Source organism: Marinitoga sp. 1138, from assembly GCF_013363265.1.
In the GTDB taxonomy this organism is placed as follows: Bacteria; Thermotogota; Thermotogae; order Petrotogales; family Petrotogaceae; genus Marinitoga; species Marinitoga piezophila.
The window spans coordinates 173,015-230,685 of record NZ_LBFA01000006.1; the positions used below are offsets into that span (position 1 = coordinate 173,015).

The 57,671-nt window shown below is 27.9% G+C and carries 52 protein-coding genes and 1 riboswitch (2 of these 53 running past the window's edge); of the genes, 20 read left to right on the forward strand and 32 right to left on the reverse strand.

Annotated features, from left to right (window positions below):
* The 8 genes from guaA to XO11_RS02775 all read left to right on the forward strand — a co-directional run.
* On the forward strand, positions 1 to 437 hold the 3' end of the coding sequence (gene guaA / locus XO11_RS02740) for a glutamine-hydrolyzing GMP synthase (RefSeq protein ID WP_014296047.1). It extends 1,078 nt beyond the left edge of the window; only the last 437 of its 1,515 coding nucleotides appear in the window; its start codon lies off the left edge, out of view; it ends in the stop codon at positions 435 to 437.
* Positions 438 to 451: 14 nt separating this feature from the next.
* Entirely contained in the window at positions 452 to 1,906 is a 1,455-nt protein-coding gene (gene guaB, locus XO11_RS02745; protein ID WP_175418129.1) for an IMP dehydrogenase, read from the forward strand.
* Positions 1,907 to 2,021: 115 nt separating this feature from the next.
* Positions 2,022 to 3,140, forward strand: a complete 1,119-nt coding sequence (locus XO11_RS02750) for an MFS transporter (RefSeq protein WP_014296049.1) — start codon at positions 2,022 to 2,024, stop codon at positions 3,138 to 3,140.
* Positions 3,141 to 3,158: 18 nt separating this feature from the next.
* Complete coding sequence (locus tag XO11_RS02755; RefSeq protein ID WP_014296050.1) at positions 3,159 to 4,907, forward strand: M3 family oligoendopeptidase; 1,749 nt, start codon at positions 3,159 to 3,161, stop codon at positions 4,905 to 4,907.
* 558 nt (positions 4,908 to 5,465) lie between these two features.
* Positions 5,466 to 5,744 carry an uberolysin/carnocyclin family circular bacteriocin gene (locus tag XO11_RS02760; protein WP_014296051.1) on the forward strand — a complete coding sequence of 93 codons (279 nt, stop codon included), beginning with the start codon at positions 5,466 to 5,468 and terminating at the stop codon, positions 5,742 to 5,744.
* Between the two features lie 1,334 nt (positions 5,745 to 7,078).
* Positions 7,079 to 7,564, forward strand: a complete 486-nt coding sequence (locus tag XO11_RS02765; protein ID WP_014296053.1) for an integral membrane protein — start codon at positions 7,079 to 7,081, stop codon at positions 7,562 to 7,564.
* A gap of 24 nt (positions 7,565 to 7,588) precedes the next feature.
* Entirely contained in the window at positions 7,589 to 8,182 is a 594-nt protein-coding gene (locus XO11_RS02770; RefSeq protein WP_014296054.1) for an ATP-binding cassette domain-containing protein, read from the forward strand.
* Positions 8,175 to 8,672, forward strand: a complete 498-nt coding sequence (locus XO11_RS02775) for a hypothetical protein (RefSeq protein WP_175418130.1) — start codon at positions 8,175 to 8,177, stop codon at positions 8,670 to 8,672. The genes XO11_RS02770 and XO11_RS02775 overlap by 8 nt, the downstream gene beginning before the upstream one ends.
* 51 nt (positions 8,673 to 8,723) lie before the next feature.
* Here the strand turns inward: XO11_RS02775 and XO11_RS02780 are convergent, their stop codons facing one another.
* From XO11_RS02780 to XO11_RS02800, 5 genes are all read right to left on the reverse strand, one after another.
* Positions 8,724 to 10,562 carry an alpha-amylase gene (locus XO11_RS02780; protein ID WP_175418131.1) on the reverse strand — a complete coding sequence of 613 codons (1,839 nt, stop codon included), beginning with the start codon at positions 10,560 to 10,562 and terminating at the stop codon, positions 8,724 to 8,726.
* A 225-nt stretch (positions 10,563 to 10,787) separates the two neighbouring features.
* The gene (locus XO11_RS02785; protein ID WP_175418132.1) at positions 10,788 to 13,448 is read right to left on the reverse strand and encodes a M1 family aminopeptidase; all 2,661 of its coding nucleotides are present in this window, start codon (positions 13,446 to 13,448) and stop codon (positions 10,788 to 10,790) included.
* The gene (locus XO11_RS02790; RefSeq protein ID WP_217671613.1) at positions 13,445 to 14,353 is read right to left on the reverse strand and encodes a DUF4097 family beta strand repeat-containing protein; all 909 of its coding nucleotides are present in this window, start codon (positions 14,351 to 14,353) and stop codon (positions 13,445 to 13,447) included. Before XO11_RS02790 ends, XO11_RS02785 begins: the two co-directional genes overlap by 4 nt.
* A gap of 23 nt (positions 14,354 to 14,376) precedes the next feature.
* A complete protein-coding gene (locus XO11_RS02795) occupies positions 14,377 to 14,751 on the reverse strand; it encodes a DUF2089 domain-containing protein (protein ID WP_014296059.1) in 375 nt (124 codons plus the stop codon).
* Positions 14,752 to 14,882: 131 nt separating this feature from the next.
* Complete coding sequence (locus XO11_RS02800) at positions 14,883 to 15,470, reverse strand: isochorismatase family protein (RefSeq protein ID WP_014296060.1); 588 nt, start codon at positions 15,468 to 15,470, stop codon at positions 14,883 to 14,885.
* Between the two features lie 198 nt (positions 15,471 to 15,668).
* Here XO11_RS02800 and XO11_RS02805 point away from each other — a divergent pair, with 198 nt between their 5' ends.
* The 6 genes from XO11_RS02805 to XO11_RS02830 all read left to right on the forward strand — a co-directional run bounded on the left by XO11_RS02805 (position 15,669) and on the right by XO11_RS02830 (position 19,724).
* A complete protein-coding gene (locus tag XO11_RS02805; RefSeq protein ID WP_014296061.1) occupies positions 15,669 to 16,817 on the forward strand; it encodes an alanine--glyoxylate aminotransferase family protein in 1,149 nt (382 codons plus the stop codon).
* Position 16,818: 1 nt separating this feature from the next.
* Positions 16,819 to 17,748: a D-2-hydroxyacid dehydrogenase gene (locus XO11_RS02810; RefSeq protein WP_175418133.1), complete on the forward strand. Its 930-nt coding sequence runs from the start codon at positions 16,819 to 16,821 to the stop codon at positions 17,746 to 17,748.
* Between the two features lie 81 nt (positions 17,749 to 17,829).
* Positions 17,830 to 18,012 carry a ferredoxin gene (locus XO11_RS02815; protein WP_014296063.1) on the forward strand — a complete coding sequence of 61 codons (183 nt, stop codon included), beginning with the start codon at positions 17,830 to 17,832 and terminating at the stop codon, positions 18,010 to 18,012.
* A 175-nt stretch (positions 18,013 to 18,187) separates the two neighbouring features.
* Entirely contained in the window at positions 18,188 to 19,012 is an 825-nt protein-coding gene (gene minD, locus XO11_RS02820) for a septum site-determining protein MinD (protein ID WP_014296064.1), read from the forward strand.
* Positions 19,013 to 19,017: 5 nt separating this feature from the next.
* The gene (locus XO11_RS02825) at positions 19,018 to 19,311 is read left to right on the forward strand and encodes a hypothetical protein (RefSeq protein ID WP_014296065.1); all 294 of its coding nucleotides are present in this window, start codon (positions 19,018 to 19,020) and stop codon (positions 19,309 to 19,311) included.
* A 14-nt stretch (positions 19,312 to 19,325) separates the two neighbouring features.
* The gene (locus tag XO11_RS02830) at positions 19,326 to 19,724 is read left to right on the forward strand and encodes a secondary thiamine-phosphate synthase enzyme YjbQ (protein WP_014296066.1); all 399 of its coding nucleotides are present in this window, start codon (positions 19,326 to 19,328) and stop codon (positions 19,722 to 19,724) included.
* A gap of 37 nt (positions 19,725 to 19,761) precedes the next feature.
* Here the strand turns inward: XO11_RS02830 and XO11_RS02835 are convergent, their stop codons facing one another.
* From XO11_RS02835 to XO11_RS02905, 15 genes are all read right to left on the reverse strand, one after another.
* Positions 19,762 to 21,951 carry a methyl-accepting chemotaxis protein gene (locus XO11_RS02835; protein ID WP_175418134.1) on the reverse strand — a complete coding sequence of 730 codons (2,190 nt, stop codon included), beginning with the start codon at positions 21,949 to 21,951 and terminating at the stop codon, positions 19,762 to 19,764.
* Positions 21,952 to 22,122: 171 nt separating this feature from the next.
* Entirely contained in the window at positions 22,123 to 23,943 is a 1,821-nt protein-coding gene (locus tag XO11_RS02840) for a diguanylate cyclase (protein ID WP_175418135.1), read from the reverse strand.
* Positions 23,940 to 24,986: an ABC transporter substrate-binding protein gene (locus XO11_RS02845; RefSeq protein ID WP_175418136.1), complete on the reverse strand. Its 1,047-nt coding sequence runs from the start codon at positions 24,984 to 24,986 to the stop codon at positions 23,940 to 23,942. The genes XO11_RS02840 and XO11_RS02845 overlap by 4 nt, the downstream gene beginning before the upstream one ends.
* Positions 24,987 to 25,067: 81 nt before the next feature.
* Positions 25,068 to 25,979: a phospholipase D-like domain-containing protein gene (locus tag XO11_RS02850; protein WP_175418137.1), complete on the reverse strand. Its 912-nt coding sequence runs from the start codon at positions 25,977 to 25,979 to the stop codon at positions 25,068 to 25,070.
* Between the two features lie 9 nt (positions 25,980 to 25,988).
* Positions 25,989 to 26,645: a hemolysin III family protein gene (locus XO11_RS02855; RefSeq protein ID WP_014296071.1), complete on the reverse strand. Its 657-nt coding sequence runs from the start codon at positions 26,643 to 26,645 to the stop codon at positions 25,989 to 25,991.
* Positions 26,642 to 27,034 carry a methylglyoxal synthase gene (locus tag XO11_RS02860; protein WP_014296072.1) on the reverse strand — a complete coding sequence of 131 codons (393 nt, stop codon included), beginning with the start codon at positions 27,032 to 27,034 and terminating at the stop codon, positions 26,642 to 26,644. Before XO11_RS02860 ends, XO11_RS02855 begins: the two co-directional genes overlap by 4 nt.
* A 131-nt stretch (positions 27,035 to 27,165) precedes the next feature.
* A complete protein-coding gene (locus XO11_RS02865) occupies positions 27,166 to 27,774 on the reverse strand; it encodes a V-type ATP synthase subunit D (RefSeq protein ID WP_014296073.1) in 609 nt (202 codons plus the stop codon).
* A gap of 30 nt (positions 27,775 to 27,804) precedes the next feature.
* Positions 27,805 to 29,181: a V-type ATP synthase subunit B gene (locus tag XO11_RS02870; RefSeq protein WP_014296074.1), complete on the reverse strand. Its 1,377-nt coding sequence runs from the start codon at positions 29,179 to 29,181 to the stop codon at positions 27,805 to 27,807.
* A gap of 11 nt (positions 29,182 to 29,192) precedes the next feature.
* Positions 29,193 to 30,944 (reverse strand): V-type ATP synthase subunit A, encoded by a 1,752-nt coding sequence (locus XO11_RS02875; protein ID WP_075780330.1) that lies wholly within the window; start codon positions 30,942 to 30,944, stop codon positions 29,193 to 29,195.
* Positions 30,934 to 31,518, reverse strand: a complete 585-nt coding sequence (locus XO11_RS02880; protein ID WP_014296076.1) for a V-type ATP synthase subunit E — start codon at positions 31,516 to 31,518, stop codon at positions 30,934 to 30,936. Before XO11_RS02880 ends, XO11_RS02875 begins: the two co-directional genes overlap by 11 nt.
* The gene (locus XO11_RS02885; RefSeq protein ID WP_014296077.1) at positions 31,511 to 31,825 is read right to left on the reverse strand and encodes a V-type ATP synthase subunit F; all 315 of its coding nucleotides are present in this window, start codon (positions 31,823 to 31,825) and stop codon (positions 31,511 to 31,513) included. The genes XO11_RS02880 and XO11_RS02885 overlap by 8 nt, the downstream gene beginning before the upstream one ends.
* Before the next feature lie 2 nt (positions 31,826 to 31,827).
* On the reverse strand, positions 31,828 to 32,262 hold the full coding sequence (locus XO11_RS02890; protein ID WP_175418138.1) for an ATP synthase subunit C: 435 nt from the start codon (positions 32,260 to 32,262) through the stop codon (positions 31,828 to 31,830).
* Positions 32,263 to 32,584: 322 nt separating this feature from the next.
* Positions 32,585 to 34,441, reverse strand: coding sequence for a V-type ATP synthase subunit I (locus XO11_RS02895; RefSeq protein WP_175418139.1), 1,857 nt, complete (start codon positions 34,439 to 34,441; stop codon positions 32,585 to 32,587).
* A 4-nt stretch (positions 34,442 to 34,445) separates the two neighbouring features.
* Positions 34,446 to 35,468, reverse strand: a complete 1,023-nt coding sequence (locus tag XO11_RS02900; protein ID WP_217671803.1) for a V-type ATPase subunit — start codon at positions 35,466 to 35,468, stop codon at positions 34,446 to 34,448.
* A 35-nt stretch (positions 35,469 to 35,503) separates the two neighbouring features.
* Complete coding sequence (locus tag XO11_RS02905; protein WP_014296081.1) at positions 35,504 to 35,824, reverse strand: hypothetical protein; 321 nt, start codon at positions 35,822 to 35,824, stop codon at positions 35,504 to 35,506.
* 257 nt (positions 35,825 to 36,081) lie between these two features.
* On the opposite strand from XO11_RS02905, the gene XO11_RS02910 reads away from it, so the two are divergent.
* From XO11_RS02910 to XO11_RS02930, 5 genes are all read left to right on the forward strand, one after another.
* Positions 36,082 to 36,852 carry a metallophosphoesterase gene (locus tag XO11_RS02910; RefSeq protein WP_175418140.1) on the forward strand — a complete coding sequence of 257 codons (771 nt, stop codon included), beginning with the start codon at positions 36,082 to 36,084 and terminating at the stop codon, positions 36,850 to 36,852.
* 58 nt (positions 36,853 to 36,910) lie between these two features.
* Positions 36,911 to 38,377, forward strand: a complete 1,467-nt coding sequence (locus XO11_RS02915) for a GGDEF domain-containing protein (RefSeq protein WP_175418141.1) — start codon at positions 36,911 to 36,913, stop codon at positions 38,375 to 38,377.
* A 2-nt stretch (positions 38,378 to 38,379) separates the two neighbouring features.
* Entirely contained in the window at positions 38,380 to 39,645 is a 1,266-nt protein-coding gene (locus XO11_RS02920) for an amidohydrolase family protein (RefSeq protein WP_014296084.1), read from the forward strand.
* Positions 39,646 to 39,647: 2 nt separating this feature from the next.
* Positions 39,648 to 41,075 (forward strand): GGDEF domain-containing protein, encoded by a 1,428-nt coding sequence (locus XO11_RS02925; RefSeq protein ID WP_014296085.1) that lies wholly within the window; start codon positions 39,648 to 39,650, stop codon positions 41,073 to 41,075.
* Positions 41,076 to 41,154: 79 nt separating this feature from the next.
* Positions 41,155 to 43,248 (forward strand): heavy metal translocating P-type ATPase, encoded by a 2,094-nt coding sequence (locus XO11_RS02930; RefSeq protein WP_175418142.1) that lies wholly within the window; start codon positions 41,155 to 41,157, stop codon positions 43,246 to 43,248.
* A 20-nt stretch (positions 43,249 to 43,268) separates the two neighbouring features.
* On the opposite strand, the gene XO11_RS02935 is transcribed toward XO11_RS02930, so the two are convergent.
* Together XO11_RS02935 and XO11_RS02940 are read right to left on the reverse strand one after the other, a co-directional pair.
* Complete coding sequence (locus XO11_RS02935) at positions 43,269 to 43,646, reverse strand: metalloregulator ArsR/SmtB family transcription factor (protein WP_175418143.1); 378 nt, start codon at positions 43,644 to 43,646, stop codon at positions 43,269 to 43,271.
* 96 nt (positions 43,647 to 43,742) lie between these two features.
* Positions 43,743 to 44,285 (reverse strand): DUF996 domain-containing protein, encoded by a 543-nt coding sequence (locus XO11_RS02940; RefSeq protein WP_014296088.1) that lies wholly within the window; start codon positions 44,283 to 44,285, stop codon positions 43,743 to 43,745.
* A 245-nt stretch (positions 44,286 to 44,530) separates the two neighbouring features.
* Between XO11_RS02940 and XO11_RS02945 the strand changes: the two genes are divergently transcribed.
* Positions 44,531 to 46,246: a phospho-sugar mutase gene (locus XO11_RS02945; RefSeq protein ID WP_175418144.1), complete on the forward strand. Its 1,716-nt coding sequence runs from the start codon at positions 44,531 to 44,533 to the stop codon at positions 46,244 to 46,246.
* Between the two features lie 44 nt (positions 46,247 to 46,290).
* Here XO11_RS02945 and XO11_RS02950 read toward each other — a convergent pair whose 3' ends face one another.
* The 10 genes from XO11_RS02950 to XO11_RS02995 form a co-directional block, all read right to left on the reverse strand.
* Positions 46,291 to 47,445 carry a hypothetical protein gene (locus tag XO11_RS02950; RefSeq protein ID WP_014296090.1) on the reverse strand — a complete coding sequence of 385 codons (1,155 nt, stop codon included), beginning with the start codon at positions 47,443 to 47,445 and terminating at the stop codon, positions 46,291 to 46,293.
* 130 nt (positions 47,446 to 47,575) lie between these two features.
* The gene (locus XO11_RS02955; RefSeq protein ID WP_014296091.1) at positions 47,576 to 48,685 is read right to left on the reverse strand and encodes an amidohydrolase; all 1,110 of its coding nucleotides are present in this window, start codon (positions 48,683 to 48,685) and stop codon (positions 47,576 to 47,578) included.
* Positions 48,679 to 49,818, reverse strand: a complete 1,140-nt coding sequence (locus XO11_RS02960; protein WP_014296092.1) for an aspartate aminotransferase family protein — start codon at positions 49,816 to 49,818, stop codon at positions 48,679 to 48,681. The genes XO11_RS02955 and XO11_RS02960 overlap by 7 nt, the downstream gene beginning before the upstream one ends.
* A complete protein-coding gene (locus XO11_RS02965; RefSeq protein ID WP_014296093.1) occupies positions 49,815 to 51,005 on the reverse strand; it encodes an aspartate kinase in 1,191 nt (396 codons plus the stop codon). Before XO11_RS02965 ends, XO11_RS02960 begins: the two co-directional genes overlap by 4 nt.
* Before the next feature lie 8 nt (positions 51,006 to 51,013).
* On the reverse strand, positions 51,014 to 51,706 hold the full coding sequence (gene dapD / locus XO11_RS02970; protein WP_175418145.1) for a 2,3,4,5-tetrahydropyridine-2,6-dicarboxylate N-acetyltransferase: 693 nt from the start codon (positions 51,704 to 51,706) through the stop codon (positions 51,014 to 51,016).
* Between the two features lie 342 nt (positions 51,707 to 52,048).
* Positions 52,049 to 52,699, reverse strand: a complete 651-nt coding sequence (locus tag XO11_RS02975; RefSeq protein ID WP_175418146.1) for a 4-hydroxy-tetrahydrodipicolinate reductase — start codon at positions 52,697 to 52,699, stop codon at positions 52,049 to 52,051.
* The gene (dapA, locus tag XO11_RS02980; protein WP_075780352.1) at positions 52,696 to 53,568 is read right to left on the reverse strand and encodes a 4-hydroxy-tetrahydrodipicolinate synthase; all 873 of its coding nucleotides are present in this window, start codon (positions 53,566 to 53,568) and stop codon (positions 52,696 to 52,698) included. The genes XO11_RS02975 and dapA overlap by 4 nt, the downstream gene beginning before the upstream one ends.
* Positions 53,561 to 54,799 carry a diaminopimelate decarboxylase gene (locus XO11_RS02985; RefSeq protein ID WP_014296097.1) on the reverse strand — a complete coding sequence of 413 codons (1,239 nt, stop codon included), beginning with the start codon at positions 54,797 to 54,799 and terminating at the stop codon, positions 53,561 to 53,563. Before XO11_RS02985 ends, dapA begins: the two co-directional genes overlap by 8 nt.
* Complete coding sequence (locus XO11_RS02990) at positions 54,800 to 55,768, reverse strand: aspartate-semialdehyde dehydrogenase (RefSeq protein WP_175418147.1); 969 nt, start codon at positions 55,766 to 55,768, stop codon at positions 54,800 to 54,802.
* Between the two features lie 109 nt (positions 55,769 to 55,877).
* Positions 55,878 to 56,054: riboswitch (Lysine riboswitch) on the reverse strand.
* A 178-nt stretch (positions 56,055 to 56,232) separates the two neighbouring features.
* Positions 56,233 to 57,671: the 3' portion of a GGDEF domain-containing protein gene (locus XO11_RS02995; RefSeq protein ID WP_075780354.1), read on the reverse strand. Its footprint extends 34 nt past the window's final position; the window shows 1,439 of its 1,473 coding nt (coding positions 35-1,473); its start codon lies off the right edge, out of view — the gene reads right to left on this strand; the stop codon is at positions 56,233 to 56,235.

Genomic DNA, 57,671 nt, shown 5'->3' on the forward strand with positions numbered 1-57,671 from the left:
AAGATGAAGTAAGAGAAGTTGGAAAATTATTGGGAATACCTGAACATATATTATACAGACATCCATTTCCTGGTCCAGGATTGGCAATACGTATAATTGGAGAAATCACAGAAGAAAAGCTAAATATATTAAAAAAAGCGGACCATATATTTATAGAAACATTAAAAGAGTTTAACTGGTATAACAAAGTATGGCAGGCTTTTACTGTTTTAACACCAATAAAGAGCGTTGGCGTTGTTGGCGATGAAAGAAGTTATGATTATGTGCTTGCAATACGCTCTGTAGATAGCGTAGAAGGAATGACTGCTGATTGGTCAAAAATCCCTTTTGAAATACTTGAAAAAGCCTCAAGTCGTATTGTAAATGAAGTAAATGGTGTTGGAAGAGTTGTATATGACATAACCTCAAAACCCCCGGCAACAATTGAATGGGAATAGAAAGGAGCGATAAAATGTTTAGAGAAGGATTGACATTTGATGATGTATTATTATTACCAAAATACAGTGAAGTAATTCCTTCGGAAGTTGAAACAAAATCCATACTTGTTAAAGATATATATTTAAACACACCTTTTCTTTCAGCAGCAATGGATACAGTAACTGAAGGCTTAATGGCAAAAGCAATAGCCCATGAAGGCGGTATTGGTATAATTCATAAAAATCTAACTATAGAAGAACAGGCTCATGAAATAGAAAAGGTAAAAAAAGCGGAAAATGGCATAATATACGATCCAATAACAATAACTCCAGACACAACAATATACGAAGCGGAAAAATTAATGGCTGAATACAAAATAGGGGGATTACCTGTTGTAGATGAAAATAATAAATTATTGGGAATATTGACAAATAGAGATATGCGTTTTGAAAAAAACACATCAAAAAAGGCAAAAGAATTAATGACACCTTTTAAAGACCTTGTTGTCGCAGGGCCACACATTACAGTAGTTGAGGCAAAAGAAATACTTCATCAAAATAAAATAGAAAAATTACCTATTATAAATGAAAATAATGAATTAATTGGTTTAATAACAATAAAAGATATAATATCCGTAGTTGAACATCCAAATGCTTCAAGAGATAAAAAGGGAAGATTATTAGTTGGTGGAGCAATTGGGGTTTCTGATGGGTTAGAACGTGCAAAAGCTCTTATAAAAGCAGGTGTTGATGTATTGGTACTCGATTCAGCACATGGTCATTCAAAAAATATACTGGAGACATTGAAAAAAATAAAAAGCAAATATCCTGAAGTACCTATTATTGCTGGAAACATTGCAACAGCAGAAGCAGCAAAAGACTTAATAAAAGCCGGTGCAGATGCTGTAAAAGTAGGAATTGGCCCCGGTTCTATTTGTACAACAAGAATAGTTGCTGGTATTGGAGTTCCACAATTAACAGCAATAATGGATGTAGTTAGCGTTGCAAAAAAATATAATATACCTGTAATAGCTGATGGGGGAATACGATATTCAGGAGATATAGTAAAAGCATTGGCTGCTGGTGCCAATACCGTAATGCTTGGCAGTTTATTTGCAGGAACAGAAGAAGCTCCCGGTGAAACTATACTTTATCAGGGAAGGAAATACAAAACATATAGAGGAATGGGTTCAATTGGAGCAATGAAAAGAGGTAGTAAAGATAGATATTTCCAGAGCAATGTAGAAGAAACAGAAAAGCTGGTACCAGAAGGTGTAGAAGGAATGGTGCCTTATAAAGGAAAAGCAAAAGAAGTAATTTATCAATTGCTTGGCGGATTAAAGGCTGGAATGGGATACATAGGCGCAAAAAATATTGAAGAATTGCATAAAAAAGCAGAATTTATAAAAATCACAGCTGCAAGTATGAAAGAAAGTCATCCTCATGATATATCCATCACCAAAGAATCGCCAAATTATTCAATAAAGTAATACTATTTATGATGCGGCTACATTTGTAGCCGCATTATTTATATAATAAATTATTGGACAATTTTTAATTTTTGTGGTATAATTTTGTTCGTAAAACTAACAAAGGGGTGATACAGTGACTTTCGCCATTTCAATTGCTCATTTTTTAGCGGACTTCTTAAACTCTTTCTTCAAACCGTTAGGTCCATACTTTATTGAAAGATATAATATTGACAGTAGAACATTTACAAGCTTACTTTCTTTAATAGGTGCATTGTCATCGATTTTGCAAATATTTTTTGGATTATATTTTGATAGGAGAAAACGCGATGGTGTATATATTATTTCTATATTGATAATGGAAATAATATTGATTTCTATCTTAGGATTTGTAAACAGTTTCTGGATTTCACTGATAGTAATATTTTTTACAAGATTGTTTAATTCTGCTTTTCATCCTATTGGTGCCAGTTTTGCAGGAAGAGAGAACAAAGGACATCATATTGCCTGGTTCTCAGTATTTGGAACATTTGGAGCTGCAATGGGACCAATATTTATTACAATGTATCTCAGCATAGTTGGATTTGAAAAAATCTATTACGTTGGGCTTATAGCATTATTATTTATTCCTTATTTATATAAAAAATTATGGAAATATGAAAAACAACAAATAGCAGAAAAAAGATTCCCTCAACTTTCTGAAGCACTTACATTAATTCCTATTTTTTTAATGGTAACCCTAAGAGGTTTTGTAATGGATATATTCCATACATTTGTACCTATATACGTTAATTTGCACGGTGCCAGTCTTGTTGTAGGTGGTGCCACTTTAAGTATTGGTATGATTATTGGAATGTTTACCAATTTCTATGGAACAAAATTAATGGAAAAAATAGGTATTAGATTTATAAATTTAATTGGTTTCCTTGGAATGGGTATTGCCGGTATATTATTATTAATGGTTGATACATCATTTTTAAGAATAATAGCCTTTGCATTATTTGATGCCTTTGGATTTTTAACAATGTCAGCAAATATTGTTGAGGCACAGAGTCTAATGCCTAAAAATAAAAGTTTTGCTTCATCGGTATCAATGGGATTTGCCTGGGCTATAGGAAATTTCATATCCAGTGGATATGCTGCAATTTTTGGAAATAACGTCTCTTTTGTTTTATATAGCGTTAGCATATTTTCCATATTTCTTGGTATAATATATCCTATATACTATAAAAATAAAAAAAGATTTAATAATTAAATTTCAGGAGGTGTGAAAATGAAGTGGGATTTAACTTTTTTCTATGATTCACCAGAAAATGAACAAATTAAAAAGGATTTTGAAAATGCGCTTGAAGGAGCAAAAAAGTTAAAAGAAAAATATTATCCTATACTTTCTTCAAAAGAATTATCAGCTAAAGAGGTTAAAAATTTTCTTGAAGAATTGGAAAAACTTATTGAAAAACCATATTTTGCAATGCAATATGCAAGTTTATTATACTCTGCAAATACTCAGGATAAAACAGCTCAAAAATTAGTTGCTATGGGACAGGATTACCTTACAAAAGGAGAAATGGAACTTTCATTCTGGAAACCTGTATTATTAAGCCATTCACTTGAAAAGCTTGAAGAATTAAAAAATTCACCTGAATTAGAAAAGTATAAACATGTACTTGAAGTATTAATTGAAGAAAAACCTCATGTTTTAAGTGAAGACGCTGAAAAAGCTTTATCTGCTTTAGAACCTGCTGGAAGAAGAGCATTTAGCAAGTTATATGAAAAATTAGTTTCCTCATATACATTTGAAATTGAAATTGACGGTGAATTAAAAACAATGACAGGTGCTGAAATTCGTTCATTAAGACAACATCCTGACAAAGATTTAAGACAAAAAGCAATGAAAATGTTCTTTGAAAGATATGAAAAGGATAAAATCATATTAGAAAGCACATTTAATTCAGTTGCAAAATATTACGATACAGAAAGCAAATTAAGAAACTATCCAGAACCAATTTCCATGAGAAATATGGCAAATGAGGTTAAAGATGAAATTGTAAAAATGGTAATAGATGTAACCACAGAGCAAACACCTATTGTTCATAAATACTATAAATGGAAAAGAGATTTCCTTGGATACGATATAACCCTTGCTGACATCTATGCACCATTAAAACCGGTAAAAAAGGAAATATCCTTTGAAGATGCAAAAAAATTGGTACTTGATGCCTACTATGAATTTGACAAAGAGATTGGGGATATTGTAAAATCATTCTTTGATGAAAACAGAATTGATTCTGAAATTCAACCTGGAAAACGTGGTGGAGCATTCTGTTCATATAATATTCCTAACTACAAACCATTTATATTACTCAACTATACAGGAAACATGAGAGATGTAATGACATTAGCACATGAACTAGGACATGGTGTGCATGGGACATTATCTTCAAAACAGTCATTATTAAATTATCATACACCATTAACAATGGCAGAAGTAGCTTCTGTATTTGGCGAAATGCTCGTAATGGACAAATTACTAAAGGAATTAGAAGGCGAAGAAAAACAGATGTTTATAGCTTCAAAAATAGAGGATATGTTCGCAACAATGTTCAGGCAAAACATGTTTGCTAGATTCGAAATACAGTCACACAAAATGATTGATGAAAATGGAATGGCTTCATGGGAAGAATTGTCAGAATTATATGAAAAAGAATTAAAAATAATGTTTGGTGATTCTGTAAAAATCCCTGAAGAATACAAATACGAATGGAGCACAATACCTCATATGCTTGCAGTACCATTCTATGTATATGCATATAACTTTGCAAATCTTCTTGTAATTGCATTATATGAAAAATATCTTGAAGAAGGAAAAGCATTTATCCCGAAATATAAAGAATTATTATCCAGCGGTGGAAATGCAGCTCCAGAAAAATTACTTGAAAAACTGGATATTGATATTACTAAAAAAGAATTCTGGGAAAAAGGCTTTAAATATATAGAAAGAGAACTAATTAATAAGTTATAAAAAGAAAACAGCCATATATTATGTGTCTGATAGACTGAAAACAAACCTCTTTGCTAAATCAAGCAAAGAGGTTTGTTGTTCTAAATATGCGACAAAAAAAGAAAAATTAATTATAATTTTACTCGGATTTCACATTATATATTGATATCTTTTTTTCTTTTTGATATAATGATTGTGAAATAAATAATTAAAAACTAATATCTTTTGATTATAGTGTAACAAATATTAAAAATATATATTTGTTAGGTTTTATTATGAATTATTAGTTATAAATTTCACAATATTATCAGTGATATTATTATAATAGCTGGTATAAATGGATATAGTTACAGAAAAAAATCTTTAAAAACCGTTATTCAAATCAATATTATAAGTAAGAGGTCAATTTTTTACCCCAGGGGGTCAAAAGTTATTAGTTGACATTTGCATTCAGTCGGCTGAGTTCTTCTGGTACCAGATGAAATATACGATAGAACTTTCTTAATTATATTATAAAAACTCTTTGAAAACATTTTCTCAAACTTTAATATAATACTTAATCAAAGGAGGAGGAGTCTTATGAAGAATAAAAATATATTTTTTATAGAAATTTTTATAACCCTTAGTCTTTTTAGTGTCTTTTTTACTTTTTCAAGTATTAATTTAGCATCTATGCTTGGAATCTCAAAACATGCAGCTGAAAAGGTTATAGATATCATTGATACATTTTCAACGGTAACAACAATTATTTCAATTATTACAGCAGTTATTGGAGCAGGAGCAATTACAGCAGGACTTGTTGCTGTTGCAAAAAAAATGATAAAAAAATATGGCAAAAGATATGCAACTATGTGGTAATCTTTTTTAATTAAAAAGGGAAGAATGATTTAATCATTCTTCCCTTTTCAAGGAGGAGATAAATATCAAATTACTCATAAAATATTGGATAAATAATTTTAAAATAGTTGAAGATACATTTATAAACTCCTTTATTTTTTTGTTCGTATATATTTTCATGATCTTAAGTTCTTTTTTTCTATATATTTTTCTTCTAGATAAAAATAATTTTTTAATAATTTATTTTTTTTCATTTCTATTATTTGACTATAATTTTCCTAATATTATTTCACTATTAAAACAGTATAGAAATGTACATTATTTAGTATCCAGGGAAGTTACTGCTAAATATGTTATATTTACTTTTTTAAGATTGAATCTTTTTAGCAGTATATTTATTATTTCAAATATATTGTTATTTTTATTATATTACAATGATTATAAAAAACTATTATTTTTGTTAATTAATTTTTTACTTCAAATTACCTTATTTTTTGTGAAAATATATACAAAGAAGGAAAAGTATATACTTATAGTTTTTGTTTTTCTTTATTTATTGTATATTTTAAAAATAAACATATTATTTTTTATTCCTGTTATTATTATTAATGTTATATTTTTATATCGCACATGGTTTTCACAATTAAAAAATATAATTATTAATGATAAAAAGTTTTCAGAATACCTTTTTTATTCAGAAAAAATTACTTCATGTCACTCTTTAATACTTTTTTTTAAGAGATTACCATTAAAAGAGTATGCTGAATTCATATTCGTTTGTTTTGGAGCAATTATTACCTATCATTTTTTTGGATTATATTCAGCAGAATATTTTTTAATAATTTTGTTACTAGCAGAATTAGAGATAGTTTTTGAAAAAAATTTTTTAAATTTTGACAGAGAATATAGTAAATATATATTTTTTAAAACCACAATACGTCCATATAAAAATTGGTTTCTTAATTCATATGAATTGAAAATAGGAATTATTTTTACCGTTATTATATTTTTATTTTTGTTTTTTATAGTATTTTCTGAAGGATTAAATTTTTACATTTTATTATTTTTTATAAATCTTCTTTTACTAATGGTGTACATAGTAAAATCTTATATTTTCGTTTATTACAAATCTCTTGAAAATAAAAGAAAAATAAATCATTATTTTTTGTTTGCATTTATAATATTTGTGGCAATAATTTTTCAAGTTCCTGATATGTATAGTAAAATCTTTTTTAAAATCCAAGGGTATCGCAAAATATATGGAGAATTCTTTAAAATTACCTTTTTGATGATTTTAAATATATTTAATATCCATAAACTGATATCTGATTATATTTTTAAAAAAAGGTGAATGTATGCCAAGAAAAAGACATATTTCTATTTATCTAATATTGTACCTATTTTTATGTTTTGAATTAATATATTTTTATGATAAGATATTTTGTTTATCCGGGGAAATATATGCAATACCACAAAAACATAGCTTTAAATTAGCTATTGATATTATATTAAATAATTTAAAAAATTTTATATCTTATATATTTTTATTTCCTTTAATGCCAGTATTCTGGATAATTGATCTATTTTCAACAACCTGGAGTATTTATATTGGTATAAAATCAGTAGGTTTATATAATACTTTTGATAAACTTTTTCCACATATTGTTATAGAATTTCCAAATTATATTATCTATTCTTATATATCCTATTGCCTTATGCTTAATTTTTATAGATTTAAATACAATGTGATTTTAAAAATATTTTCTGAATATAAGAGCATTTTATTAATAAATATTTTTTCTATTATAATAAGTGGGTTTGTAGAAGGTTTAATATCCTAATAAATAATAGGAGGAAAATTCTAAATGCTTGAACTTAAAAACTGCTCTAAGAAATATGGAAATAAAGTTATTTTTGAAAATGTATCCTATACTTTTTATAATAATATATATTGGTTAAAAGGAGAAAACGGAATAGGAAAAAGTGTATTTCTTAGATGCCTTTCAAATATAGAAGAATTTAGTGAAGGAATATATAAAAATAATTTTAAAAAAATTTTGTATATTCCAGAATTTTCACTTAATGAAGACTGGCTAACATTAGAAGAAAATATAAGATTATTTATGTATTATCATAATATAAAAATTACAGAAAATACCTTTAAAGAGATTTTAAAAAAATTAAATATAAATGATTTTTCCATATTTCCTTATAAAGCGTCTATGGGGACAAATTTAAAAACAATTTTTTCATTAATTTTTATACCAAAAGTGTGGAGTTTAATTGTAATTGATGAAACTCTTTCTCATATTGATATAAAAACACAAAATATTATATTTAATGAGTTAAAAAAAAGAGTATCTGAAGGAACAATAATAATATTTACTTATCACGGAATTTTAAATAGTCATAAATTTATAGAATTAACCTTAAAAAAGGAAGGGATATTTTGTGATTAAAAAAGAACACATTATTTTTCTTTTAACTTATATTGGTGCATTATATATATTTATTTCTTTTATTTTTGAATATTTTCAAAATAATCCTGAAATGAAAAAAAATATTGTTGATTTAGCTCAAAATACAGATATAAATATTTTATATTTAGATAAAATAATTATAGTTATTTCTTTTATTATTTTTTTCTTTTCATTTGTAATAGAGATATGGTTAAATAAATTATTTTTTGATTTTTTCTATTTGAAAATTAAAGAATTAAAGTTAGCAATAGGTATTTTAATAAGTAACATCTTCTCTATATTGATAGGTATCTTCCTTTTAAAAATAAAAATAAAATTTTATATATTACTTGTATTTACAAATTTTATTGGAATACTGATAATGATTATTTTATTTTCTGACGAATTAAAAAATAAAAAATTGTATTATGGTATATTTTTTGGCATAGTATATAGTATAAATTTTGTTATCCATTATTTTGGTAAATAAACCTTATTTTTTAAAATTAATATGGTCACCTTTTTGGTGACCATATTAATTTTATTCTTCTACCCAAACAGAGACAGAACCTCCATTAACTTTAAATTCTGCCCATCCATAATCATTTGTCCAAATTTCCTCTTTTATATTCCCCAGCAAATCTATAAACTTTGTTTTTTTCTTTCCAACATACATCCATTTGCTTCCACCAGGACCATCCGAAAGTATTACTGCCATGCTTTTTGGGTGTTCTTCGTCTCCCAATCTTGTCCAACCAATTATGTCTTGGTGATCTAAATAATCATATTGCTTTCCATATGAATATAACTTTCTTGCTTCAATAAGTTTTTTAATTGTCCTATATTGTTCTTTTATTCCAGGAGCACCATACATATCCCCATAAAAAACACATGGATAACCATCTTTTCGCAATAGAATCATTGCATAAGCTAAAGGTTTAAACCAATCCTGTACAGGAGAAGATAAAGACTGACCAGGCTGTGTGTCATGATTTTCAACAAAAGTAACAGCTTTTATAGGATTTTTCTGAACAAGTGTTCCATTAAAAATATTTCTCATGTCATAATAGCCCCCAGAATTCGATGCCTCGTAAAAATGTTGATGCAATGGAACATCAAAGAGAGACATTCTACCTTCTGTTTTTGATATATAATTTTCTAGTTTATTAATATCTGTACTCCAATATTCTCCAACTGTAAATAATTCTTTTCCTAATACATTTCTCATATAATCCAGCCAATCATTAAAAAAACTAAATTTTATGTGTTTTACAGCATCTAATCTAAATCCATCAATTTTTGTAAAATTAACATACCATTTACCCCATTTTTTAAGTTCTTGTACAACTTCAGGATGATCCATATCAAGATCTGCACCCATTAAATAATCATAATTAAAATTTTCATCATCCACTTCCCAATCCCATGCCTTTCCAATTCCATTAAACCTGAATATAGCTTTTTCACCAGTGTTTTGATCCCAATCTACACCATCAAAATGATACCATCTCCATTTAAAATCTGAATATTTATTATTTCGTCCTGGAAAATTAAAAAGTGTCCATGCTTTTATTGTTTTATTTTCAATTTCAATATTCCTATTATTCCATGAAACTTTTGTTGCATTAACCCATTCTGTATTATCTGCTCCCATTTTATGATTAAATACAATATCGCCATAAACCTGTATATTATATAAATGGGCATTTTCAATTAATTTTAAATATTGTTCTTTCGTTCCGTATTTTGTTGAAATAGTACCTTTTTGATTGAATTCTCCAAGATCATACAAATCATAGACTCCATACCCCACATCACTTTTTCCTGCCTGCCCTTTATATGCTGGTGGAAGCCATAATGCCGTTATCCCCATTAAGGCTAAATCTGGAATTTTTTTTGATAACTCTACCCATAATCCGCTTTTGGTTTTCTCATTATATTCTGGCAAATACCATTGAAAGGCCTGTAGCATTACACCATTTACAGCTTTTATATATTTTTCAACTTTTATATAATGAGTATCATCATAAAAAGTTATTTTATAAGTGGTGTAAGGTTCAACTTCATAATCATTAGCGGGATAACTTTCTTTCCAATCACCAAAATGATCTATCTTAAATCTTGGTTTTCCATAACCATCTCCATTATTAAATTTAATTATAATTTGCCATGTATGAGGACCTATTTTAGACATATGAGTAATTCCCCAATTGTTTGGTGTGCCTCTAAAATATGCATTCCCCCATTCACTTTTAACTTCTTTTAAAATTTGTTTCTTTTCATGATATGATGTTTTCAGAGTTTGGTTAACACATCCATTTAAAATGAAAAAAAAAGATAAAAAAAACATAAAAACAAAAGTTACCACTAACTTTTTCATTTTTCCTCTCCTTTCATAAAAGATGTTATTTTTTTTTAAGTATAGAAATTATATAATTCTTAGTTTAATTTTAAAAAGATAGAAAATAAAAGTTAATATACAAAAATTAAAAATATCACCTTATAATCAATAATAAAAACAAATAATACATCATAATAATAAAAAACTCTAATGCAGGTATTAAATATAATAAATACCCACATTAGAGAAAAGTAATTAAATTTATTACTGTATTAAATTTCTTATAGCTACATTCAATGTTGTTGTTAATGATAAGGTTAGATTATATTTATTTAATTCTGGAGAATAGAATCCTGCAAGTTCGAGATTTAAAGGAATCATTGAATCGGTTAAGAAATAAAGTTTTGGCGATAATACAATTGATGTCCCTAATAAATTCTTTTCATCGGTATATTTATATAAAGCATTCAATGATATATTTACATTACCTAAAGAAAATAGATTATATACATTTAAACGATTTTCAGCATAAAAAGTCTGATGAAACAATTCAACATCCAATCCATAATAATATTTAACCTTGCTAAATTCAAAAGTAAATGTATTTGGAAATTCTTCATCAAATATTACTTCCCTGCCATTAAGCGCATTAAACATCTCAGCATTTGAATATGCAACTTCTATACTGAAAGAATTAAAAAACTTTGAATAATTATCAAAGAAATATGCTGCATTTCCAATAATTCCATAATTATATTCATTATCTTCATTCATAAAATAATAACTACCATTTGTATATAATCCTGAATTAAATAATTCAGAAACTTCAAATCCAGTATATACATAATAATTTTCTAAATCAAAAAGTTTTAAACCACCATAAAAAGCTTTATTCCCTGTTAATATTTTTGAAGGTAATCCTATATCAAGTTTTTGAGGTAATGCAAATAATAAATCAACATTAAATTCCTGAAATTTATTAATATAATCAAATGAAAAGTCCGATGAAAGTGAAAGCCATGGTGACGGATTGTATTTACCAATAAAATAAATACCTTCATATATTAGTTTTTTATCAAACCATGAATAGAAATCTTTTGGTTTTTTCATTAATGAAAAATATCCTACACCTAAAGAATAATATGGATATGCTTCAAATGCTAAATAAGCCGTACTTTTTGATTCTAAAATATTTATTGGTTCATAATCTGTTTCAAAATTTATAGAATACGAATCATAATCTGAATAATTTGAATTTTCAGGAATTAAATTTGATTTTATTATTACAGGATAATGATTGTTTCTTCTATTCACATCAAATGTATGCATATCAGGATCAATATCTATTCTTTTTATATTGGAAATATCGTATTTTAATACGGTACTATCTGTTGTTACAAAATCTATTGTAGCCTCTTTAGTTATAACCTGAACTCTAACTGGAACATGCTTATTATCTAAATCTATAACGAAATGATTATCCTGATATTTTATTGATGGATCGAAATTCTCTTTACTTTCAAATAAATCATATACAATTTCTTTTTTAACTCCATTCTTTATAAGAAATTCATAAAATTCTTCCTCTGAAGGATCTTTCTCATTATATTGTTTATAATACTTCGCAAGTAGTTCTGTGAATTTCTTTCTGGTTAATAGTTCTTCTAAAGAAAATAATGCTCTTTTTCCTTTTATATAATAAATTGAGGAAGCAAAGTTATATGGAATTTCATCAATGTTATCAGAAACTGCATTTTCTATATCAAAATACTCTAAATAAAATATACTTTTTTGATCCATTTCTGAAAATGTTTTGGGCATATTTTTAACAAGAGATTCTGTTAAAAAATCTGGCAAATAAAAGTTCATTAATGGATCATTATCATACTTTTCAAACATGGAAATATGCGCAGAATAATCTGCAAAAGCCTCACTCATGAAATTATTGTCAAAAAAATCAACGCCAACACCTATTCCAAACCAGAGATGTGCCAATTCATGTGATACTACATAAAATGTAAGTGGCTCAGTCAATCCCGGCAATAATAAATCTGCTGTGGTAAAAAATCCATCCCCAAGCAAAAACATTCCATCTGCTGCCATTCCATACATTCCCGGATATGGATCCTGAACTACATTTATATGAGAATACTTTAATTTCCCATAATTTTCTGTATGTATTTCAAGCGCTTTTATTACATGCGTTGCCATTACAGCAGCTCTTTGTTCCTGGCCTTTTTTATACCAGATAGAAATTTCATAATCTCTGGCTTTAAGCTTTAATTCATTATAAACGTTTTTTTTCACAAACACTATTGGAAAAGAACGAAATTTTCCTTCTGAAACATAATAACCATCTATATATTTGCCAGAAAATACAGGAATATAATCTTTATTATTAATAGAATTAAACCTAACTTTTATATTATGCGCTTTTAATACATATCCGCCATTCTCTGGAAGTATCATTGGATACCATCCAAAACGCCATATAAATATGTCCTGATATGCAACATTATCAGCACCGTTCATTTTTACAAAATATGTTTTAAACTTGATATGTATCTTCCTTTTATCTGTTTTTACAAGTAACACGCTATTTTTCAATTGATATTTTCTCAAATATTTAGAGTTATAATCTCCAATTGTATAATCCAGAGGTTCATTTTTCTCATCAGTAACCGTTAAAATCTCCATTTTTGTTTTACTATTAGATTCAAATAATGCATTTAGATATGGATTGTCTTTGCTATCCAAATTTGGATATAATATAAATTGAGGTTTTTCGCCATTTTCCAATTCAACAGTCATATTTCCCCAAACAGCTGCTTCATCAGGAAGAAAGGTTAAATCAATTGTATATTTTGCTGAAAATACTATCACAAAAGATAATATAACCATAATAATCAGTAATACCTTTTTCATTTATTTCCCCCTCCAAGCATTTCATCAAGGAATTTAACAGCATTTTCTTCTGTATAACCTATACTTTCAAGAAGTTCTATGGCAAAAGAACGTGTTATTTTTTCAGTAAGCAATAACTCTAAAATCTTCTTTTCTTCAATTGTTAATACCATATTTTCCTCCTTTAAATTAGAAGAGTCTTTTAAATTTTCATTAACTTTATTATTCTCCTTGTTTATTTTTTCAACATTTTCAATTCTTTTTAATTCAATATTTAAATCACCAGAAACACTTATAAAATCAATTATTCTATTTTCTCTTTTTTGATTAAATTCCACATCTATACCTTTTAAATATATATCTCCACTTGCTGTTTTTTTATTTACATAAACCTTTTCATTTCCAGCAATAACTAAATCACAATCACCAGAAACATTCTTTACATAAACCTTTTCAAAGTCTTCGATTAAATAATCCACACTTAAATCACCAGAAACATTCTTAAAGTCTATAACCTTACATGGAGTTTTTGAAATATCAAGATCACCACTGGTACTTGAAAAATTGATTACATCAATGGAAGAGTTATTTATGTCAGTATCTCCAGAAACAGTTTTTATATCAAATTTTTTTAAAGTTATGCCGTTACAGTCACAATCACCGGTAACACTATTAATTGAAAGTTCTTCAATATCTTTAGAAATTTTTAATGTTGCATCACCATATACTCCACCTGAAAATCCAAAAAATTTCTTTAAAAAGGAATTTTCTTCTTTTTTTACCTCGATAATCCATGTATCTCCTTTTACGTTTTCAACAATTTCACAATCCGATGGAAGATCATCATACTCAAAAATATTTGTTTCATTTTTTGATGAAACAACATCAAGATCAATACCTACTGCTTTAATAACAATCTTCTTCACTCCATCCCGCGTTAAGATTCCATTCATTCTTTATTCCCCTTTCCTTTTAAGATTTCTTTGGCTTCTTCAGGAGTAAGTTCTCCTTTTTCTATTTTTTCAAGGATTTTCAAGGTATCAACTGTATTCTTTTTCTCATCAAATCCCATAGCCCTTACAACACCTTCAAGCCTTGCTTTTGCTGTTGGATATGATATGCCTATTTCTTTTTGAACATCAGAAAGATTTCCTCTGTTTTTAATAAATATCTTTAAAAAATATAATTGTTCATCTGAAAGTTTTGCAAAATCATCAAGGTGGAAACTACCTTTTATTGTAATATCACATGTTGGACATCTAAATTCAGAAATAACAAGATCACCACCACATACAGGACATCTGGTTAAACGTTTTTTCTTCATCATGTCACCTCCAGGAATTTAAAAATTTTTATTTACATAATAAATAATACCACTTAACTTTAAAAAAGTCAAGTGGTATTATTAAAAAAATAAAAATCCATATTCAAATAATTTTATTATATGATTTTAATTTAAATAATTTCAATATTAACCTTTAATTTTTCTAAGTCCAAAATTTCTTTCATACTTTTTCCATTTACACTTTTTATGAAATCTTCAATTACAGCAACATCATATCCTTTTTTAATTGCAGTTTTAATTGTTGCAAGGACACATACATCACCAGCAAGTCCAAAAATAATAAGTTTTTTAAAGTTATTTTCTCTAAGAAATTTATCCAGTTCTGTTTCATTTTTTGTTTCCATATCCTCGTAAAATGCTGAATAACTATCTGTATTTTCTGTTGTTCCTTTTTTTACGAGGAAATCATAATGTTTTATAAATAATTCATTTCCATATGTTCCTTTTATACAATGAGGTGGCCATTCATTAAATGATTTGTGATTTTCAGGATGATCATCTTTACTTGCAATAATGGTATAACCAATATCTTTTGCTTCCGCTATAAATTCATTAACCTTTTCTATCCATTTTTCATCCGTACCTTCTACAGGCAATTCTTCTGGACATCTAAGAGTAAAACCATTTTGGCAATCAACACATAAAATTGCAGTATCTTTAATATCATAGTTTAAATCTTTCATTTTTTCAACATACATATAAAAAACCTCCTTTTTGTTAATTCATCTTTAATTATACTAAAAAATAGGAAAAATGCAAAAAAGACAAATATAATGAAAAATTTTTCATTATTTGATAAATTTCGAGAATAACCGTTGCTTTGTAAAGTTTTTGAGGTAAAATAAGTATGGTATAATAAGATGGAAAATTACAATCCAATAAGGAGGGATATAAAAATGGCAAAGATGATAAGAAAAAATTATTTGTTGGCACCAGGTCCAACACCAGTTCCAATTGATTTATTATTAGAAGGTGCAAAGGATACAATTCACCACAGAACACCTCAGTATTTAGAAATTCAAAAGGTTGCTTTAGATGGTGCTAAATATATTTTCAGAACTGAAAATCCTGTATTTATTTTATCCTCTTCAGGTACAGGAGCTATGGAAACAGCTGTTGCAAATACCTTAAATCCAGGAGATAAAGCAATAGTTGTTGTAGCAGGTAAATTCGGAGAAAGATGGATGGAAATTGCAAAAGCTTATGGAATAGATCCAATAGTAGTTGACCTTGAATGGGGAGATTATGTAAAACCAGAAACAATAAAAGAATTATTAGAAAAAAATCCTGATGTAAAAGCTGTATTTACAACATTAAGTGAAACATCAACAGGTACAGTTCATCCAATAAAAGAAATTGCTGAAATAGTTAAAGATACAAATGCAATAATGGTTGTAGATGCTATTAGTGGTATGTTAGCTCAACCATTAGAAATGGATGCATGGAATCTTGATATTGTAGTAACAGGTGTTCAAAAAGGATTTATGATGCCTCCAGGTATCGCTTTAATATCAGTTAGCGATAAAGCATGGAAAGTAATCGACGAAAATAAAAATTATCATTATTACTTTGATTTAAAAGCATACAAAAAGAAATATCCAGATTCACCATACACACCACCAGTTAACCTAGTATATCAATTAGCAAAATCAGTTCAAATGATTGAAGAAGAAGGTATTGAAAATGTATGGGAAAGACACAGAATTATGGCTGATGCCACAAGAGCTGCAGTTCAAGCAATGGGATTAGAATTATTTGCTAAAAATCCTGGAAATGTTTTAACTTCAGTAAAAGTTCCTGAAGGTGTTGATGGAGGTAAAATATTAAAATATTTAAGAGATGAAGAAGGAGTAACATTTGCTGGTGGTCAAAATCACTTAAAAGGTAAAATAATAAGAATTGCACATCTTGGTTATATGTCAAAATACGATGTAATTGTTGGAATAAGTGCTCTTGAAATGGCATTAAAGAAATTCGGATTTGATGTTGAATTAGGTGTAGGTGTTAAAGCAGCACAGGAAGTATTCATGAAAGAAGGTGTTTAATATGTGGATTCATATAAATGATCCTCTTGATAGTGAAGCAACAGAAAAGCTAAAGGCTGCTTTACCTGAAGCAAAAATAACAATAGAACATTTTGAAAAAGATGAATTAATTGAAAAGGTTAAAGATTTTGATGTTTTGGTTGTAAGAAGTGCAACTAAAGCAACAAAGGAAGTTATCGAAAATGGAACTAATTTAAAATTAATTGCAAGGGCAGGTATGGGGTTAGATAATGTAGACCTTGAAGCAGCAAAAGAAAAAGGAATAAAGGTTATAAATACACCAGGTGCAAATTCATTATCAGTTGCTGAATTAGTTGTTGGATACATGCTTTCAGTATACAGACATTTAGTAACAGGAACAGTTACATTAAGAGAAGGAAAATGGGAAAAGAAAAAATTAAAGGGTTTTGAATTAACAGGAAAAACCCTCGGTATAGTAGGATTTGGAAATATTGGAAAATTAGTAAGAAAATTAGTAACAGGTTTTGATATGGAAGTGCTTGTTTTTGATGTTTTCGAAATTCCAGAAGAAGTTCAAAAAGAACATAATGTAAAACAGGTATCCTTAGAAGAATTAATTAAAAACTCTGATATAATTACATTACATGTACCTTTAACAGAAAAAACAAGACATCTCATTTCAGAAAAAGAATTTGAAATGATGAAGGATAATGTTGTAATTATCAACGCAGCAAGAGGTGGAGTTGTCGATGAAGAAGCATTATTAAAATACCTCGAAAACGGAAAGGTTCTTGGTGCTGGATTGGATGTGTTTGAAACTGAACCTCCAACATCAGAAATACAAATGAAATTATTAAATCACCCAATGGTTGTTGCAACCCCTCATATTGGCGCAACAACAAAAGAAGCGCAAAAAAGAGTAGGGCTTGAATTGGTAGATAAAATTGTTGATATAGTAAAAAATATGTAATTTGTTAAATTATTTTAATAATTTTTGCTATATTTTGAGTTATAATATACTTGTAAAATTTAAAATATGGAGGTGTTAACCGTGAAAGTATTCGTAGATAGAGATGCATGTATCGGTTGTGGTGTTTGTGAAAACCTTTGTCCAGATGTATTCAAAATCAATGACGAAGGTAAAGCAGAAACATTAATGGAAGAAACAGATTTACCATGCGCACAGGACGCAGCTGATTCATGTCCAACACAAGCTATCTCAATTGAAGAATAATATCCTCTTACAGACCAACCTTGGAAAAGGTTGGTCTTTTTTATTCAATTTTATATAAAATTTATTCAATAAATTGCAAAATGCATGTTTTGCGAATTATAGATTTTGATATTTTGAAAAAATGTTGTATAATAAGAATTGAAATTTTGTTAATTACAATCTGGAGGGGGCTAATATGAAAAAAAGCAAAGTAATTGTTGTTACATCTGGAAAAGGAGGAGTAGGAAAAACCACCATATCCGCTAACATAGGCACTTCTCTTGCTTTATTGGGATATGATGTATGTTTAATAGATGCGGATATTGGATTAAAAAATCTTGATCTTGTATTGGGATTGGAAAATAGAATAGTTTACACTATCCTTGATGTTGTAAAAGGCGGAAAATCTCCTCTTGAAGCTGTTGTAAAACACAAACAATTAAAAAAGCTTAACTTACTTGCATCTTCGCAAATAGCTAATAAAGATATGATTTCTCCAGAAGATATGAAAATGATAATAAATGAACTTTCAAAACATTTTGATTATATAATTGTTGACTCACCTGCTGGAATTGAGAGAGGATTTAAAAATGCTGTTGTTGCTGCACAACACGCAATTGTTGTAACAACTCCTGAATTAACAGCTATTAGTGATGCTGATAGAGTAATTGGGTTATTGGAAAATGAAAAATATGATGAAGATAGTATATCATTAATTGTAAACAGAGTAAAACTTCACATGGTAAATAGAAATGAAATGCTATCTCCTGAAGATATAAGGTCTGGACTTGCTGTTGAATTATTAGGTATTGTTCCGGATAGCGAAGAAATAATTATTGCAACAAATAAAGGAATCCCTGTTACAATGGAAGATGAATCAAAGATTTCAAAAATCTTTATGAATATAGCAAAAAGAATCTCAGGTGAAGAGAATCCTATTGAAAACGACCTTGCTTTATTAAAAGAATCCTCAAAAACCGGATTCAAAGGATTCCTGCAAAAGATATTTGGTGGCAGGTGATATGAATGGGCTGGTTTAATTTCGGAAAGAAAAAAGCAAGTAGAGATATTGCTTTAAAAAGAATGCAAAATCTCGTTGGAAATAGGAGAGAAAAGGTAACAAGGGTTGTCTCAAGTGAAAGCAGAGGCAATGTTGCTGTTATGGAAAGAACAAATGTAAATATTAATGTAAATGAAATGTCAAAAATGATAAGGGATTATGTTTATAAAAAAGCTAAAATTGATAAGAAAAATGTCAAAATTCATATTAGCAAAGATGAAAATGGTTATACAATAGTAACAAATATCTTTTTCAAGTAAAAGAGGTGATTTAGATGCTTAAAGAATTTCATATTAGAACTTCTACAAGAAATGAATTTATAGATATTACCTCTCAAGTTGAAAGTTATATTTCTGAATCCAATGTTAAAGAAGGTATTGCAATTATTCATGTTCCACATACTACTGCTGGAATAACAATAAACGAAAATGCAGATCCTTCTGTAAGATATGATATGACATCATTTTTAAGCAAGCTTATTCCTAATTTAAAGGAATTTACACATATGGAAGGAAATTCTGATTCTCATATAAAATCCTCACTAATAGGTCCGTCTTTAACTGTTATAATAGAAAATGGCAGATTGCTTTTAGGAACATGGCAGGGAATATATTTTTGCGAATTTGACGGTCCAAGAATGCGAAAATTTTATGTAAAAATAATCGAAGGATAATAAAAAAGGGACGTTTAAAACGTCCCTTTTTTATTATTTAAATTTTAAATCTTTTTATTAAATCTTCAAGTTTTTTAACTGAGTCTTCCAATGTTTGAGAAGTTTTCAAAAGTTCTTCACTACTCCTCTCTATATGAATAAATTCTTCTTTTGACTCTCTTACATATTCATTTACGTTTAATACATTTTTCGATGCCTGATCCATAGCAGCTGCCATTTCTTCAGATGATGCACTCTGTTCTTCGGAGCTTGAAGCAAGACTTTCGACCATACTTACTATATTTACAACAGCATCTTTTATTGCTGTAAATTCATTTGAAACCTCTGAACTTTTTGAAGAAACCCTTTCTATTATTTCAGAAACATTCATTGATTTCTTACTTACCATATCCGCTTCATCTTTTATTCCTTTTAAAAGATCTGATATGTTTTCTGTAGCCTTTCGTGTTTCTTCTGCAAGCTTTCTTATTTCATCTGCAACAACAGCAAATCCTTTACCAGCTTCTCCAGCTCTTGCAGCCTCAATTGCAGCATTTAATGCCAAAAGATTTGTTTGTTCTGCAATGCTGATAATTGTATCAACAATTTCACCAATATTTGCTGATTTTTCCTGTAAGCTCTTTACACTCTTTGTATTTTCTATCGCTGCATTTTTAGCCTCTAATGCTATTTCTAAAATTTCATTTATACTTTTTTCCCCAATTTTAACTGATTCTTCTACATCTGTACTTTTCTGACTTAAATCCTGTGCGGCCGAGCTTACCATCTGAGCTGCTGATGCAACCTCTTCAATTCCTGATGTTGTTTCTTCAATGGAAGATGCTGCATTATCTGATTCTGTTAATGCAATGTCTAATGTTTGTTCAACCTTTTGAGTTACTTCTCTCAATTTATTAGATGCGTTTAACACATTGTTTTTCTCTATACTTAATTCATTATTACCGGCTATAATTGACTCTATAAGATTTTTAAGAGATACTCTCATATTTTCAAGAGATTGTTCCAGATGTCCTATTTCTGATTTTGATGTAATCTTAATTTCTTCATTTAATATTCCCTGTTCAATTTTTTTAATATTTAATACCAGCATATTTATTGACTTTGTAATTAATATCTTCATTATATAAAAAATAACAAAAACCAAAATAACCAGTATAGCAACTAAAATAACTGCATTTTGCATGGTTGAATCATATAAAGGTTTATATATTTCATCCTCATATGCTGCTAAAACAACATATAAATCCCCACTCATCCTTTTTACATAAGCTATCTTTTTATACAATTTATCAGAACCTTTTGACTTTGGATAATAATATTCATAAAAACCTTCACCTTTTTCTATAGCCAGATCAACTATTTTTTTACCTGTTTTTGGATCAACAGACGTTGCTGGCTTTCCTATTTTAGATTTATCTTTATATATAAAATACCTACCATCTCTGGTATATACTATAGGATATGTATTATCTCCTACATATGAAGCAGTATACAAATCATTATACAAATTATTTAAAAATTCTTTTTTTCTTTCAGCTAACTTTTTATCAATATCGTCTATATATACTCCTGTTCCAACCAACCATTTAAATTCAGGAATCCAGAATATTACACTTATTTTTGGAAACTTTTTATCTTCAGGTTCTCCAGGTTTTCCCCATTCATATTGAAGAGTTGCTGTATTATCCCCTTTTTCATATGCTTTTTTAGATAACTCTATCATTTCTTTTACTATATATTTTCCATCTTTAGATTGTAAAGAAGACAGATTTTTTCCTTCAAGAGATGGTGAAGCCGCATGCATTATCGTTTTTCCAGTTTCATCAAAAATAAAATAATATCCTGTTCCATTATCATATCTTAAAATCCTTATCTGTTCCTTTATAATATTCTTTGCTTCTTCGCTTGAAATCTCTCCTTTTTTCATTTTTTCAATATATACATTCACTATATCTTTAGCTATATCATTTAATGTTTCCAGTCTACCAATAGCTGCTTTCATCATTTCATTTTGTAATTCCTGTGTCCCAACTCTGTATGTTTCCATTGTTGTTGCTATACTCTCAACACTCTGTTTTAAAATTCCATTTTTTACATATCTGTCTGTTAGATTTTTAATATTTCTATGTGTTGAAAATCCATTTATTAAAAATCCAAGAACTATAACCACTGTTACATAGAAAATTACTTTAAAACCTAACGTTTGATGAAATTTAAGTTTTTTCATACTTTCACTCCCTTTTTCATATATACAAAAATTATATATATAATTTCTTATTAATATTATATCACATTTTTCATAAAATTAATATATCATTGATATATTAATTTTATGAAACAACAAAAATACCAGGTTTTAATGCAAAACCATTAAAACCTGGTATTAATCATTGTTATATTAACTTTTATCTTTTAATTTCTTTTTCATATTTTTTAAACTATACATATTCTGATCCGCTTTTAATAAAATCTCATCAATATCACTATTTGGAATATATCTTGCAAATCCAAGACTTACACTATAATGAATATAACTATATTTATTTAAATGCTCCAGTTTTTTATTTATTGTATCTCTAATTCTTTCTGCATCTTCAATAGTACAATTATATAACCCCATAAAGAATTCATCGCCACCATATCTCGCAACAACATCTGAATGTCTAACAGAAGATTTTAATATATTTGCTATATTTTTTATAGCTTCATCACCTTTAGAATGGCCATATACATCATTTATTGTTTTTAAATTGTCAACATCCACAAAACCTATTACAAGAGGCTTGTTTTCTCGTTTTGACAATAATGCCAGTTCTTTTAAAATTTCCATGCCAGCTCTTCTATTATATAACCCTGTTAACGAATCATAATGAGCAAGTTTTTCAAGTAAAATCTCATTTTCCTTTAACTTTGTAATATCTCTGCTAATTAAAGCAACACCATATTTTTCTCCACCTTTATATATTGGATAATAGCTATTACTTACCCAATATATACTGCCATCTCTTCTTTTTATAGGTTTTTCTATAACGAAACTTCTTTCTTCATTATATGCTTTTTCCAATTCTAATAAAAATAACAATTCTCCTTCAAAAATTTTTCTTAAATTAGAACCTTTTGTGATATTTTTATGAAAATCCGTTCTTGTCCTCTCTTTAAAAACATTATTAACAAGTATAACATCAAAATTCTTATTTACAAATAATATTCCATCTATACTATGTTCTATAAATGATTCCAGAAGTGCCTGAGATTCTTCGAGTTTCCCCTTGGTATTTTGAAGCTCTTCCATATTATGTTTTAAAGTGTTGTATAATTTTTCAACTTTCTTTTTATTTTTCTCCAGCTCTTTATTTCTTTCTAACAATTCTTTTGTCTTTTTTTCTATATTTCTTCTCATTAGATAAATAAAAATAATTAATATAAAGGTTATTATGCCTATAAGCAAAAGTACCGGTAAAATCCAGGTTGGAATTTGCTTTTTATATAAATATTTATTGATAATTTTATAATAATAAGATTCATCATTTCTCTTTAATTCTTTAAGTCTTAAATCAAGTCTATCTATAATTGGTTTTAATGATTTATTACTATATATCATATATATATCAACTGTATTCAATATCAATTGTGTTTCTTTTATATCATACTTTTTTCTGGTATTTAGACCAAAAATCCTGCTGGCAAGAGCATAATCAACTTCACCATCTTCCAAACTCTTAAAAACTTCTTCATATGAATTATATTCTTTAAATTTTATATTTAAATTCAAATCACTATCTATCTTTTTTAACCCCTGTGGTCCTTCATAATATACATCTTTTTTCAATACAGCAACACTTTTATTTTTCAAATCCATAAAACCATGAAGTGTAACATTTTCTCTGGAAAATATCTGTCCCCAATCAAATAGCAAAGGTTCTCTGCTATATTCAAAATATTTTGCTCTCTCTTTTGTATATGCCACACCAAACATAATATCGGCAAGATCATTTTTTAAATATTCAAGACCATCTGCAAAATTTAAATAAATATATTTATAATCTATTCCTTCTTTTTTAGCTATATAATCAAATATTTCCGGAAATATACCTTTTACCTTCCCATTATCAATATACATAACCGGTGGTGCACTATATATAACCACCGTCAATGGTCTTGCTATCGTAATCGTTACCATTATTATTATAATAAAAAAAAGAAACATTTCTTTTTTCATTCCAACACCCCTAATTGAATTGTATGGTTAGATTCACCATATTCATCAAAGGATAATTCACCAAATGTTGTTTTAAACCTATATTTAAAAAATGAATCTCTTATCGCATTAACTTCTCTACCTTTATTTTTTATAATTTTAGATATTACTTCAAGAGCCTCGTAGGTACCACATGCATATATTGTTGGTTCTCTTTGATATAGTTCTTTATATTTTACAAAAAATTCTACATCTTCTCGAGGTTTATATCTTAAATAATATGAATATATAACATTCTTTTTTACATTTAATAAATCAGAGAGTTGATTTTTATCAATCCATGGCGTTATCACTATATATACATCTTTATTAATTGATTTAAGATAATTAGCTATCATTGCTGTATTGGTTACAGAATTAATTAATAAATACACAAAGTTCTGTCCTTCGTATATATTTTTAACCTGTTCCAATATTGAAATATCAGAATTTTTTAATACACCATAATATATTTTTCCGTTATAATATTTTTTAAAATTAACGAAAGAATTATTTATATAAAGCGGATTTTCAAAATCTTTTATCACAAGTAATTCATCTGTTGTTTTATTTAAATATTTAGCAATTGCTTTTTGTTCATTTTCATTTGATATATTTAACCTAAAAAAATTATCGTTTTTGTTTTTAAATTTATCTGCAGTAATTGAAATGCCAATACCTATAATCTTTTCATCCTTTAATTTTCTATATATAGGTTCAAATAATGTGGACGATGAATCAAATAATATTACCCTTACACCTTTTCTTTTTAATTTTTCAAAGGCTTTTTGCGTATCTTTGATATTTCCACCATCATCTTCTATAATAATTTTAAAATTTTTAGAATTGGAATTTAATTTTTTAAATAGTTCAACACCATTTATTGTATCAGAAATTATAAATGCTTCATTACCACTTAAGCTGGCTATAATACCAATCTTAAATGGCTCCATAATTGAATAAATAATATAAATTAAAATTATTGAACCTAAAAAAACAGATAGTATTTTAATATTTTTTTTCATTAAAATCCCCCATAAAAACTTTTTTATTTAGATTATATATAAAAAAAACAAAACTTATAAACAATTTAATAATAAGATTTGTTATCTTTGATATTTTTGTAAACTCTTTTCGATTTTTCTCAGAATTTCCTCTTTGATTCCATCGTTAAAAATCACAAAAATATATTCATCATTTTTTTCACGAGCCCTATATGTAAGATTATAACTTCCAATTAATACACCTTTTTCATTAATTAAAACCTTCAAATGCATATTTTTTTTTCTATCTCTTATAAATTTCAAATCAATACCTTTTAAATATCTTAAAATATTTATGTTTTCTAAATTCCAATCATCTGCATAAATTTCTATTTTTATATTACTTTTACTTGAAAGTTTCTCAATTAAATATGCAATTCTCGAATCGGTAAAAGAAAACGTATATACATATAAATATTTTTTTGTGGATAAAATAAAATCTTTCACTGCATTATATATTTTTTCTGATGGTCCAGTAACTAACTTTGCTTTTCCAAATTCTTTGGTAAAAACATTTCTATTAATTATTTCTTTATCTTTACCAAATTTTCCTGATTCAAAATTTTTAAATTCTTTTAAAAATAAATTTACAACTTTTATATCTTCAGAATATATAAAAAGATTTATGTCTTCAAAAATACTTCCTGACGTAAAATTTCCAGTTCCAAATAACACGCTTTTATTGTTAAAAATTATAAACTTTTCGTGTAAATAACCTTCATAGTTTCTATCAGGCAATATATAATTTAAATTGCCCTTTAAATCATTTTCTATAAATCCTTCTGTCTTTCTGGAATCGAGTATATCTATAAATGGTTGTGAAATACTTAAAGAAACAAATTTTATATTTTCAGATAAAAAAGATTTCTCTTTTATAAAATAAAAGAGTTCCTGTGAAGGAGTTATGAAAATTTTATACGGAAATGTCATAGAAGAAAAAATTATTATTATATTTAAAATAATCTTTCTTCTCATATTAAAACTTTATTCCGGTAAAACGTAGAAAAATACAGCAATAAAATGTGCAACACTACCAGCAAGAACAAATAAGTGCCATATCATATGTCCATATGGCAATTTTTTCCATATATAAAATACAGCACCTATTGTATATGCAAGTCCTCCTATTACAAGCCACATTAATCCACCATATGGTAAATTTGCAACCAATGGTTTTATAGCTACGACTACTAACCATCCCATCATCAGATAAAAAATCGTTGAAAGGATTCTGAATTTCTTTACAAAAAATATCTTTAAAATAATACCGACTATTGCCAGACTCCAAATGGTAATAAATAACGTCCATCCAATTTTTCCATTTAGTGTAACAAGAGTAAATGGTGTATATGTTCCTGCTATAAGCAAATAAATTGACGAGTGGTCAATTATTTTTAAAAATTTTTTTATTCGTGGTTTTTGAATGCTATGATAAACTGTAGATGCAGTATACAAAAGAAGTAAAGTTGAACCATAGATAGCAACACTTAATGTCTTCAAAAAGTTATTTGTTTTTGCAGAAAATATTATCAATATAATCAATGCCACCAGACTGAAGATAATACCAACACCATGAGTTATGGCGTTGGCGATTTCTTCACCAAGAGTATATTCCTTGTATTCAGTATTTTTTGTACTCATTTTTCATCCCCCTTATTAAGTTTTTTTTCTATTTCAAGTACTAAACCTTCAGCTGTTGCAAGATTTGTTGCCAAAGGTATATTATGAACATCACATACTCTTAGTAAAGCAGATACATCTGGTTCATGGGGTTGAGCAGTAAGTGGATCTCTTAAGAATATAACAAAATCCATATTACCTGATGTTATTAACGCTCCTATTTGTAAATCACCACCATATGGTCCTGATGCAAATTTTGTAATTTTTAAACCAACCTTTTCCTCTATTAAGCTTCCTGTTGAATTAGTTGCATATAAATTACATCTTTCAAATACATGTTTCCACTCTCTAACAAACATCACGAGATCAAGTTTCTTTTTATCGTGTGCTATTAATGCTACATTAATCACATTCTCTCCTCCTGAATTTAAATTTATGATATAAATAAAAAGCGACCTGATTCTTCTCAGGTCGCGAATTTTTAAACATCTCATTTTCATTATATCATATAATTTATATTTTGTCAACAGGATAAAAGTTACTATTTTTTTAATTTTTTCAGTTTAAAGAATTCTTCTCTCTCAAATTCTTCCAATGTATCCTGAATAAATTTGATAGATGATTGTAACTGTGGAATTACAACATTTTCAAGTGCAGAAACTCTTTTCTTTGTTTTCTTTACTTCATATGCAAGCTTATATACTTTATTTTCTATCATTGCTGCCTCTGTAATTAGTTCAAGAACCTGTTTAAAAGATATATACGCTTTATCTAAAGCTGCATCGGTTCTATATATTTCATATGGTATTTCTGTTTTTTTCTCATTTTTATATATTTCAGGTACTTCAACACCCATAATACTTCTAAATCGTATTTTCATTCCATCGAATTCTGGAACCCCCTTAGCGTATTGTTCTACATTTTCTATTCCAAGATCAAGGTTTGCAAGTTGCAATGATTCATAAGCTATTTCAAAGATCTTAAGTATTCTCTCCTGTATTTCCTGTGCCTGTTCAATTAAATCAACTAACTCTTTCATTATTATATTTCTCTTTTTTTCAAGCAAATCGTGCCCCTGTTTGGCAAGTTTATATTGTTGTTTTAAATTTATAAGATTTCCTTTTGTTGGAATAGTTTGATTGAATATCATAATTTCACCTTCATTCTTAATGCAATAAACTTATGCATTTTGAGGTTTATAATACTTTTCTATATATGCTTTTTTCACACGTGTTAATTCGGTTTCTGGCAAAATTGAAAGCATTTCCCATGCCAGATCCAGTGTTTTCTCAAGTGGTCTTTCCTCATCAAATCCCTGATTAATAAACTTCTCCTCAAACTCTTTACCAAATTTTAGATATAATTTATCGATATCAGAAAGATCTTCTTCACCTATAATAGCTGCCAATGACCTAATTTCAAATACTCTTGAATATGCTGCAAAGAGCTGTGATGAAATATCTGGATGGTCTTCCCTTGTATATCCTTTACCAATACCATCTTTCATTAACCTTGATAAAGAAGGCAATACACTAATAGGTGGATATATATTTTTCCTATGTAAATCCCTTGATAAAACTATCTGCCCTTCAGTAATAAACCCTGTTAAATCCGGTATGGGATGCGTTATGTCATCATTTGGCATTGTCAGAATTGGAATTTGTGTAACAGAACCTTCTTTTCCTCTAATCATACCAGCTCTTTCGTATATTGAAGCAAGATCAGAATATAGATAACCCGGAAATCCTTTACGCCCTGGAATTTCACCTCTATAATTTGATAATTCTCTTAACGCTTCACAATAATTTGTCATATCATTTAATATAACCAATACGTGTTTTCCTAATTCAAATGCAAGATATTCAGCAACAGTTAAAGCTATTCTCGGAGTTGCAATTCTTTCTACTATTGGATCACTGGCGAGGTTTAAGAAAACTACCATATTTTTTATTGATCCACTTTCCTCAAAGTTTTTGATTATAAAATTTGCATCGTCTTTCTTTAATCCAATTGCACCAAACACAACTGCAAACTCTTCATTTGATTTTAATTTTGCCTGTTTTGCAATTTGAACCGCCAGTTTATTATGAGGAAGTCCATTTCCTGAAAAAATAGGTAATTTTTGTCCTCTTATAAGAGTAAGCATACTATCAATTGCCGAAACTCCTGTTTGAATAAAATTTCTTGGATATTCCCTTGCTGCTGGGTTAATAGCGGAACCATTTATATCAACACTTTTTTTGGAAATTATTTCTCCCATTCCATCAATTGGGCGACCTAAACCATCAAATGTTCTCCCAAGAATATCTGGAGAGAGATTTATTTCAAGCGGTTTCCCTAAAAATCTAACTGTTGTATCTCCCAAAGATAATCCCTGAGTACCTTCAAAAATCTGTATTACAGCAGCATCTTCACTAACCATAATAACTTTTCCGCTTCTTTTTTGATTATTATGAATTATATCTACAACTTCATCATACTTTACATCTTTTATATTTTCAATAATTGCAAGTGGTCCTTTTATTTGAGATAATCCTGTATATTCGCGTACTGCCATTGTATCACCTCTTAATCATGATAGGTACTTTCAAGTTTTTCAAAATGTTCATCAAGCATCTTTTCAATACCTTCAAATTCTTTTATTTCCTTTATTTCTTCCTTCATAGTTAGTAACTTTGATATTATTTCAGGTGGTAAAACCTGACTTAATGCAATAGACCTATCAACATATTTCTTTGCCTTTTGATACGTATCCATTATTATTTTTAATAAATAATATTGTTTTTCAAGCGGACAATAAGAATCAACCTCGCTAAATGCACTTTGCTGCAATATACCAATTTTTATCATCTTAGCTATTAAAACCGTTAATTTCTGATTATCTGGCAATACATCTTCACCAACTATTTTAATAATTTGTTGTAATCTATCATCTTCTGTAAGCAGTTTCATTGCTTCATCTCTATATTCATTCCAATCGGATTTCACATTTTCTTTAAACCAGTCATTTAAATCTTCCGTATATTCACTATAACTCGTTAACCAGTTTATCGATGGATAATGTCTTGAATATGCAAGGTTTTTATCCAATCCCCAAAAACATTTTACAAATCTTCTTGTATTTTGAGTAACTGGTTCTGAAAAATCACCACCGGGAGGAGAAACAGCCCCTATAATTGTTATAGAACCTTTTGTTCCGTTAAGATTTTCGCTAATTCCAGCACGTTCATAAAATTGCCCTATTCTTGATGCAAGATAGGAAGGATAACCTTCTTCAGCTGGCATTTCTTCAAGTCTTCCTGATAACTCCCTAAGAGCTTCAGCCCATCTTGATGTTGAATCTGCCATAATCGCAACATTATATCCCATATCTCTAAAATATTCTGCAATTGTAATTCCAGTATAGATGGAAGCTTCCCTTGCTGAAACAGGCATATTAGATGTATTTGCTATTAATACAGTTCTATTCATTAAAGGTGCTCCTGTTCTTGGGTCTTTCAACTGTGGAAATTCTTCTAAAACTTCTGTCATTTCATTTCCACGTTCTCCACAACCAATATACACTATAATATCAGCATCTGACCATTTTGCCAATTGATGTTGCGTAATTGTTTTTCCAGTACCAAAACCTCCTGGAATAGCTGCAGTTCCACCTTTACTTATTGGAAAGAATATATCTATTACACGTTGCCCTGTAACTAATGGTATTGATGGTTCCAATCTTTTTTTTACAGGTCTTGGGACCTTTACAGGCCATTCTTGATATAGTTTTATTTCATGAATATTTCCATTATTATCCTCTATTTTTGCAATTATATCTGTTACTTTATAATTTCCATCATTTACAATTTCAACGATTTTACCAGATAAATTTGGGGATACCATTATTTTATGGACAAGATGTTCTGTTTCCTGAACCTCTGCAATTACTTCTCCACCTTCAACCAAATCCCCTTGTTTTTTTATTATCTTTACTTCCCAGTATTTATTGGTATCTAATCCAAATGCATCTATTCCTCTTCCTATAAACGATCCAGACTTTTTTATCAACTCATTTAAAGGTCTCTGTATTCCATCATATATACTGCTTAACAATCCCGGCCCAAGAGCTACAGATAACATTTTCCCTGTAGATTCCACAGGTTCTCCAGGTTTTAACATAGATGTCTCTTCATATACCTGTACTGTAGCAATATCTCCATCTATCCCAATAACTTCACCTATTAACTTATAATTACCAACTCTTACCATTTCATTCATAAATAAAGTTTTTGCATCTTTTACCTTAACAACAGGACCATTTATTTCTTTAATTTGCATTTAAATCACCTACCTCTTCTAAAACAAGAGTGAATATTTCGCCCTTTATTTCTTCAATATATGAATCTATTGTGTTTCTTATATTCACCTTTTCACCTTTTAATAATACTCCACCTTCAATATTTGAATCACCAATTACTTCGTGATCCATTACAAAAGACTTTACAATTTCAATATCATCAGGATTACATAAGACAACATATTCTTCATCTATTAAATTTTTTGCTTCTATATATAATTTTTGATAAAAAAACTTTTTTCTTTTGGCATCAAGATTATATAAATCTTCCTTAACCTTTTCTAAAATCCTTTCTAAAAACTTATTTTTTAAATATGTATTTTCTTGATTTAATTTTAATTCCACTTTTGATTTTGCTATCTTTATTATCCTTTCACTTTCAAATTTCACATCTGAAAGCCTCTTATTCTTATATTCTTCAATTTCCTTTTTAATCTGTTTTTTATACTCTTCTAATTTTTCATCATATTGTTCTTTCATTGATTCGTATTCAACTTCAAAATCTTTTTCTAATAAATTTATCATTTTATTTAATTTATTCTCTATACTACTCATGGACTCTCACCCCAATTGCTTCTTCAACATACCTGGTAATAAAGTCTTTTTCACCACGCCAACCGTGTCTATCGGGAATTACAAAAATCAAAGGTAATTTACCTGATAATTTATGATTTTTTAGCTCCTCAGGTATTTTATTTGCAGCAAGTTCAGTTATTAAGATTACCCCTATTTCTTTATTTTCAATTGCATTATTAAATTCTTTTAATATCTCTTCACGTTCATGAACAACAACACCATTGACACCACTTAATCTCAATCCTATAGATGTGTCAATATTATCGCTAATAAGAAAGAATTTCATTGTTAAATCCTCCCAAGAATCATAATAGTAACAATTAATCCATAAATTGCTATACCTTCAGCAAGACCAACATATATCAATGTTTTACCCAACAATTCTGGTTTTTCACTAATTGCACCAACTGAAGCAGCACCTACCATACCTACACCAACACCTGCACCAATAGCTGCAAGTCCTGTTGCCAATGCAGCACCAACAAGACCTAATCCAAGGTTGTTATTTGTATCTGTTACTGCTGCTTGTGTAGTTCCTTCAGCAAATACATTTGTTGGGAAAAGTCCTATTACTGCAAACACTAAAATAGCAACAAATAAAGCTATGTTTCCGACAAACACCTTTTTAGCAAATAATCTGGCTTTTTCTGGATTTTTTGAAAAGTAAAAACCTGCCCATACTGTTGAGATAACTAAAAACATTAATGAGATAACATATGCCATAACTAACACCTCCGTGATTTTAAAATTTAAATATATTTTTAATAATTAAAAATAAAAGTTCTTTTAGATAGTGAAATTTTTTAGTTTGTATTTATTATAAGAAAATAGTTAGAATAATGTGAGCGAAAACTTGAAAATTCCCGAAAAAATTCGAAGTGGAGCCGGTCAAAATCACACGGATGTGATTTTGAGTGAAGACGAACATGGATGTGAGTCTGCAACGACCGGCAGGAACGAGAATTTTTGAGGATTAGAATTTTCTACCGTTTGAGCGAACATTATTCGTACTATTTTCTTCATATTAACCTTTAAAAAAATTTTACTAAAATTTATATTTTATAGGATTAAATTCCTTTCCATCACCTTTAAAGAATCTTGTAAAAAATTCATAATACTCAAGCCTCAACGTTTGAATAAATACTACAAGACCTTCAAGAACGATTATTATTATATTTCCAAGCAATAAAATAACAAATGACGATACGGGATTATTTGTCATTTTTGCCATCATATAAAAAGCCAAAAACAAGCCTGCATGATTCATTGCAAAAGCACCAAGCCTTATAAATGAAAGCGTATTACTCAAATATCCCAATAATACTTCAAATAAATCAAAGAATCCCTGAACAATTTTCTCTCCAAATTTCCCTTCTTCAAATAAAATACTTCTTAAATATATTAAAACTACTAATGTAATTATGAATATATAACTTATTTTTGGAAATACCCCATTTTTCATCATATAGAATACAGAACCCAACAATATCCAGTACAAAGCTATTCCTGAGATGCCATTTGGGTCAAACAACAAAAAGCTTTTTTCTCCACGTCTAATTCTATTGGCTATATTTAAAATCATTGCCACAGTTATAATTGCTATACCAAAATATACAGAAATTAGTAAAAAATAATTTATATTATCCATTGGACGTTTCCATAAAGGTTGTATTATATCTTCAAAACCAAAAACACTTCCATATAAAATTCCAAATAACATTGAAGATAATCCTGAAGCACCTATTACATAAAACAAATCGGAACCTTTCTTTTTATATAACCAAAAACCTAATGCTGAAAGTATAAAACCATGTCCTACATCTCCAAACATCATTCCATAGAAAAACAAAAACATTAAAGTTATTAACGGCGTTGGATCAATTTCATCACTTGATGGAACACCAAACATTTTCACAATAAATTCAAAATGTTTGAAAAATCCCTTATTATTTAAAATAGTTGGTGCTTTATCATTAAATGCATATCTTAAAAGTAATATGTAATCATTTGTATTTACATGTTTTTCAAGTTCTTGATATGTTTCTCTGGTAGTCCAACCAGATATTACAAAAAAGTTTTCTGTAAACTTAACATTTTGAGCAAGATCATATATGTTTTTTAGAACAAATATGTAATCAAAATATTTGTATATAAATCTTCTATTTTCGAAAAATATCTTCTTTTTTGCCATATTTAGCATTTCTATTTCATACTCAATGGACTTGTATTCATCATATAATAAAAGTAATATGTCTTTTGGATAACCTGCATAGTCTTCATTAATCTTATATTCGACAAAATTTGCTATGGATAAAATCTTTTCTATTTTTAAATTGGAATCATATATTATAAAAACCCAGGTATTTACCTCATCCGAGTCAAGGATAATGCTTATTATATTCTCCTTTTTTATACTGTCACAAAACCTTTCAAAATAAAGCTTATTTAATTTTCCTATCTTATATTTTAAACGTTTCATTTTTTTTAGATCTGATACATCTATATCTATATTTTTCAATTTTTCAAATAATTCAATTTCCTTTGACAAAATTTCTTTTTTTTCGCTTAACTCTGACATTTTATTTGATATATTTTCCAGTTCTGTATTCAACTTTTCTGAAAAATTACTTATTTCATCCTTATCTATAATCATAGGGAAATCTATTTCTTTAACTTTTGGTTTGGGGGTTCTATTTACACTATTGAATATATTCATAAAATCATCATATATCTGTTTATATGGATTTTCTTTTTCTGTTTTCAATTGTTTTAATATTTTTTTATCTATTACCTTTTCAAGAGGAACTATTTCTATATTATTAGAATCGAGAATCTTTTTTGAAATAATTTCCAATTCATATTTATTGGATATTATAGTGAATGGTATCATTTCTTTTTTCATCTTATTACACCCCCATTAATAACAAAAACTCTTTAATCTTTTCATTTGGCAATTTATATCTTTTTCCTTCAATTAATGTTATTAAATCCTTATATTCATATTCCCTTATATACAAATATCCACTCATTACATCAAATCCATTTTGTGTATGAGATATTAGCTTCCTTGATGATTTCAACAAAATTCTTTCACATAACCTTTCAATAATATATGGAAAAATTTCCGGATCAATATTTTTAAAGAATTCACCATATTTATTTTCAGTTAATTTTGCAAGAAATTCATCTGTATTGGAAGCATTTGCAAGTTCTCTTAATTCATCCTGAGTTAATCTATAATGTATAGGCATTAGAAAATTCAAAACCTCTTCTGGAGACAACTTAAATAATATTCTTGAACGATATATCCACTGTATATTAGCAAGATCCATTTGTTCATAGAAAAGATATTTCAAGTTTTTTCCAAACATTGGCATTAAACTCAACATCGATTTCATATTGGTAAAATACCAGAAATCAAAAGCATTAAGAAGATATTGAATTTTTCCATTCTTTTGATAATTACTGTAAGCAGGTTCAAATATGGAGCCATACACACTATTTTTAAATACATTTAATGCATCATCAAAAGATTTAATAGTAAGCAGGGTATCTGTGGATATACTCTGGTGGTATAAGGGGAAGAATTTCTCCTCTGTAATATATTCAGGATGTTCAGAATGCAGGGAACGAAGGATAAATTTTATATTTTCTATTTCAAATCTCTTTTCCATTAATTTGAAGAATCTTTGACCTTCAACTGGAAGATAGAAATATATATTATAAAAATCTTTTAAAATTGCCTGTCTTATAAGTATTTCTACATCTCTTCTATGTAGTTTTGAAATATCCACATTTTCAAAATATTCTTTGTAATGTGTATTTGCTTTAAGATATTCGGTTACCTCTGTAACCGTTTCTGTATTTATCAAATTATTAAAGTCTTCCTCTGTCAATATTTTTGAATGCAAGACTTTAACCTTTGACATTAGGGCTGGAAATTTCAAGGCTATCATCTCCAATTTTATTTTATTATAATTTTTTCAATAATTTTATTACTAATCTCATCTATATTATCATTTAATTTATCATACCTTTCTTTTAATTTTTTGATATCGTTTTCAAGCGTTTCAAAAAGCTTTTTTTCTTTTTCCTTTGCAGAATTTATTATTTCTTTACATTCGTTTTCAATCTCTTGGAATAATTTTTCTTTTTCATTGTCAATATCTTTTTTCTTTTTTTCAAAAAGCTTTTTTAATTCCTGTTCAGCAGTTTCCAATTTTTTAGAATGTTCAACTTCAGCATTTACAAGTTTTTTAACTATTTCTTCTGGGGAATATTCCATTTTTACACCTCCTTCTGTTATACATTATACTCCTTTAAAAATTAAAATAAAAATAAAAATATGGATTTTTATAAATAGATATTATTAAGAAAAAATTAAAGATATAATCTGTCATATTTAATTATATCTCATTGAAAAATCTAAAAACGTGATTTTAATCCTTGATTTTTTTTAACGCGTCTGATACTTTAATTAATATAAAATAAACCTTTTATGGATATAATTAAAATAAAGTTAAAATAGAAAGGAGTAAATTAATGAAAATAGCTTTTATCTCAGATATACATGCAAACTTAGAAGCTTTTGAATCTGTTTTAAAGGATATTGAAAAAAAAGAAATAAATGAAATTTATTGTCTTGGAGATATAGTTGGCTATGGTCCAAATCCAAATGAAGTTATTGAAATAATTAAAAATAAAAATATTAAATGTGTCAGAGGAAATTATGATGATGCAATAGGATTTGAAAAAGAAAGCTGCGGATGTGCATATAACCCTGGAAGAGAAACAGAAGTTGGTGATGAATCGATAAACTGGACTATAAAAAATACTTCAAAAGAAAATAAAAAATTTTTAAGGGAATTACCATTATATATGGAATTTGAAAAAGAAAATCTCAGATTTTTTCTAACCCATGGTAGCCCTTTTGATAATTTATTTGAGTATATAAAACCTTCTGATAATGCAGAAAAGTTCATAAAAATATCCCTGTATAATAATTCAGAAATATTTGTATTTGGTCATACACATTTAATGATGGCAAAACATATTAATGGAAAAGTTATACTTAACCCTGGAAGTGTAGGAAGAACAAAAGACGGGGAACCCTTAGCTACATATTTAATTATGGATATATTCAATGGCATTTATTCTTATGAATTCATTAAAGTAAAATATAATGTAAAAACTACCATAGAAAAAATTGTAAATGTTGGATTACCTGTTGAATTAGCTGTTGTTTTAGCTTTAGGAAAAACATATAATATGGGAAAAGCTAAAATTAATTCAAGAATTGGTTTTAGATTGTAATCTATTATTATAATAATATTAATATAATTATTTTAACATTAAAATAAGGGGGCCCGTTATGAAAAAATTTCTTACCTCTTTACTTCTTTTTATGGCATTGCTTTTTTTTGTTTCATGGTTATTTCTACCAAGAGGATATGTTTTAAAAGATTGGAATATTGAAGTTCCATTTTATAAAATTCTTGAAACTCCAGATAAAATAACCTTAGAAACAACTTTTAAAAAAGTTGATTATAATTCTTTGATAATCCCAAAAATAGCGGGAACAAGAATACAGGTTTTTATCAATAATAATATGATATATGATTTTGGAAGCAGTTCTGGAAATCTCTGGAATAAAGCTTTTCTTGTACGTTTCAACAAAAATATATTAAATGAAAATAATACTTTAAAACTTATAATTGAAGGTGCATATGATTATGGTTTAAGATATTATCCATATTTGGTTTCAGAAAATGTAGCCAATAAATATTATTTATTGATAAAAATATTCAACGAAGATATTTACCTGATAATAATTGGTAGTTCTTTAATTCTCGGTATTATTTTAATACTTTTATCCTATAGAGAAATTAATAGAAAACATTTCTTTTTTCTCGGGCTATCTCTAATATTTGTGGGTTTATATTTAATAGATTTCCATACACGTGTAAGCAATGGAAGCTTAATGCAATATTTTATTTTAAAGAAAATACTGATAACTTTTTCTTTTCTAAGTTCTCTATATATAATGCAAAGTGTAGAATTCTATATTTACAGCTATATAAAGGATAAATTTTTAATTATATTAACATTTTTAGCTATTTTGATAATCTGGGCCACTCCTAACTTTTATATATTAAAAAAGGTCTATGACATATCCAATTTAATAATTATTTTAAATCTTTTGGCAGCGGTATTTAGAATACATCAAAACGCTTTAAACCTTTATTATTTTTCAACATGGTTTTTGCTCTTTACGTCATTTCAATCAATTATAGTAGTATTATTTAAAATAAATCAACCGGTAATCTTTAATTATGGTATGTTAATTGTAAGTTTAAGCTATGGTTTTCATCTGGTAATTAATTATAGACTTCTTGCTGAACATAGTAATAAAATGTATAAAAAAGCTATCATGGATCCACTTACCAATGCATATAATAGAAGTTTTCTTGAAGAAATTCCACATAAGGGGAAATTAGTATTAATAGACCTTGATGATTTAAAAAAGATAAATGATGAATTTGGCCATAAAAAAGGCGATGAAATATTAAAAGAATTTGTGGAAATTGCAAAAAACAATCTGAGAGAATCAGACTATGTAATAAGAATGGGCGGAGATGAATTTATATTAATTATTAATGCCAAAAATGCTGAAAATATTATAGAGCGTATTAGAAATATTTTTAAAAACAAAACTGGTTATGACTTTTCATATGGTATTTCTGATTTTAAAGAATTCTATACTTCTTTTGAAGAAGCTGATGAAAAAATGTATATAATGAAAAAAAAGAAAAAAAATTCAAATGTTAAAGAGGGATAATTATGTATTATTTCAATGAAGATGGAAAATTCATATATAAAAACACTAAATTTAATAACAAAAGCTTTGCAATTCCAGTGGTTACAGATACACATATGCATATATTGGGATTTGGTGAAAAACTTTTAAATCCTGACCTTTTACATATGAAAGATAATGAAATAATTGAGCTAATTCTAAAAAAAATAAATGAAGCACCTGAAAAAATCATTCTAAGAGGTTGGATGAATACAAAAATAAATATTGGTATGCTGGATAATATTACCAAAGATATTCCTATTATTATGATAAGAAATTGTGGTCATATTGCTTTAGTTAATTCTAAAGTTTTTGAAGATATTGATTTTAAAAATAAAGAAAATATTGATGTAAAAACCGGATTAGTAAAAGAAAAAGCACTTGAAGAAATTTATAATAAATATGGCTATTTTTCTGATATTAATAAAGCATTTTCTACTGCAAAAGATTATCTATTAAAACGAGGATATGGTTATATACATTCTGATGATTTACACGGAATTGATATAAATGAACTTCCACAAGATGAGGAATTATTTATATATGAAAAAATAGCTGTAAATAATTTTGATGAATTAATTCAATTAAATAATAAGAAAATATTCAAAAAATATAAAGCTGTAAAAGTTTATATAGATGGCTCTTTTGGAGGAAGAACCGCATATTTAAGAGAAGTATATAATGATAATAAAAATACATACGGTATATTAAATTGGAAAAAAGATGAACTTAAAAAGGTGATAGAATTTTGTGAAAATAACAATTTACACCTTGCAATGCACGCAATAGGAGATAAGGCTATAGATATTATTCTTGACTCTTTTGAGGAATTAAAACCTGAAAAATGGCATAGAATTATTCACGCTTCAATGTTACATGATGAACAAATTGAAAAAATTAAAAGGTTTAAACTTATTTTAGATATGCAACCGCAATTTATGAAATCCGATGATAAAATGTTAAATGAAAGATTAGGAAATAGAAAAGTTCTCACATATAGATTTAAAGAAATTTATAATCATAATATTCCTATGTTCTTTTCTTCTGATGCACCAGTTGAAACACCAGATTGGGTAAGAGATGCAAAAATCTTAAATTTCTCAGGATTACCCATGGATTATATTTTAAAGACAATAATCTATTCGCCAAAATTAATTGACAGTAAAGATAGAAATAATGGTTATATTATCTTTAAAGAAAATCCTTTAATTAATTTAACCTATCCTGATGAAATTCAAAGGGAGTTTTAAAGATGTTATTGTATTTTATATCTGTTGGAATAATTCTAATTATTCTCCATCTTTACTTTGTTCGAAAAAGACATGAACAATTAAACAACATTATAAAAGATGCATATAAGATTCTTGATATGCTACCGTTTTCCATTGTTATACATGATAAAGAAAATATACATTATAACAACTTAGAATTTAAAAAAATGATTGGAAAAGATATTAATACAAGCAAAGAGTATATTGAACTCTTTCCTGAATCTGAAAGAAAAAAAATAATAGAAACATATGAAGCGTTAAAACAGGGAAAAGAAGTTCCAGATAGATTTAGAACCATTAACAATAAAATTTATTATTTAAATACACAAAAAATAGATGTATTTGGAAAACAATTATTTCTAAGTATCTATAAAGATATGACAGAAATAATAAAAAAAGAAAATGAATTAAGAGAATTTAAGGAAAAAACAGAAATATTAAATGATATCCTTAAACTTTCATATTCAACAGATTTTGATCTAAAAAATGACATAGGAATAATATACAATTATTTGAAAAAAATAAATATGATAGACCTTTTTGGTGTTTTTAAATATGAAAAAGAAAATGGTTATTATGAAGAATTTATATATTACAATAACGTGTTTTATAATGGAATTCTAAAACCCACACCTGATTTGGCCCTTGAATATATTAGAAAAAACAATATGAAAGAATTAGATGTGCCAATATTCAATAATGAAATAAAAATCGGCAATAGAAAATACATACTAAATCATGAAATATTTAAAAATAAAATATTTTATTCCAGAATATTTTTATACCATTCCGGCGACAAAAATGCTTCTGCAATCTTTATATTTGGCAAAAATAAAGCCATTTCGGAAGAAGATAAAAAATTAATCTCACTAATTATGAATCAGATATATATTACATTTCAATATAAAAGAGTTATAAAAAATTATAATGAAGAAAAAGAATACTTTAAAAGTATTGCCAATAAAGATCAATTAACAGGATTATATTCCAGATACTTCTTTAATGAATGGATTATAAAACATGTAGAATACCTGAAAAGAAGTCAGAAAAACTCTGTTTTTGTGATGATTGATGTTAATGAATTTAAAAAAATAAACGATACATATGGGCATTTAACTGGTGATAAAGTGCTAAAATACGTGGCCGAAAAGATAAATGATGGAATAAGAAAAATGGATATAGCTGTTAGATATGGTGGTGACGAATTTTTAATTGTTTTTCCAGAAACGGATATAAATCATATAAAGAAAAAAATGAATAAAATTTGTGAAGATATTCAGAATAATGAATTTGATTTTGAAGTTGGAATCTCTTACGGAATATCTGAATTTTCAGGAGAAGACTACCTTGAAGCATTAAAAAAAGCCGATAAGGAGATGTATATAATGAAAGAAGCAAAGGATTGTTAAGTCCTTTGCTTTTTTTATTTTTTTTGTTATAATATATTTGAATGATTATTCAATTATTCAAATAAAAGAGGTGAGAAAAATGAAAAAAAAGGAACTTGTACTCGACGGTTTAAATTGTGCAAGTTGTGCTGCAAAAATAGAAGAAAACGTAAAAAATCTGGAAAATGTTGAAGGAGTAGAATTAAATTTTATTACCAAAACATTGTCTGTTAATGTAGATGATGAAGAAAAAATAGAAGAAATAAAAAAATTAGTAAAAAATATTGAACCAGAAGTATTAGTATACGAAAAAAACAATAAAAATGAAAAAGATAATGAAAACAGTCATAATCATGGCGATGAAGAATTTAACAGAAAATTTGAAATTATCAGATTAATTTCTGCACTTGGTATATTTTTAACTGCCTTGTTTGTAAAAGAGCCTGTTTGGCTTCAGATTTCATTATACATTATTGCATACTTAATTTCTGGTGGAAAGGTATTAATAAGATCTTTTAAAAATATTATACGTGGAAATTTTTTTGATGAAAATTTTTTAATGAGTGTTGCAACAATAGGTGCTTTTTCAATAGGTGAATTTCCTGAAGCAGTTGGAGTTATGGTATTTTATGAAATAGGTGAACTATTACAGGACATGGCTGTAGATAATTCAAAAAAATCCATAAAAGCTTTGTTGGATATTAGACCAGATTATGCAAATCTTTTGAAAAATGGAAAAGAAATAAAAGTATCTCCAGAAGAAGTTAAAAAAGGTGACCTAATAATTGTAAAACCTGGTGAGAAAATACCATTAGATGGTTTTATAGTAAAAGGAAATTCTATGGTTGACACATCTGCTTTAACAGGTGAGTCTGTTCCCAGAACAATAAAAGAAAATGATGAAGTGATGAGCGGGTTTATAAATCTTAATGGTGTTATTACAATAAAGGTTGATAAAGAATATGCAGAATCTACTATTTCTAAAATACTTGATATGGTTGAAAATGCTGCAGCAAAAAAAGCAAAAACTGAAAAACTTATAACAAAATTTGCAAAGTATTATACACCTGTTGTTGTATTTCTGGCTATCGCTTTAGCAACATTACCTCCATTAATTACAGGTGCATCATTTAATGAATGGTTATATAGGGCTTTGATTTTCCTTGTTATTTCCTGTCCATGTGGTCTTGTTGTTTCCATACCTCTTGGATATTTCGCAGGAGTAGGTGCCTTGTCTAAACGTGGAGTTCTTGTAAAAGGCGGAAATTACCTGGAACGGCTTAAAAATTTAGATATAATAATTTTTGATAAAACTGGTACATTAACTGAGGGAGTTTTTGAAGTTGTTGATATAAAAGCTTTTAATAATTTTAAAGAAAAAGAAATACTTGAAATAGCTGCATATGCCGAAAAGCATTCAAATCATCCAATAGCGGAATCAATAAAAAGAAAATTTGGAAAAAATATAACTAAAGATAATATAGAAGATTATGAAGAAATTTCAGGTTATGGAATAAAAGCAAAAATAAATAAAAAAGAAATATTAGTAGGAAATAAAAAATTAATGAGTATGTATGGAATAAAAACTCCAGAAATTAAATACAATGGAACTATAGTATTTGTTGCTATTGAGGGTAAATTTGCAGGATATATTGAAATATCAGATAGAATAAAGCCTGGTGTCGCTGAAGTAATAAAAAATCTAAAGAATTTAGGAATTAAAAAGACAGTAATGCTTACTGGAGATAATAAAAAAGTAGCGGAATCTGTTGCAAAAGAACTTGAAATTGATGAATATTATGCCGAATTACTTCCCGGGGATAAAATAAAACTTTTTGAAAAATTTATAAATGGAGTTTCTACTGCTTTTGTCGGCGATGGAATAAATGATGCTCCTGTATTAACAAGAGCCGATGTTGGTATTGCAATGGGAGGTCTTGGCTCAGATGCAGCAATAGAAGCAGCTGATGTTGTTATTATGGACGATGATATTTCCAAATTAATTGATTCAATAATGATTTCAAGAAAAACTTTAAAAATAACCTGGCAAAATATAATATTAGTTCTTGGAATAAAAGTATTATTTCTCACACTTGGTGCATTAGGAAAAACAGACATGTGGGGGGCCGTATTTGCTGACGTTGGTGTAACTTTAATAGCAGTATTTAATACGTTAAGAATTTTAAAAAAATAACACTCGCGACTTTGCGGGTGTTATTTTCTTTCATTTATATGAATATATCCAACTTCTATTAATTCTTTTACATGTTCATCATCAAGGGAATAATACACTACTTTTCCAACTTTTCTATATTTCACAAGATTAGCCTGTCTTAAAACCCTCAACTGATGTGAAACGGCAGAAATTGTTTTTCCAAGAACATAAGACAAATCACATACACACATTTCTTCAACCTGCATTAAAGTATATAAAATTTTCATTCTCGTTTTATCACCAATAACCTTAAAAAGTTCTGTTAATTTATTCAATGTTTCTTCATCCGGAGTATTAGTCTGAACTTTTTTTACAATATCCCCATGAACTTCTATTGTCTGGCATATTTCAATATTGGACTTTGTGTTTTTTTTCATATTTTCACCTTCTCGATATAATTTATAAATATTATATAATGAATGCCTTCAAAAGTCAATTAACCTCTAAAAAAGCCAGAGGAAATTCCTCTGGCTTCAATTAAATTCTGCATTATTTTCCGGTTGATAATATTCATCTGGTAAAGAGAAATAACCTATTATCACAAATATAGAGGCAATAAAGTAAAGAACAAACCCTATAAGAATTACAAATAATATAAGCCCCCATTTTGTAAAGGTTGCTGCTTTATAAAAATAATCATTCCCAAAATAATCACCTAAAAGATTATATGCTTTAATTTTATAAATTACAGGAATTATCATTAATGCAATAAATAATAACAAAACCCTGAAGGAAGATGAAAAAAAGAAATTTGTTTCCACGTTATAATAATTAACCCCTGTGACAGTATCGTGAAAATCTTTTAAAATTCCTAAAAAACCAAATGCATAAATGGCATAAATAAATATAGTTGGCCATAACAAATAATTAAAAATACGTTTATCTCTTACAATCTGACTTATCTTATAAACTCCTATAAGTTCAAGAATTGCTCCAATTATTCCAAAATGCCCAGCAAATCCCAATACTGCCCCCACTCCCGCTAAAATTTTCGCTGTTTTTAATTCGTTATTCATGAAATCCCCTCCTTTTAATGAGAATTTATTCACAACTTAGTGTAAATTTTTATTTTAAAAAAAGAATATATATATAAATCATGCATATTATATCATAATATTTCATTTTTTTCAAGAATTTATAAAATATCGTTATAATGTTTCTTATTATAAATTCTAAAAAGTTATGGTATAATATTATTATAAACAGAAAACGTTATCAATACAAATAATACCATTAAAATCATAAAAAAGGAGTGATGAAAATGGATTACATGAAAGTATATGAAGAATGGTTAAATAGCCCATATGTAGACGAAGATACAAAAAAAGAATTATTATCCATAAAGGATAATGAAAAGGAAATCATGGAAAGATTTTACAAAGAACTTGAATTTGGAACAGCTGGATTAAGAGGTGTGCTTGGCGCAGGAACAAATAGAATGAATATATACACAGTTGGTAAGGCTACTCAGGGATTGGCAGACTTTATTGTATCAAAAGGCGAAGAATATATGAAACGCGGTGTCGTAATTGCCTATGATGTTAGACATATGTCACCTGAATTTGCAAAAACAGCAGCTTTAGTTTTAGCTGCAAATGACATAAAGGTTTATTTATTTGATCATATTGCACCAACACCATTATTGTCATATTCTGTTAGGAGATTAAAAACTGCTGCTGGTATTGTTATTACAGCAAGTCATAATCCTAAAAATTATAATGGTTATAAAGTATATTGGGAACAGGGATCACAAATTCTTGATGATGTTGCTATTCCCGTAATGGAAAATATAAAGAAATTAACAGATTTCTCTATGATTAAAAAGATTACTGAGGAAGAAGCTTTAAATAAAGGATTATTGGAATATGTAGGAAAAGAAATTGAAGACGAATATATTGAAAAAGTAAAAGGTCTTGCAATAAGAGAAGAAATTGATAAAGATATAAAGATTGTTTATACACCTTTAAATGGGACAGGAAATAAACCTGTAAGAAGAGTACTTGCAGAAAGAGGATTTAAAAATGTTTTTGTTGTTCCTGAACAGGAAAATCCAGATCCTGACTTCACAACTGTTGGTTATCCAAACCCGGAAGATTTAAAGGCTTTTGAATATGCAAAAAGATTGGCTAAAGAAAAAGATGCTGATTTAATTATTGCAACTGATCCAGATTGTGATAGAACAGCTGTAGTAGTTAAACACAATGGAGAATATGTTCCTCTAAACGGAAATCAAACAGGTGCTATTTTAATAAAATATATTATTGAAGGAAGAAAAGAAAAAGGCACTTTATCAGATAAAGGTATGATTATAAAATCTATTGTTACAGGAGATCTCGGTAAGGAACTTGCTGCAAAATATGGAATTGTAACCTTTGAAACTTTAACAGGATTTAAGAATATCTGTGGTCTTGAAAATGAATTAGAAGGGAAATATGATTTTGAATTTGGCTATGAAGAAAGTATTGGTTATGTAACAGGTACATTTGTAAGGGATAAAGATGGAGTAATTTCATCAATGTTTGTTTCAGAAGCTGCTGCATATTATAAAACACAGGGGAAAACACTTGTAGATGTATTATACGATTTATACAACGAAATTGGATATTACTTTGAAAACAACTTCTCATTGATTATAGAAGGTCTTGAAGGAATGGAAAAGATGAAGAGAATTATGGAAACATACAGAAAAGAATTCCCAAAAGAAATTGGAGATATGAAACTTGTAAGATATATAGATTATCTTGAAAGAAAGGATAAAGATCTTGTTTCAGGTGAAGAAAAAGAAACAGATGTACCAAAATCCAATGTTTTAAGATTTTTCTTTGATGACGGTTCATGGTATGCTGTAAGACCGTCAGGAACAGAACCAAAATTAAAAATTTATATTTACTCAAAGGATAAAAATGAAGAAAAATCAAAAGAAAAATTAGCTCTTATGAAAGAAAAAATAATGGAAATTATTAACTCTGTTGAATAATATAATAAATAAAAGCTCCCATATGGGAGCTTTTATTTTATACATTAAAATCCTACAGCAAAATTAATATTTAATCCAGTATTTACACCATCAAATAATTTGTCTGTATCTGGTGCTTCTGACTGTACTGATATATTTAATTCACCAAAGAAAACATTAACTCCAAGTCCTCCATCAAATCTCCAGAAATTTATATTTCCTCCATCATATGAGTAATTTCTTATTTCTGCCCATACTGGTAATAATCCCCAGAATAAAGCTTTTCCCGCAGAAACGCCCCATACTGTATCCTCTGTATCTGGTGCATATTCAATAAATGGAACAAAATCAAATATTATAGGTAATGTCAGGAAGAAGGTCATTTTCCATGGAGGCATACTTTTAAATGGCTCTTCATTTGTTAAGCTACCTATTTCAAAGTTTGTAAATTCAACATATTCAGTGTCCATTTCTCCATATACAAAATTTGTATCATATTTATATATATCACTACCCTGAGAAATTGTAATATCCTTTAATCCAAAACCTATTGCAGGGTAATTTTTACCTGCTACAAATCCTATGTCCATTGTGATTATTCCATTATTCATAAGTTTATCTGATAAATCTTCAATATCTTCAAATATCTTCATATCATCAAATAAAAGGGAATAGTCATATGGAAGTTCATGGATTCTTCCTTTAAATGCTGATACTACAATAAATTTTTCGCTTTCACTATCACATCTCACATCAAACACAGGAACATGACTTTTTACAGTTGCTCCAAATGAAAAATCCTTTCCTTTTAATCCAAAATAAACTCCTCCTGTTACCCATAATGAATTTTCAAGAAATTTGTTATAATCGATAAAATCCTTATTTGTTATATTTAATTCAGGAGCCACTACTAATGCACCTAACTTTAGTTTTGAATATAAATCAAGAATTTGTTTTCTTCCAAGAATATTAGCTTCTTCTAAATCATATAAACCAGATATATTTCCAACAAGATTCAAGTCCATTGCTTCTTCAAAGGATAAATTTGCATCCTGTACTATTCCTAAGTTTAAAGTTCCTCCTAATTCAATATTATTTCTTGCTGACCATGCTATTAAAGCCGGATTCACTTCCCGGTTCCATGGCGATAATGCGTTAATGGCAGAAAATGCTGTAATAACCATAAATATGGTAAGGATAAAAATAATGTTTCTTTTCATTTTAAACCACCCCTTTCAAAAATTTCAAATATATATATCGCCTATTATTATAAAAACTTTAATTATAATCGCTCCTCATTTTTATTATATCACAAAAATTACAAAATTGAAACTAATTTGTTTATAAAAATCAAACTAATATTTTTTGAAATGCCTTTATTCCAATTTCAATAATATTATCATCAGGTAAGAAAAGGGGTGAATGTAAACCTACTCTTTTATTAGTTCTGGTACCAAGCCAGAACATTAATGACGGATACTTTTCAGCAATAAACCCAAAATCCTCTCCTGTCATTTTATATCCACAATCTATAACTTTAAAATCATCTGAAACTTTTTCTATAAAATCCTTATACAATTTTTTGTTATTAATTACTTCCTTATACCTTGAACCAATAGTTATTTTATAATTTATTCCCATGCTTTGTTTAATTGATTTAAGAATTTCTTCTAATTTTTTTATATATTTATCTGTATATTCCAAACTTAATGATCTTATACTTCCTTCTATTTTTGCATATGAAGGAATAACGTTTCTAACATCTCCTGATTTTATCTTTCCAATTCCAAATAATATTGGCTCAACAGGGTTTAAATTCAATCTGTCTACATTATCAAGAAATGTTCTTAACGCATTAAATGCATTGATTCCATCTTGTGGAAATGCTATATGTGACTTTTTACCAAAAAATTCAATATCTATTTCAACAGCCGATGCAAATAATATACCTTCTGTTGTGGCAATAATTCCTTTTTCATATTCATCAGTAACATGAAGCGCATAAGCTCTTTTTATATTAAATTTATCAAATATACCACTTTCTATAATTTTTAAAGCTCCTCCTCCACCTTCTTCTGCAGGTTGAAATAAAAATAAAATATTTTTTTGAATTTTTTCTTTCAAAACATAATCTATCAATCCATATAAAATTGCCATATGAACATCATGACCACATGCATGCATATTTCCATTATATGATTTAAATATAGCATTTGTTTCTTCTTTTATAGGTAATGCATCAATATCCGCTCTAAATAAAATATATTCATTTTCATTTTCCAGAGGGCTATATTCTATAATCAATCCTGTTTTTAATGGTGTATGAATTTTTATATCGACTTCATACGCTTCTGCTAAATTAGATATGTACTTTTTGAGCATTGCAGTAGTTTTTATTTCCTGAAATCCCAATTCTGGATTTTGATGTAAAATATGTCTTAATTCAACAGCATTTAGCATATCAAACCCTCCATAATATTAATTATTTTATCTATTTCATCATATTTGATATTTAATGCTGGCAGCAATCGTATAACAAAATTGTTCTGAATCATATTTAATAATAATCCTTTACTTAATGCAATCTTTTTTAATTCATGATATGAATCATCTAATTCGATTCCTATCATTAAACCTTTTCCTCTAATATCCATAATTTTAAATGAATTTAAATTTTCTAATTTTTCAAAGAAATAATTACCTTTTTCTTCAATATCATTTAACATATGAGGAATATTATCAACAATATATTTTGCACCAGCTATTGAAACTGGATTAGGTGCGAATGTTGAACCATGATCACCCTTTGTTAAAATTTCAGCTGTTTCTTCAAGAAATAATGTAGCTCCTAATGGTAATCCTCCACCAAGGGCTTTCCCCAATGTAATTATATCAGGTTTCAAATTAAAATGTTCATATGAATAAAATTTTCCTGTTCTTCCTATTCCAGCCTGTATTTCATCAGATATTATTAAATAATTATATTTTTCTTTCCAAAAATTAATTGCTTTTGAAAAATCATCAGTTATGGGGATAATTCCTCCTGAACCCTGAATTGGTTCTACAAAAATTGCAATAACCTCTTCCCCATGATGTTCCATATAATCATTAAATCCGTTGACATCATTAAATAAAAATTCCTGACATTTTGAAAGCAACGGTCTAAATGGAGCTTTTAAGTTTTCAAAACCATTTATAGATAATGCTCCCAATGTTCTTCCATGAAATCCGTTTTTAAAATAAATTATTTTATTCTTTTTATTATGAGAAATCTTTTTTATTGCTTTTAGAGCTGCTTCCACTGCTTCAGTTCCAGAATTAGTAAAAAAGACTTTCCCTTTTTTACCAGTAAAAGATATGAGTTTTTCTGCAACATATAATGCATCTTCATCAAGAAAAAAATTTGAAATATGCATATATTTTTTCATTTTTTCCTGAAATTTTAGTAATAATGGTTTGTATGAATGTCCAAATGCCATTACTCCTATTCCAGAAAATGTATCAATATACTTATTTTCTTTTTTGTCGTATATATATATTCCTTCTGCTTTTTCAACTTCAATATCAAAATAATCATACATTTCAAGAATCATAATTCAAACTCCTTTGTTATAGAATTTATAGCTTCTGAAAGATATTGCTTTTCAATTAAACATGAAATTTTTATTTCAGATGTTGTAACCATTTTTATAGGTATATTTCTCAAAGCTCTAAAAAATCTTGAAGCAACTCCTTTTTCTGTTTTCATACCAATTCCTACAACAGAAACCTTAACATATCCGTGTTCATAATTTATTTCAGAACCATCTACATCTTCCAGAGCTTCTTTTAAATATCTATCAAAATGTTCCATTTCTTCTTCTATTATTGTAAACGAAAGATTCAATTTATTATTTATATTTATTATAGATATCATATCCACATTAAAACCTTTATGGGCAATCTTATCAAATATATTATACACCTTTTCATGATCAAGTGGTAGATTTGTTATTGTTACCTGAGTTTGATTTTCCAATATGCTCATTCCTGTAACAACTGGATTTTCTATATTATCTGCTATCACGTATGTTCCCTCCTCATTTAAAAAAGTCGAGGCACAGTATATTTTTACATTAAATTTTTTTGCTACTTCCACTGCTCGACTATGTAACACCTTAGCTCCTAAACTTGCCATTTCCAACATTTCATCATATGTAATATATTTTAATTTTTTTGCTTCTGGATATATTTTAGGATCAAATGTATAAATACCTGCAAAATCGCTGTATATTTCACAATTAATATTTAAAGCAGCAGCTATAGCTACTGCAGATGTATCAGAACCTCCTCTACCAAGTGTGGTATAGTCGCCATCTTCATTAATTCCCTGAAATCCTGTAATAACAAGAACATCATATATTTTAAAAAGAGAAAGTATTTTATCTGTTTTGAATTTTTGAATTCTTGCATTGTTATAATCACCTGTTGTAAAAATACCTGCCTGAAAAGCATTTAACGATTTTGATGAAATATTTAAATCATTTAATGCAATGGACAATAACGCAACAGACATTTGTTCTCCAGTTGTTAAAAGCATATCCAATTCCCTTGGATGTGGAGAATTGGAAACTTTTTTTGCCAGCTCTATCAGCTTATCTGTGGTTTTTCCCATTGCAGAAACTATTACAATTACTTTGAAGCCTTCTTGAACTCTATTAGAAATTTTTTTCGCCACAAATTTTATTTTTTCTGGTGTTGCAACAGATGAACCTCCATATTTTTGAACAACTATATTCATATTATCACCTATAATTCTCTTAAAGCATCAAGAATTTGTGTTTTGCTCTTGGTTTTTTCATCTACTTTTTTTATTATTTTTGCTGGAACTCCTGCTACAACCGAATTAGGCTCAATATCAGAGGTTACAATTGCACCTGCTGCAACAACGGAATTTTCCCCTATTTTTATTCCTTCTAAAATAACTGCATTTGCTCCAATTAATACATTATCTGCTATAATTACTGGATCTGCACTTGGCGGCTCTATTACACCGGCTATAACTGCTCCTGCACCAATATGACAGTTGTTTCCTATAATTGCTCTTCCACCAATTACCGCATTCATATCAATCATAGTTTTGCTTCCAATTTTAGCTCCAATATTTATTACAGCTCCCATCATAATTACAACATTATCTCCAATTTCCACAAGATCTCTTATTATTGAACCTGGTTCTATTCGAGCATTAATTTTTTTCAAATTCAATAAAGGTATAGCAGAATTTCTTCTATCTAATTCTATTTTATAATTTTCTATTTTTTCTCGATTTTCAGATAAAAAACTTTCAAACTCTTCTAATTCGCAAAATAAAACCCCTCTTTTTTCATCGCCAAAATAATCATCAAAAGGTAAATCTTTAAGATCTCCTTTTAAATATACTTTAACAGGAGTTGTTTTTTTTGATTTTGCAATATACTCTATAATCTCATATGAATTCATAGATATCACCTCTCTGATATAAAAATTAATTTTCAAAATTTTTTAAAAAATAACTAATGAAGAAAATAGTTAGAATAATGTGAGTGAAAAGTTGAAAATTCCCAAGATGAACAACTATGATTGAAAAAAATAAAAGTGAATGAATACTCGCAGAGCACCCGAAAAAACTGCGAATGAAGGGAGTCAAAAAAACAGGATGTTTTTTTGAGCGAAGCTTCCCCAGGGATGGGGAATCTGAGCGACTCCACGGATATGAGCAGTTTTTGAGGATTAGTGCTCAAGTCGTATGAATGAACTTTTATTTTTTTCAATCAACACCCAAAAGAACATAATCCACTTTTTTCAATTGCTCATATTGAACACATCATTGAATGTATAAAATCCTGCTATGCTTTTTATTGCAAATTCCGCAGATTTCAAAACCCCTTCTGCAAATGTCCTTCTCGACAATGCTCTATGTGAAATAGTAATTACCTCACCAAGCGTACCAAAATAAACTGTATGATCTCCTGGAACATTTCCAACTCTTATCGAAGAAATATTTACATCTTTATTTAACACATCCTTTAGCATTTTAGCAGTACCAGAAGGTTTGTCTTTTTTAAATCTATGATGCGTTTCTAAAATTTCTATATCTACATCTTTTAATAATGAATCTGCTAACTTTGTTAACCTCAACAAAACCTGAATTCCAATTGAAAAGTTATAGCTTTGAACAACAGGGATATTTTGCGAAATTTCATGTAATTGTTTAATTTGATTTTCATCTAATCCTGTTGTTCCTATTACTAAAGGAACCTTAAATTTATCAACATATTCTATAACTTTATTAAAAGCTTCTGGCAAAGAGAAGTCTATTAATATTTCTGGTTTTTCTTCAAAAAACTCACCTGATTTATCATATGAAAAAACAAGCTGATGTCCCTTTTCAGAAAATAAATTATATATTTCATTTCCCATTCTTCCATTTCTTCCAATTAATCCATACTTCATATTCCTAACTCCTTAAACAAATTATCAATTATCTTTTTTGAATTTTCACTTAATTCAACAAGCGGTAATCTTAAAATATTTTTACAATATCCAAGTTTTGAAACGGCATATTTTATCGGTATAGGATTCACTTCAATAAATAGCTTTCTCATTAAAACATTATATTTTTTATTTATTTCCTGTGCAGTTTTGTAATCATTTTTTATTATCGCATGAGTAAGTTTTTTCATAACTTCCGGTAAAACATTTGAAAATACTGATATAACCCCATCTCCTCCCAAAGCCATCAGAGGTAAAGCCTGATCATCATTCCCGGAATAAACTTTCATATCTTCCGGTTTTACTGAAATTAATTCTGCAATTTGAGATATATTTCCACTTGCTTCTTTTATTCCAATTACATTTTCATTTTTTTCAAATATTTTCACTGCTGTTTCTGGTAAAATATTTGATCCTGTCCTTGAAGGAACATTATACAAGATTATTGGTAAATCTGTTCTTTCGGCTATATATGTGTAATATTCAACAAGTCCATTTTGTGTGGATTTATTATAATACGGATTAACTATTAATAACCCATCTGCACCAGACTTTTTAGCAAGCATATTATTCGTAATTACGTGTTCTGGATTATTTGAACCAGTCCCCACAATTACAGGTATTTTTTTATCTACTACTTCAACAACTTTATTAACAATTTTTTCTCTTTCATACTCTGAAATTGTTGGTGCTTCACCGGTAGTTCCAAGAACTATAATTGCATCTACATATTTTGCCTGAAATTCAACAAATTTTTCTAATGCTTTAAAATCAACTTTTTTATCTTTATCAAATGGAGTAATAATTGCAGTTCCTACACCTTTAAACATAAATATCGCCTCCCTGTATTGTTGAAAAATAATCATCTATTGTTTCTGCTCTTCTAATCATTTTAAATTCTTTACCATCATAAATAAATTCCGCAGGACGTAATTTTCCATTATAATTAAATCCCATTGAATGGCCATGTGCTCCAACGTCATGAATAATCAAAATATCTTCTTCCTCTAATTCTGGCAATTCTCTATTTATAGCAAATTTATCGTTATTTTCACATAATGATCCAACAACATCATATTTTCTAACTTTTTTTGTTTTGCTTTTTCCTAACACACTTATATGATGATACGCTCCATATATTGCAGGCCTCATTAAACTGGACATATTTGCATCTACCCCGGCATATATTTTATAACTTTCCTTTATATACAAAACCTTTGTTATCAAGTAACCATGAGGACCTGTTATATATCTTCCATTTTCTGTAAAAATACGTGGTTTCATATTGTTTTTTATAAAATACTCAAAGTATAAGTCCTTAATCCTTATACTCAATTCTTCAAGATTAATTTCTTTCTCCTGCGGATGGTAAGGAATACCAAATCCGCCACCAATATCTATAAAAGAAAAATTTATATTTAATTTTTTGGATATTTTTAAAGCTGCTTCAAAAATCAATTCTGTATTTCTAGCAATTATATTTATGTCCAGAGTATTTGAAATTATCATGGCATGTAATCCAAATTTTTTAATTCCTTCTTGTTTTAATAATTCATATCCTTCAATTAACCTGTTATATGGCACCCCAAACTTTGCTTCTTTAGGATTCCCTATAATTCCCGTTCCATATGCTTTTTCAGGTGTATACCGTATAGAACCAATTTCAGGAAGAGAATATAATCTTTTAAGCTTTTGAATGTGATTAATATCGTCAAAATTAATTATCGCTTTTAATTCCAATGCCTTTTTATACTCTTCCATAGGAGTATTATTTGAAGTAAATAGAATATTTTCACCCACTGCTCCTACCCTTTCTGAAAGTATTAATTCTGTCATAGAGCTACAATCCATACCGCAATTGTTTTCTTTTAATTTTCTTAATATATATGGAGTAGGCGTTGCTTTTACCGCAAAGTATTCCTTGTAATTACACCAATTAAATGCATTTTGAAGACTTTTTAATGAATCTATGATTCCTTTTTCATCATATATATAAAATGGTGTTGGATATTTTTTAGATAATTCATAAATTTTTTCTTCAGGTATAGGTATTTTTTTCATTTAATCCCTCATTTCCAGGTGTTTTAATAATATTCTTACCGCATTTGTTGCAGCTCCAACCCTTACATTATCGGCAACTATCCAAATTAAAAAGGTATTTTTTCCCATTTTTCTTAAACGTGAAACATAGGTTATATTACTTCCAGCAACCATTAAAGGAGTTAACAACTTTTCTGTATATACAACATTTTCTGTAGCGGAAATAAGATTTTTAATTGTTTCTAAAGGAATATCTTTCTTTATCCTGAAAACTACGCTTTCTGAATGTCCATATAATACAGGAACTCTAACTGCAGTAGGATAAACACTTATCGAATCATCATTAAAAATTTTCCTTGTTTCATTAACCATTTTCATCTCTTCTTCAGTAAAACCATTTTCCAATATAGGACCAATTTGCGGAATTACATTATTCATAATTATATCCGGAAAATGGGCTGTATTATTAATTCCATTTTGTTGATTTAACAATTCTTGAATTCCTTTATTACCTGCTCCAGAAACTGCCTGATAAGTACTTACAAATATTTCTTCTATTCCTATTTGTTTCTGAATTTCAGATAATGCAAGGGCCATTTGAATAGTAGAGCAATTTGGATTTGCAATTATTCCTTTGTAATTTTTTATTATTTCACCATTTATTTCTGGCACAACCAATGGTATATTTTCCTGCATTCTGAAAGCTGATGAATTATCAATAATTACATTTCCAGCTTCAGCAGCAATTGGTGCATATCTCCTTGAAACATTTCCACCTGCCGAAAACAATAAATAATCATATTTTTCTCTCATAACATTTTCTGATATTTCCTCAATTGTATATTCTTTATCTTTAAATTTTAATTTTTTACCTGCTGATTTTTTTGAAGCAAATAGCCTTAATCCATCTACTTTTAAATTCGATTCTTCCAGAACTTTTATCATTGTTCTACCTACCTCACCTGTAGCGCCTACAATTCCAACCTTCATTCTCTCTCCTCCTTAAAAATTTATATAAAAAAAGGTCTTCCGAAAATACGGAAGACCCTATATTTGAAATAATCTATGTTATATACTATTTCAGCATATAACAACCTTTATTCCAAACGGCTCTCCGCATTTTCTCAAATGCGACAGTTACATGGGTATTCCCCATATAACCAGGCATACAGGATGGGTAAGTCCTGTACCCTTCGGCAACCTCGCCTTTCATCTATCCCAAGCCTACCCGGGCGATAGATAGATTACTCTTCTTGGTTGCGCCTCCGTTTGTTCGTTATACATATTAACTTTTGCTGTAGTTTAACAAAAAAGATTTACAAAAATTTTAATTAAATATTAAATTTATTTTTTTAAGTTTATATCCTTTACTTTTATTTTAACTTTTCTCATCCTTATTTTTTCAATAAATCTAATTATGGGACATCTCATTTTCCATCTTTCAAAAAATGTCATTATTTCTCCTCCATTTCATATATTACGTAGGTATTTTTTTGTTTTTTAGCTTTATACATAGCCATATCCGCTAATTTAAGCAATTCTTCAATTTTCTGACTATGTTCAGGAAATAATGAAACTCCTATACTCGTAGTTACAATAAAGCTTTTATTTTTTATTTTATATTCCCTTTTTGTACTCTCCTGAATCCTTTTTATAACAAGAGTTATATCTTCTATTTCTTTATATTGCATTAAAACAACAAATTCATCTCCACCAAATCTTGCTATTAAATCTGATTTTCTCATATGTGCTTTTAAAATATTGGCAAAATCAATTAGTAATTCATCACCTTTATCATGTCCAAAATTATCATTTACTGATTTGAAATTATCAAGGTCCATAAATAAAACTGCATACTTTAAATTATTTCTTTTTCCCAATTCCAGCATTTTTTCTGCATTATCAAAAAAGAATTTTCTATTTGGTAATTTTGTAAGCGAATCATGTGTTGCCGTGTAGTCAAGATTTTCTTTTACTTTATTTAAAGCCATATAATTATATACTATAAATGTCAATAGAATTATATTAAATAATATAAATCCCGCATCAAGAACTATCATCTTCTGTTTTTCTTTTAATATACTTGCCACATTACTTTCAAGTTCTTTAATTTCAATATTAATTATTTCCTGTGTATAAGAAATAAGCTCTGATAAATTGTCAAATACCTCTCCAGCATTTAAATGATAATAAGTTAAATTAAAAAGAGATTTGTAATAATTTTCAAGATCTTTATATTGATCCATATTTTTAATATTTTTTAATTTTTTTAATGTTTCTTCTCTAAATGGAAATTCCATAAAATTAATTATTTCTGTTAATCCATAATAGCTCTTATTAACGATATATAATTCTCTTTCTGATGGTGGCCTTTTATCAACAATCAGAGCAGAAAAAATTCCTCTAAATTCACCGATAAATTCCTTATTTTCCTCTATTAGATATATAGATAAAAGAGTTTTTGCTGTCTCAGGAAAAGAATCTTCTTTTAATGGATAATAATAAAATCTCAATAATTCATTTATGATATTGGTATATTCAACAAATATATCTATATTACTCTTTTTCTGAAAATTCTCCTTTCTAATATTTTCAATAGAGTATTTGATTTTTTCAATATTTGTACAACAACTATCGTCCACAAAAGCTTTTTCTATATTATTGAGATAAAAATCAACTTCTTTTTGTTCATGTTTTATTTTTTCAATAATATTTTCATCTCCACATATATGCATATTCATATATCCTCTTTCCTTTTGAAGATGAAATATTGCATTAGATGTATTTTTAATAACTTCTATTGATTTTTTTAAAATAACCAGGCTTTTTTGTTCCTTTTGGATTTGTAAAAAAAAGTTACCTGAAATTGCTAAAATACCTAAAAAAACAAGGA

What these genes read in the sequence shown, in the direction of transcription:
- guaB (WP_175418129.1), top strand. Translation starts at nt 452, where the DNA reads ATGTTTAGAGAAGGATTGACATTTGATGATGTATTATTATTACCAAAA.
- XO11_RS02755 (WP_014296050.1), top strand. Translation starts at nt 3,159, where the DNA reads ATGAAGTGGGATTTAACTTTTTTCTATGATTCACCAGAAAATGAACAA.
- XO11_RS02760 (WP_014296051.1), top strand. Translation starts at nt 5,466, where the DNA reads ATGAAGAATAAAAATATATTTTTTATAGAAATTTTTATAACCCTTAGT.
- XO11_RS02765 (WP_014296053.1), top strand. Translation starts at nt 7,079, where the DNA reads ATGCCAAGAAAAAGACATATTTCTATTTATCTAATATTGTACCTATTT.
- XO11_RS02770 (WP_014296054.1), top strand. Translation starts at nt 7,589, where the DNA reads ATGCTTGAACTTAAAAACTGCTCTAAGAAATATGGAAATAAAGTTATT.
- XO11_RS02780 (WP_175418131.1), bottom strand. Translation starts at nt 10,562, where the DNA reads ATGAAAAAGTTAGTGGTAACTTTTGTTTTTATGTTTTTTTTATCTTTT.
- XO11_RS02785 (WP_175418132.1), bottom strand. Translation starts at nt 13,448, where the DNA reads ATGAAAAAGGTATTACTGATTATTATGGTTATATTATCTTTTGTGATA.
- XO11_RS02795 (WP_014296059.1), bottom strand. Translation starts at nt 14,751, where the DNA reads ATGAAGAAAAAACGTTTAACCAGATGTCCTGTATGTGGTGGTGATCTT.
- XO11_RS02800 (WP_014296060.1), bottom strand. Translation starts at nt 15,470, where the DNA reads ATGTATGTTGAAAAAATGAAAGATTTAAACTATGATATTAAAGATACT.
- XO11_RS02805 (WP_014296061.1), top strand. Translation starts at nt 15,669, where the DNA reads ATGGCAAAGATGATAAGAAAAAATTATTTGTTGGCACCAGGTCCAACA.
- XO11_RS02810 (WP_175418133.1), top strand. Translation starts at nt 16,819, where the DNA reads ATGTGGATTCATATAAATGATCCTCTTGATAGTGAAGCAACAGAAAAG.
- minD (WP_014296064.1), top strand. Translation starts at nt 18,188, where the DNA reads ATGAAAAAAAGCAAAGTAATTGTTGTTACATCTGGAAAAGGAGGAGTA.
- XO11_RS02825 (WP_014296065.1), top strand. Translation starts at nt 19,018, where the DNA reads ATGGGCTGGTTTAATTTCGGAAAGAAAAAAGCAAGTAGAGATATTGCT.
- XO11_RS02830 (WP_014296066.1), top strand. Translation starts at nt 19,326, where the DNA reads ATGCTTAAAGAATTTCATATTAGAACTTCTACAAGAAATGAATTTATA.
- XO11_RS02835 (WP_175418134.1), bottom strand. Translation starts at nt 21,951, where the DNA reads ATGAAAAAACTTAAATTTCATCAAACGTTAGGTTTTAAAGTAATTTTC.
- XO11_RS02840 (WP_175418135.1), bottom strand. Translation starts at nt 23,943, where the DNA reads ATGAAAAAAGAAATGTTTCTTTTTTTTATTATAATAATAATGGTAACG.
- XO11_RS02845 (WP_175418136.1), bottom strand. Translation starts at nt 24,986, where the DNA reads ATGAAAAAAAATATTAAAATACTATCTGTTTTTTTAGGTTCAATAATT.
- XO11_RS02850 (WP_175418137.1), bottom strand. Translation starts at nt 25,979, where the DNA reads ATGAGAAGAAAGATTATTTTAAATATAATAATAATTTTTTCTTCTATG.
- XO11_RS02855 (WP_014296071.1), bottom strand. Translation starts at nt 26,645, where the DNA reads ATGAGTACAAAAAATACTGAATACAAGGAATATACTCTTGGTGAAGAA.
- XO11_RS02865 (WP_014296073.1), bottom strand. Translation starts at nt 27,774, where the DNA reads ATGATATTCAATCAAACTATTCCAACAAAAGGAAATCTTATAAATTTA.
- XO11_RS02870 (WP_014296074.1), bottom strand. Translation starts at nt 29,181, where the DNA reads ATGGCAGTACGCGAATATACAGGATTATCTCAAATAAAAGGACCACTT.
- XO11_RS02875 (WP_075780330.1), bottom strand. Translation starts at nt 30,944, where the DNA reads ATGCAAATTAAAGAAATAAATGGTCCTGTTGTTAAGGTAAAAGATGCA.
- XO11_RS02880 (WP_014296076.1), bottom strand. Translation starts at nt 31,518, where the DNA reads ATGAGTAGTATAGAGAATAAATTAAATAAAATGATAAATTTATTAGAA.
- XO11_RS02885 (WP_014296077.1), bottom strand. Translation starts at nt 31,825, where the DNA reads ATGAAATTCTTTCTTATTAGCGATAATATTGACACATCTATAGGATTG.
- XO11_RS02890 (WP_175418138.1), bottom strand. Translation starts at nt 32,262, where the DNA reads ATGGCATATGTTATCTCATTAATGTTTTTAGTTATCTCAACAGTATGG.
- XO11_RS02895 (WP_175418139.1), bottom strand. Translation starts at nt 34,441, where the DNA reads ATGAAAAAAGAAATGATACCATTCACTATAATATCCAATAAATATGAA.
- XO11_RS02900 (WP_217671803.1), bottom strand. Translation starts at nt 35,468, where the DNA reads ATGTCAAAGGTTAAAGTCTTGCATTCAAAAATATTGACAGAGGAAGAC.
- XO11_RS02905 (WP_014296081.1), bottom strand. Translation starts at nt 35,824, where the DNA reads ATGGAATATTCCCCAGAAGAAATAGTTAAAAAACTTGTAAATGCTGAA.
- XO11_RS02910 (WP_175418140.1), top strand. Translation starts at nt 36,082, where the DNA reads ATGAAAATAGCTTTTATCTCAGATATACATGCAAACTTAGAAGCTTTT.
- XO11_RS02915 (WP_175418141.1), top strand. Translation starts at nt 36,911, where the DNA reads ATGAAAAAATTTCTTACCTCTTTACTTCTTTTTATGGCATTGCTTTTT.
- XO11_RS02920 (WP_014296084.1), top strand. Translation starts at nt 38,380, where the DNA reads ATGTATTATTTCAATGAAGATGGAAAATTCATATATAAAAACACTAAA.
- XO11_RS02925 (WP_014296085.1), top strand. Translation starts at nt 39,648, where the DNA reads ATGTTATTGTATTTTATATCTGTTGGAATAATTCTAATTATTCTCCAT.
- XO11_RS02930 (WP_175418142.1), top strand. Translation starts at nt 41,155, where the DNA reads ATGAAAAAAAAGGAACTTGTACTCGACGGTTTAAATTGTGCAAGTTGT.
- XO11_RS02935 (WP_175418143.1), bottom strand. Translation starts at nt 43,646, where the DNA reads ATGAAAAAAAACACAAAGTCCAATATTGAAATATGCCAGACAATAGAA.
- XO11_RS02940 (WP_014296088.1), bottom strand. Translation starts at nt 44,285, where the DNA reads ATGAATAACGAATTAAAAACAGCGAAAATTTTAGCGGGAGTGGGGGCA.
- XO11_RS02945 (WP_175418144.1), top strand. Translation starts at nt 44,531, where the DNA reads ATGGATTACATGAAAGTATATGAAGAATGGTTAAATAGCCCATATGTA.
- XO11_RS02950 (WP_014296090.1), bottom strand. Translation starts at nt 47,445, where the DNA reads ATGAAAAGAAACATTATTTTTATCCTTACCATATTTATGGTTATTACA.
- XO11_RS02955 (WP_014296091.1), bottom strand. Translation starts at nt 48,685, where the DNA reads ATGCTAAATGCTGTTGAATTAAGACATATTTTACATCAAAATCCAGAA.
- XO11_RS02960 (WP_014296092.1), bottom strand. Translation starts at nt 49,818, where the DNA reads ATGATTCTTGAAATGTATGATTATTTTGATATTGAAGTTGAAAAAGCA.
- XO11_RS02965 (WP_014296093.1), bottom strand. Translation starts at nt 51,005, where the DNA reads ATGAATATAGTTGTTCAAAAATATGGAGGTTCATCTGTTGCAACACCA.
- dapD (WP_175418145.1), bottom strand. Translation starts at nt 51,706, where the DNA reads ATGAATTCATATGAGATTATAGAGTATATTGCAAAATCAAAAAAAACA.
- XO11_RS02975 (WP_175418146.1), bottom strand. Translation starts at nt 52,699, where the DNA reads ATGAAGTATGGATTAATTGGAAGAAATGGAAGAATGGGAAATGAAATA.
- dapA (WP_075780352.1), bottom strand. Translation starts at nt 53,568, where the DNA reads ATGTTTAAAGGTGTAGGAACTGCAATTATTACTCCATTTGATAAAGAT.
- XO11_RS02985 (WP_014296097.1), bottom strand. Translation starts at nt 54,799, where the DNA reads ATGAAAAAAATACCTATACCTGAAGAAAAAATTTATGAATTATCTAAA.
- XO11_RS02990 (WP_175418147.1), bottom strand. Translation starts at nt 55,768, where the DNA reads ATGAAGGTTGGAATTGTAGGCGCTACAGGTGAGGTAGGTAGAACAATG.